Origin of the sequence: Enterobacter cloacae complex sp. I1M, assembly GCF_014982425.1 — a bacterium.
In the GTDB taxonomy this organism is placed as follows: domain Bacteria; phylum Pseudomonadota; class Gammaproteobacteria; order Enterobacterales; family Enterobacteriaceae; genus Enterobacter; species Enterobacter intestinihominis.
In genome coordinates, this window is record NZ_JADCLG010000045.1 from 1 (window position 1) to 45,770 (window position 45,770).

Sequence of the window (45,770 nt, forward strand, 5' to 3'; positions counted from 1 at the left end):
GGGAGAGGGGGCAAACACTAAAAACGGCAACCTGGGTTGCCGTTTTGCTGTTTATCAGGCGCTTTGTTTCAGCCAGTTCAACACCACGTCGTGGTGGTTGCTGGTTTTGAAATCATCAAACACGTGCTCAACTTTACCGTCAGCGTCAATCAGGAAGCTGATGCGGTGAATACCGTCGTACGTTTTGCCCATAAAGCACTTCTCACCCCAGACGCCAAACTGCTCGCAAACCTGGTGGTCTTCATCGGAAAGCAGCGTGAAGTTCAGCAGCTCTTTTTCCGCAAAACGTGACAGCTTCTCTGGTTTATCGGTGCTGATGCCCAGCACTTCCACACCGACCTTTTTCAACTCATCCATGTTGTCGCGTAAACCGCAGGCCTGTACGGTACAGCCCGGGGTCATGGCTTTCGGGTAGAAATAGACCAGAACACGCTGTCCCTGGAAGTCGGTCAAATTTACTTGCTCGCCGTCTTGATCCGGTAAGCTAAATTTCGGTGCGATATCACCGGCTTTCAGTGGGTTCATTACTCAACTCCATCCTGTTCGTGCTGCGAATAATCGACGACGCTTATACTGCCTTGCGCGTGTAATTCTGTACAGAGGGCTTTGAACGCTTGCTCGATATTTGACGCATCCTGCGAGGCAGGGCTGTGGGCGGTAATTTGAATAAACAGCGTCGGGATGGCGTTTTCATCGCCAGGCTGCGTGCGGGAAACCAGTTCGGCAATGTTCATCTGATGGCTGTCAAACAGTGCCGTAAAACGTTCAATCAGATGAGGTGAATCAGGCACTTCAACCTGTACCCAGACTGTGGCAGGCAGAGCCGGACGCGGGCGCGCGGTGGTGCGCTTCATCACAATCAGTAAATCCAGCTCTGCGCCTTTCAGCGGCAGGGTAGATTCGATGAGGGTAATGGCATTCCATGTTCCGGAAAGCAGCATGATGAACGTGAATTCTTCGCCAAGCATAGCCAGCCGGCTGTCTTCGATATTGCAGCCGCAGCTGCTCACGTGGCGAGTGATGGTATTCACGATACCCGGCCTGTCAGCACCCAGCGCAGTGATAACCAGGTAATGTTGTGATGAGGTTGTCAAACCTGTTCTTCCTTTGCGTGGTTAAGTCTTCCTAAGGAAAGCATAAAAAAAACATGCATACAACCGCCTGAGAGCCTCAGGTCGCTTGCTTTTATTACAGTTCCAAACGTAACATTGAGGCTCTTGTTCGCACAGAGGATGGCTCATGTTCACGGGAAGTATTGTCGCGCTTGTTACACCGATGGATGAAAAAGGTAATGTCTGCCGGTCAAGCATGAAGAAGCTCATTGATTACCATGTCGCCAATGGAACCTCGGCGATCGTTTCGGTAGGGACTACCGGTGAATCCGCCACGCTGAGCCACGAAGAGCACGGCGATGTTGTGATGCTGACCCTGGAACTGGCGGACGGGCGTATTCCGGTCATCGCGGGTACGGGCGCAAACGCAACGGCAGAGGCCATTAGCCTGACTCAGCGTTTTAACGACAGCGGCATTGTTGGCTGTCTGACGGTGACCCCTTACTACAACCGCCCAACTCAGGAAGGTTTGTTCCAGCATTTCAAAGCCATCGCTGAACATACTGACTTGCCACAAATTCTGTATAATGTGCCGTCCCGTACCGGTTGCGATATGCTGCCGGAAACCGTTGGCCGTCTCTCGAAAGTAAAAAATATTATCGGGATTAAAGAGGCGACAGGGAACTTAAGCCGCGTTCATCAGATCAAAGAGCTGGTTTCAGACGACTTTATCCTGTTGAGCGGTGATGATGCGACCGCACTGGACTTTATGCAGCTCGGTGGTAACGGCGTGATTTCCGTGACGGCGAACGTGGCGGCGCGTGATATGGCTGACATGTGCAAACTGGCCGCAGCCGGTCACTTTGATGAAGCTCGCGTGATTAATCAGCGTCTGATGCCGTTGCATAATAAATTATTTGTCGAACCCAATCCGATCCCAGTGAAATGGGCATGTAAGGAGTTGGGGCTTGTAGCAACCGACACGCTGCGTCTGCCAATGACACCGATTACCGACCATGGTCGTGAAATTGTCGCTGGCGCGCTGAAGCATGCCGGTTTGCTGTAAAGTTTAGGGAGATTTGATGGCTTATTCAGTACAGAAGTCGCGCCTGGCCAAGGTTGCGGGTGTTTCGCTTGTTATGCTCCTCGCTGCCTGTAGTTCAGACTCGCGCTACAAGCGCCAGGTGAGCGGTGATGAATCCTATCTGGATGCGCCGCCGCTTGCTGAACTTCACGCGCCTGCCGGCATGATCCTGCCGATCCAGAACGGTGATTATAATATTCCGGTTACCAACGGCAGCGGCCTGGTGGGTAAAGCGCTCGATATTCGTCCGCCAGCTCAGCCTCTGGCGCTGGTGAGTGGCGCGCGCACGCAGTTCACCGGTGATACAGCTTCTCTGCTGGTGGAAAGCGCACGCGGTACCACGCTGTGGCCGCAGGTTGTGAGCGTCATTCAGTCGAAAAATTATACGATTGATAAACGCGACGACGCCAGCCAGACCTTAACCACCGACTGGATTGAGTGGAACCGTCTCGATGAAGACCAGCAGTATCGTGGTCGTTATCAAGTCTCCGTTAAGCCGCAGGGTTATCAGCAGGCGGTTACCGTTAAGCTGTTGAATCTTGAGCAGGCAGGTAAACCGGTTGCCGATCCGTCCGCCATGCAGCGCTACAGTACCGAAATGCTGAACGTGATTGCAGCGGGTCTGGATAAGAACGCTGCTGATGCCGCAAACGCCGCGCAGAACCGTAACGGTTCAACGTTTGACGTGCAGAGCGGTGCAGACGATACCGGCCTGCCAATGCTGGTGGTGCGTGCGCCGTTTAACCAGACCTGGCAGCGTCTGCCAGCCACGCTGGAAAAAGTGGGCATGAAGGTGACCGACAGCACCCGTTCAACGGGCAGCATCACAGCGACCTATAAGCCGCTGTCTGAAAGTGCCTGGCAGGAGCTGGGGGCAAGCGATCCACAGCTGCCTTCCGGTGACTACAAAATCCAGGTCGGCGACCTCGATAACCGCAGCAGCCTGCAGTTTATCGATCCGAAAGGACACACGCTGACCCAGGCGCAGAACGATGCGCTGGTCGCTGCCTTCCAGGCCGCATTCAGCAAATAATAGTGAGGGCTGGTTAATCCAGCCCTTTTTATTTTCGTGCCACGCAAACGTGTGCGTGGCATAATATAGCCAGTTTTGAATACAAATCATCACACCAGGAGTAATGAAGATGCAGAAGCAAGCTGAGTTGTATCGTGGCAAAGCGAAAACCGTATACAGCACGGAAAACCCGGATCTGTTGGTGCTCGAATTCCGCAATGATACGTCAGCAGGAGACGGCGCACGCATTGAGCAGTTCGATCGTAAGGGCATGGTGAACAACAAGTTCAACCACTTCATTATGACCAAACTGGCCGAAGCCGGTATCCCGACTCAGATGGAAGCGTTGTTGTCCGATACGGAATGTCTGGTAAAAAAACTGGATATGGTGCCGGTTGAGTGCGTGATCCGTAACCGTGCCGCAGGCTCCCTGGTGAAGCGTCTGGGCATCGAAGAAGGTATCGAACTGAATCCACCGCTGTTCGATCTGTTCCTGAAAAACGACGCCATGCATGACCCGATGGTCAACGAATCCTACTGCGAAACCTTCGGCTGGGTAAGCAAAGAGAACCTGGCGCGCATGCAGGAACTGACCTACAAAGCCAACGACGTGCTGAAAAAGCTGTTTGATGACGCGGGCCTGATCCTGGTCGACTTCAAGCTGGAGTTCGGTCTGTACAAAGGCGAAGTGGTGCTGGGCGACGAGTTCTCTCCTGACGGCAGCCGCCTGTGGGACAAAGAGACGCTGGATAAAATGGACAAAGACCGTTTCCGCCAGAGTCTGGGTGGCGTGGTGGAAGCGTACGAAGCGGTTGCTCACCGTTTAGGCGTTAAGCTCGACTAAACTGCGCATTTGCCAAAGGATGTTGGCATCCTTTGGCGTCTTATCCTTGTTTACTATGGTAATCCTTTCATTAACCGCCTACGATCATAGCTATTATAAATGGAATAGTTCGAGGTGTTTATGCGCTGGCAAGGGCGTCGTGAAAGTGACAACGTAGAAGACAGACGCAGCAGTGGTGGCGGTGGTCCGTCTATGGGCGGGCCAGGTTTCCGGTTACCCAGCGGCAAGGGCGGTATTATTCTGCTGGTCGTCGTGCTGGTAGCGGGCTACTACGGTGTCGACCTGACCGGTTTGATGACCGGTGAAACCGGGCAACAGCAGCAGTATTCTCAGCGCTCCATCAGCCCGAATGAAGATGAAGCGGCGAAATTTACTTCCGTTATTCTCGCGACGACTGAAGATACCTGGGGTCAGCAGTTCGAGAAAATGGGGCGGACTTATCAGCCGCCAAAACTGGTGATGTACCGGGGAGCAACCCGCACGGGCTGCGGCACCGGGCAGTCCGTTATGGGGCCGTTCTACTGCCCGGCGGACAGCACCGTCTATATCGATCTCTCCTTCTATGACGACATGAAAAGCAAGCTGGGCGCCGACGGCGATTTTGCCCAGGGCTACGTGATCGCGCATGAAGTCGGCCACCATGTGCAGAAGCTCCTCGGCATTGAACCTAAAGTGCGTCAGATGCAGCAGAATGCGTCTCAGGCGGAGGTGAATCATCTCTCCGTACGCATGGAGCTTCAGGCCGACTGCTTCGCTGGCGTCTGGGGACACAGCATGCAGCAGCAGGGCGTGCTGGAAACAGGCGATCTGGAAGAGGCCCTGAATGCCGCACAGGCGATTGGTGACGATCGCTTGCAGCAGCAAAGCCAGGGGCGCGTTGTGCCGGACAGCTTTACCCATGGCACCTCAGAGCAGCGCTACAGCTGGTTTAAGCGTGGCTTTGACAGCGGCAACCCGTCGCAGTGTAATACCTTCGGCAAAGCTATGTGATGTTGGGGGTTGAACAGCTGGTTAACCAGCTTCAGCGTACCGGGCACCGCCGGCTGGTGGTGCTTAGCGGCGATGAAGCGTGGACGTTGAGCCAGGCGACCATCCTGCGCGTTACGTTACCAGGAGACTGGCTGTGGCTGGAGGAAAACCCCTCTAAGGCCATCAGCGGCCTGCTGGGACGTGAATATCTGCACGCCGTTTTTGACGCGCGTCGCGGGTTTGACGTCTCGGCCTTCGCCGCCCTCAGCGGGACCCTGTGCGCCGGAAGCCTTCTGGTGCTGCTGGTGCCGCCGTTCTCCGTCTGGGCTAACAGGCCCGACGCGGATTCTCTGCGCTGGAGCGACAGCGCCGAGCCGATCGCCACCCCGCACTTTGTTTACCATTTTTGCCGGACGCTGGCCGCCGATTCAGATGCTATCGTCTGGCATCAACATCGTCCTCTGTGCCTTCCCGTTGCGCCAGATTTACCCGCCTGGCAGCCCGCCAGCGGTGAACCGCAGCGCGAGCAGGCTGCGATCCTCGACGCGCTTCTGACCATGCCTGCTGGCGTGGCTGCCGTGACGGCCCCGCGCGGACGAGGAAAGTCCGCCCTGGCGGGCATGTTGCTCAACGGCATTCAGGATAGTGCTGTAGTGACCGCACCGGCAAAAGGGGCGACGGATGTCATCGCGCGTTTCGCCGGGGAACATTTTCACTTTATGGCCCCGGATGCGCTGCTGGCCTCCACAACAGAAGCTGACTGGCTGATTGTCGATGAGGCGGCCGCCATCCCCGGCCCGCTGCTCGAGAAACTGACGATGCGCTTTCCCCGCGTGTTGTTGACCACTACGGTGCAGGGTTATGAAGGCACGGGCAGGGGATTCCTGCTGAAGTTCTGCGCCCGGTTCAGCGGTCTGCGGCGATATACCTTATCAACCCCTGTACGCTGGGCTGCCGGATGTCCTCTTGAGCGAATCGTGGCGAACGCGCTGCTGTTCGACGATGCGCTTATCGATCGCAAACCGGCAGGGGAGGTAAGTTTAACGTCGCTGGAGCCCGGGGTGTGGGAGAGCGATCCGGCGCGCGGGGCAGGCGTGTATGAACTGCTGTGTGCCGCGCACTACCGGACGTCACCCCTCGATTTACGCCGGATGATGGACGCCCCCGGCCAGCACTTTGCTGTTGCTCATGCGGGCGCGGAGATCGCCGGTGCTCTCTGGCTGGTGGAGGAGGGCGGCTTATCCCCAGAGCTTAGTCGCGCGGTGTGGGCGGGATTTCGTCGGCCGCGTGGAAATCTGGTGGCACAGTCGCTGGCTGCCCACGGCGGATCGCCTCTCGCGGCGACGCTGAAAGGCCGACGCGTCAGCCGTATTGCGGTTCATCCTCATCGCCAGCGGGAAGGCATCGGCCAGGGGCTGATCCGCAGTGCCAGCGGAGAAGATTATCTCTCGGTCAGCTTTGGCTATACCGACGAGCTGTGGCGTTTCTGGCGGCAGTGCGGGTTTGTGCTGGTGCGAATGGGCAGCCACCGGGAGGCCAGCAGCGGGTGCTATACGGCGATGGCGTTGCTGCCGCTGAGCGAGGCGGGGCATCAGCTCTGCGAAGAGGCGCATCAGCGTTTATGTCGTGATATGCGCGTCCTGTCGGCCTGGAATGGCGAAAAGATCCCGGTGATGGATGCATGGGAAGCTACCCTTAATAGTGACGACTGGCTGGAGCTGGCGGGGTTTGCCTTTGCGCACCGGGCGTTTTCAACCTCGGTTGCGGCGCTAACGCGATTGTTGTTTGCCGTGGATATGCCGCTCCCGGCGCTGCGTGGGAAAATGGAAGGGAATACGCACGATTTCGGGCGCAAAGCGTTGCTGGCGAAGCTACGCGAGGAAACCGCTCACGCGCTTGAAAGGCTTGATTACTCTCGTAGCCAGCGGCTGAAAGCCGACATTTTGCAATGGCAATTTTTTCAATGACTTCTTCAGTAAAGTGGCATGGTCATTACCCCGCAGAGGCGTAAAATCCTGCTTAACAATTAAGGAGATCGCCATGAAACATGACCATTTTGTTGTGCAAAGCCCGGATACACCTGCTAAACAGCTACTGCTTCTGTTTCATGGCGTGGGCGACAATGCCGTCAATATGGGACAGATTGGCAGCTGGTTTGCACCCGTTTTCCCACACGCGCTGATCGTCAGTATCGGCGGCGTGGAGCCCTGCGGTCCGGACGGGCGGCAGTGGTTTTCCGTCGAGGGCGTGACGGAGGAAAATCGTCAGGCGCGTATTGATGCCGTTATGCCAGCCTTTATCGATACCGTGCGTTACTGGCAGCAGCAGAGCGGCGTAGGTGCCAATGCAACAGCGCTGATTGGCTTCTCTCAGGGCTCAATCATGTCGCTGGAAAGCGTAAAAGCGCAGCCCGGACTGGTGTCCCGCGTGATTGCCTTCAATGGGCGTTTTGCGACGTTACCGCAAAGCGCGACCACGCAGACTACGATCCATCTCATTCATGGGGGTGAAGACCGGGTAATTGAGCTTTCGCATGCGGTAGCTGCCCAGGATACGCTGATGCGCGAGGGCGGGGATGTGACGCTGGATATCGTGGACGATCTGGGGCATGCCATTGACGATCGCAGCATGCAGTTCGCGCTCAATCATCTGCGTTATACCGTACCTAAGCACTACTTTGATGAAGCGCTCAGCGGCGGTAAGCCGAATGACGATGATATCGTCGAGTTTATGTGAGGTTTCCCCTCTCCTTAGGGAGAGGGAAAACAGAGCGATTACTTCTTCTGGTCCTTCTTCGGCCAGTCGTCTTCATCGTCCCACTTGTCGTTAAAATCACGGTGCGGCGGAAGATCCGGTTTGTTGGCAAGGAACTTTTTGTGGTCAACGCGCTTGAGATCTTTAATCACGTTAAGCAGCACGCCTACCAGAAACACCAACACCAGAATCCACCAGTACTTTGAAAGCCAGTCCATTCGCTAATCCTCTTTAAGCACCCGTCAGGCGACGAGCTGCTCCATAATACGTTGATACATGCGGGCCAGCAGTTGTAAATCGGCAGCGTTCACGCATTCATTGATTTTGTGAATCGTCGCGTTAACCGGACCCAGTTCGACAACCTGTGCGCCCATGCGGGCGATAAAGCGTCCGTCAGACGTGCCGCCTGTTGTCAGCAGCTGTGGCTTAATCTCATTATAGTGCGCGATGGCGTTCACTACCGCATCCACCAGTTTACCGCGCTGCGTCAGGAACGGCTGGCCAGACAGCCACCAGTCGAGGGTATAGCGCAGCTGGTATTTTTCGAGCAGCGCAATCACGCGTGCTTTGATCATCTCGTCGGTCAGTTCGGTGCTGAAGCGGAAGTTAAACTGGACGAAGAGATCGCCGGGAATGACGTTGTTGCTGCCAGTGCCGGCCTTGATGTTGGCTATCTGCATGCTGGTTGGCGGGAAAAATTCGTTGCCTTTATCCCATTCAATGCCCACCAGTTCGTTCAGCATCGGCGCGGCGCGGTGTACCGGGTTATCCGCCAGGTGCGGATAGGCAACGTGGCCCTGCACGCCATGAATGGTCAAATTGCAGGTCAGGGATCCACGGCGGCCATTTTTCACCACATCGCCCACCACTTCGGTGCTGGACGGTTCGCCCACCAGACAGTAGTCCAGACGTTCATTGCGCGCCATCAGCGCCTCAACGACCTTCACGGTGCCGTTGTGGGCGCTGGCTTCTTCATCGGAGGTAATCAAAAACGCAAGACGGTTTTTATGGTTCGGATGCTGGGCGACGAAACGCTCTGCCGCCACGACCATCGCAGCCAGGGAACCTTTCATATCCGCAGCGCCGCGTCCGAAAAGCATGCCGTCGCGGATGGTTGGCTCAAAAGGCGGGTTGATCCAGCGGTCTGCGTCGCCTGCGGGAACTACGTCGGTATGTCCGGCAAACGCCAGCGTCTCCCCCTGACCGCGCCATGCCCAGAAGTTCTGCGTATCGCCAAAATCCATGTGCTCGACGGTAAAACCGATGGCACGCAGGCGCTCAATCATTAATGCCTGACAACCTGCGTCGTCCGGGCTAAGGGAAGGACGGCGAATAAGCTGCTGAGTCAGCTCAATGACCGGGCATGACATAGACTACACCTCAACGAATAAATCTGAATAAAGGGTTTCACTGAAACCCAGCAGCATAGGCTGACCTGGCTTGCAGAGCAATGGGCGTTTGATGATTGCCGGCATTTCAAGCATCAGTTTGGCTGCGCTGTCGGCGTTGTTGATCGTGGCCCGGAGAGATTCATCCAGTTTTCGCCAGGTGGTCCCGCGGGTGTTCAGCAGCGCTTCCCAGCCCAGTTCATTGATGGCGGAATGGAGAAACGCAGGGTCAAGCCCGTCGGCACGGTAATCATGGAAGCGATAGTCGATGTTGTGTGCTTCCAGCCAGCGGCGGGCTTTTTTAATCGTATCGCAATTCTTAATGCCGTACATCACAACCATAGTGAATCCTTTTGTTCTTGTGTGGGTTAAATGTTCAATATTTTCGAAGATATATCCTTAAGTGGAATATAACATATTCGGAATTTTTCGTGATTTACAATTCTCCATAATTCAACGAACAGCTGTACGCTGAATAGTGTTCCATCTTTTAAGCATAGTTGTCCACTCTGTATAAATTGCCAATAAACTCAGGGGGAAATTAAAAATGCTGTCATTTTTCTGACTATTTCAAAATATTGCTGTGGGTCACATAAAATTTACCCGGCAACGCTCATAGTGATCCTAAACCTACCTGCACAGCGAGGCTCAATCACAGCAATCGGTTAAAGTGGCTTCACAATGATGATACGTTTTCGTAGAATGCACAAAATAATAAGAGAGGTTGTTATAATTGAACATGAACTGGGGAACTGGAAAGATTTTATCGAAGGCATGCTTCGTAAATGAATTTCCGGTAAGAAATGCAAGAGCACTTAATTAACTAAAATAACCATAGTGTGAAAGAATCACACAATAAAAAGGCGGCCTGTAAAGCCGCCTTTTTTTTATTTCAACGGGTTATTCCGGCTTATCCTTCAGCGGGAAACGACGGCGTATCAGCACAAAGAACAGCGGTACGAAATAGATAGCCAGAATCGTCGCGGAAATCATTCCCCCCATAACGCCCGTTCCCACCGCGTGCTGGCTGCTGGAGCCTGCGCCGGAGCTGGTGGCCATCGGCAGGACGCCAAACACAAACGCCAGAGAAGTCATCAGGATCGGGCGCAGGCGCTGACGACAGGCGTGCAGCGTGGCGGCCATCAGTTCGTGACCTTTGGCATTCATCTCATTGGCAAATTCGACGATCAGAATGGCGTTTTTCGCCGACAATCCGATTACGGTGAGGAGTCCGACCTGGAAATAGACATCGTTTTCCAGGCCACGCATCCAGGTTGCCAGCAGCGCGCCGATGACCCCGAGAGGCACCACCAGCATTACCGAGAACGGCACTGACCAGCTTTCATACAGCGCCGCCAGGCAGAGGAACACCACCAGCAGCGACAGGGCATACAGGGCAGGCGCCTGCGCGCCGGAAAGCCGTTCCTGGTAGGACATCGCCGTCCACTCCAGGCCAAAGCCGGTCGGTAACTGCTGAACCAGTTTTTCCATAATGTCCATTGCGGTACCGGTACTGACGCCAGGCGCGGCTTCACCGACAATTTCCAGCGCCGAATAGCCGTTGTAACGCTCCAGACGCGGCGAACCGGTCTCCCAGCGTGACGTCGCAAACGCCGAGAACGGCACCATGCCGCCGGTGTTATTGCGCACATACCAGCGGTTGATATCGTCCGGCAGCATGCGGTATTTGGCAGCAGACTGAACGTAGACCTTTTTCACGCGACCGCGATCCATAAAGTCATTCACGTAGCTTGAGCCCCATGCCGTTTGCAGGGTGTCGTTAATGTCGTCGATTGAGACGCCCAGCGCCTGCGCTTTACGCTGGTCGATATCCACCTGTAGCTGAGGGCTGTCATCCAGACCGTTATGACGAACGCGGGTAAGCTGCGGATCTTTCCCGGCCAGCTCGAGCAGTTTATCGCGAGCTGCCATCAACGCGTCATGCCCGGCACCCGCGTGATCCTGAAGCTCCATATCAAATCCGGCTGAGCTGCCCAGGCCACTGATAGCGGGCGGGCTGCTGGCGAAAACGCGCGCTTCCTTGATTTTGTTGAACGCTTTAGTTGCACGTTCAATGATGGCAAAGGAGGAGCCGCTGTCGCTGTCGCGCTGGTCCCAGTCTTTCAGGCGCACAAACATACGCGCCACGTTCTGCCCGTTACCGCCAGGGCCAGAGCCGACGGTGGAGAAGACGGAGACCACGTTATCCTTCTCCTGAGTATGGAAGTAGTTCTCAACCTTCTGCACCACTTTCAGGGTCTGCTGCTGGGTCGAGCCGCTCGGTAACTGTACGGAGGTGATAAACATGCCGCGATCTTCCAGCGGCAGGAACGAGGTTGGCAGCCGCATGAATAAGAAGACCATGCCGCCGAGCAGCAGGACATAAACCACCATCCAGCGCACGCTGCGGTGCAGTACTTTACCCACGCCCGCTTCATAGCGCGCCGCATTTCGGTTAAACATGCGGTTAAACCAGCCGAAGAAGCCTTTTTGACCGTGGTGTTCGCCCTTATGCAGCGGTTTGAGCAGCGTCGAGCACAGAGCAGGGGTAAGGATCATCGCCACCAGTACGGAGAGCACCATCGCAGAGACGATGGTGATCGAGAACTGGCGATAAATCGCGCCCGTAGTGCCGCCAAAAAACGCCATCGGGATAAATACCGCCGACAGCACCATGGCGATACCGACCAGCGCACCCTGAATTTGCCCCATCGATTTGCGCGTGGCCTCGCGGGGCGAAAGCCCTTCCTCGCTCATGATGCGCTCGACGTTTTCCACCACCACGATGGCATCATCCACCAGCAGGCCGATGGCCAGCACCATGGCGAACATGGTCAGGGTGTTGATGCTGTAACCGAAGGCATACAGCACCGCAAAGGTTCCCAGCAACACCACCGGCACCGCAATGGTGGGGATCAGCGTGGCGCGGAAGTTTTGCAGGAACAGGTACATCACGAGGAACACCAGCGCGATAGCTTCGAGCAGGGTTTTCACCACATCTTCGATGGAGGCTTTTACGAATGAGGTGGTTTCGTAGGCGACTTTGTACTCCAGTCCGTGCGGGAAGTAATGCGACAGCTCATCCAGACGCTCTAACACCCGCTGCGCGGTCGCCATTTCGTTAGCGCCGGAGGCCAGTTTCACCCCCAGGCCGGACGCAGCATTGCCGTTAAAGCGGCTCAGGTAGTCATATTTTTCCGCCCCCATTTCCACGGTGGCGACATCCCCCAGACGCACTTCCGAACCGTCCTGATTCACGCGCAGACTGATATTGCGGAACTGTTCAGGCGTCTGGAGCAGCGACTGGGAGTTGATGGTGGCGTTAAGCGCCTGGTTATCCACGGACGGCGTACCACCGAGCTGCCCCACGGCAATCTGAGCGTTCTGCGATTCGATAGCGTCGGTGACATCTTTGGCGGTCATCTGCACGCTGTTCAGCTTGTTGGGATCCAGCCAGATACGCATGGAATACTGCGAGCCGTAGGCGTCGATATCACCCACGCCGTTGATACGGCTGAGCGGGTCCTGAATATTACTGGCGACGTAGTCCGCGATGTCCTGCTTATCCATCGAGCCATCGGTTGAAACAAACGCGATGGTCAAAATATTGGTGTCACCGGTCTTACGCACGGTCACCCCCTGGTTCTGCACCGCCTGAGGCAGTTTACGCAGGGCCGATTGCAGCTGGTTTTGCACCTGCTGCACCGCTTCGTCCGGATCCGTGCCCGCCGTAAAGCTCAGGGTTACCGTCGCCTGGCCCGTGGCGCTGCTCTGCGAGGACATGTACATCAGGTTATCAAGACCCGTCATGTTCTGCTCGATAACCTGCGTGACGGTATTTTCCAGCGTCTGTGCCGAGGCGCCAGGGTAGTTCGCCGTGATACGCACGTTAGGGGGGGCGAGGTCGGGGTATTGCTCAACAGGAAGGGAAGTAATCGCCAGGACACCCGTCAGACACAACAGGATTGCTAGCACCCAGGCAAAAATGGGGCGATCGATGAAAAAATTCGCCATTAAAATGTGACCTCGTTTTGCTGCACGTCATTATTGTTTATTGCCCGCCTAACTTTAGCGGTAAGGCCCAGGTCAAACGTGGAGAAATAAAGGAGATAATGTAAATTATCATGCGCTTTTTTCAGCGCGCCTTCTTTCCCGCTATTTTTCAGCCTGCGCCGCAGGTGTCCGGAACGTCACGCTGACCTGTGTACCGCCCTGTGGCGGCTGAGAAAAGTGTAATGTTCCGCCGAGCCGTCCCGCGCGTTCGCGCATGATATTCAGCCCGTAATGCCCCGGCGGTTCACTGGCGTCGCCGATACCAATACCGTTGTCGCGGATCGTGACCGTGTGAGTACCGTCCGCGGTGGTGACGCAGCTGACCACAATCTCGCTGGCATCGGCATGTTTAATCGCATTCAGCACTGCCTCACGCACAATCTGTAAGAGGTGCACCTGTTTTTGCGCGTCCAGCGCAAGCGATGAGAGACGGCAGTCGAGCACCAGCTTCGCGCTGGTCTGGCTTTGCAAACCGTCGAGAGACTCCTGTAGCGCGGCAGGAAGATTGGCGTGGTTGAGCGTCAGGCGGAAGGTGGTGAGCAGCTCGCGTAGCTGATGCCAGGCGTTATTCAGCTCGCGGGAGAAGTCCGTAATGATGGTCTGCGCCGGGGCATTGTCGCCCGGCACGGCATGCTTCAGCAGCGTAAGCTGAATACGCAAATAGGAGAGCACCTGCGCCAGCGAATCATGCAACTCGCGCGCGATGGTGGCGCGCTCTTCCATCAGCAGCAACTGCTGATAATGTTTCTGCGCCTGATTGAAATAGAGCCCCCGGCCCAGCATCGTCGCCACGCTTTCCATGAGCGGCAGCGGAACATCCCCGGTCGCGCTTTGCCAGCGCAGTTCGCCGTACAGGGTGTCCTGCATTAATACCGGTAAATTGTGCATTTTCTCACCCGGGGACTCCTGTCCTTCGTAAAGCTGCCAGTCGTCACTGGTGCGCAATTGCAGGTAATTCATCTGCGTATAGTCATGCACAATCTGCAAAATATGCCGGAAGCAGTGGCTGTCTATCTGCCCGGTATTCAACGCCTGTGAGCATTTGAACAGCATTTCAAGCTGCTGATGCGCTTCATTCAGGTGGCGGGTTTTTTCGGCAACGGAGTGCTCCAGGGAACGGTACAGGGTGTGTAATTCCGCCGACATATGGTTGAAGGCGCGGGAAAGCTGGCCCAGCTCGTTGGGAAGCATAATATCCGGCGCGGGGGTATCGAACTGCCCCTGTTCGATACGCTCGCTCGCTGCCACCAGATTATTCAGCGGTAGCACAACCTGACGGCGGATGCGCCGCAGGGTCATCACCGCCAGCAGCAGGATGCCCAGGCCGCCCGTCAGCGACATGAAAATCACCAGCTGTATCTTATGTTCGGTGTAGTGCTGTAGCGCCAGCACAAAGGCATCTATCCGGCCCACAAAATCCTCTATGTGGCTCTGATACCACCCGGTATCGCCGCTGGCGATACGCGTGTCCATCTCCTGCCAGCCAAGCTGCAACTGCTGGTAACGCTGTTTGACGTCCTCTGGCACATACCAGCGGTTTAGCTTCTGCAACGCAGGCGCGCTCAGCGTTTTCTGCCAGACCGCGCGGTGCTCTGCCAGTGACGGGCTGGCGCGCTGCATTTCGTAGCCCAGGCGGTAGCTCTGCATGCGCAGCGATCCGGCGATGTTAATCGCCTCGGCGTCGCGCTGGCTGCTGGCGAGTGTAACCAGCGCAATGGCGCTGATCAGAACGGACAAGACAATCATCGAAAAGAAAGCCCGAGCCAGGCTTCCCGATACGGGGCGTTTAACGGTCACTCATCAGCTTCCTGAATTAAATTGATCTGCCACAGGTTCACTGGAAATAGTTCGCCTTCCTGGGCATTTGAACATTGCGTCGCCATGCCGCTGTGGGTAAATACGATAACAATAGAAAGAATAAGGTTATTGAACCAAAAACAGGTGTTGTTATGAATCGTTTTATTATGGCCAACGCTCAACAGTGTATCGGTTGTCGCGCCTGCGAAGTTGCCTGTGTGATGGCGCACAACGGGGAGCAGCACGCGCTGAGCGAGCGCCATTTTCATCCCCGCATTACGGTCCTTACCTCTGGCTTGCGAAAAAGCCCAGTGACCTGCCACCACTGTGAAAATGCGCCCTGCGCGCAAAGCTGCCCGAACGGAGCCATCACGCAACACAGCGACAGCGTACAGGTCAATCAACAAAAATGCATTGGCTGTAAAGCCTGCGTGGTGGCCTGCCCGTTTGGCACGATGGACATGCTGATCACCCCGCTTGAAAACGACAGCGTAAAGGCCTCGGCGCACAAATGCGACCTCTGCCTGGAAAGGCCGCAAGGCCCGGCCTGCGTTGAAAACTGCCCGGCGGAGGTGCTTACGCTCGCCACCCCAGCCGTGCTGGATAAGCTGGTTAAACAGCGCCGACAGCGCAGCGCAAGGCTGGACGCGCTGCCGTGGCACAGCGAGGCGGTTCAATCAGCCCCTCCGCAAACCAAACGGCAACAGATGCAAAACACCCCGGCGCGCGGTGAGCCGGATAAGCTCAGCCCCGACGCGCGCGCCGGCCATTTTAACGAGATCTACTTGCCGTTTCGCCCGGAACAGGCGCAGCGCGAAGCATCCCGGTGCCTGAAATGTGGCGACCACAGCATTTGCGAGTGGACCTGCCCGCTGCATAACCATATTCCGCAGTGGATTGAGCGGATCAGGGCGGGGGATATCATCGGTGCGGCTGAGCTTTCTCACCAGACTAACTGTTTACCGGAAATTACCGGCCGCGTCTGTCCACAGGATCGATTATGTGAAGGCGCCTGCACCCTGCGGGATGCGTCAGGGGCGGTAACCATCGGTAATATCGAACGATATATCTCGGATCGGGCGCTGGCGATGGGCTGGACGCCGGACGTCAGCCACGTTACACCGGTCGGTAAGCGCGTCGCCATCATTGGTGCCGGTCCGGCAGGGCTGGCCTGTGCCGACGTACTGGTGCGCAGCGGCATCGGTGTGACGGTCTACGATCGCCATCCAGAAATCGGCGGATTGCTGACCTTTGGTATTCCGGCCTTCAAGCTGGATAAATCCCTGTTAGCGCGGCGCAGAGAGATATTCAGCGCGATGGGTATCCGCTTCGAGCTGAACTGCGAGGTGGGAAAAGACGTGTCGATGGCCCAACTGCAAAACGACTACGATGCCCTGTTCATCGGCGTAGGGACCTATCGTTCCATGAAAGCAGGTATCCCTCATGAAGACGCGCCGGGCGTGTACGACGCGCTGCCGTTTTTAGTGGCAAATACGCGGAATGTGATGGGCCTTGATCCTGCCGCAGACGAGCCGTTTATTGACACGCAGGGGTTAAACGTGGTGGTACTGGGCGGGGGCGATACGGCGATGGACTGCGTGCGCACCGCGCTGCGACATGGCGCGGCGAAAGTAACCTGCGCCTATCGGCGGGACGAGGCCAACATGCCGGGCTCAAAGAAAGAGGTTAAAAACGCGAAAGAAGAGGGCGCGGCCTTTGAATTTAATGTCCAGCCGGTTGAGCTCACGCTGGATGACGACGGGAAGGTCAAGGGTATCCGGATGCTGCGCACCCGTCTGGGCGAGCCGGATGCGCAGGGGCGGCGTCGTCCTGTCCCGGTGGCGGGCAGTGAGTTTGTCATGCCAGCGGATGCGGTGATCATGGCGTTTGGGTTTAATCCGCACGCCATGCCGTGGCTTCAGGCGCAGGGCGTTGAAACCGACGACTGGGGGCGCATCAGGGCCTCCGTGGAGAGCCGTTATCGCTACCAGACCTCGAATCCGCAGATTTTTGCTGGCGGTGATGCGGTACGTGGTGCGGATCTGGTGGTCACCGCGATGGCGGAAGGGCGCCATGCCGCGCAGGGGATCATGGACTGGCTTGGCGTGCCGCCGCGCAACATGCATTAACGCAGACGGGCGACAAAGCGGGCATCACGGCGTAGTATAAACAGACTCATTTTGCCGTGGAGCCCGTATGTCCCTGAACATTACCGTTATTAAAGACAAAATCCTTTCTGAAAATTACTTTGTCCTGCGTAACATCACTTACGATCTCACCCGTAAGAGCGGGGACGTCATTCGCCATAAACGCGAAGTCTACGACCGGGGCAATGGTGCAACCATTCTGCTGTATAACCGTGAAAAGCAAAGCGTGGTGCTGATCCGCCAGTTTCGCATCGCGACATGGGTCAATGGCAACGCGGACGGACGTCTGATTGAAACCTGTGCAGGTCTGCTGGACGACGATGAGCCGGAAGTGTGTATCCGCAAAGAAGCCATTGAAGAGACGGGCTTTGAGGTGGGGGCGGTGCAGAAAGTCTTTGAGCTGTTTATGTCCCCTGGCGGGGTTACCGAGCTGGTTCACTTCTTCATTGCGGAGTACACCGATGCCCAGCGCACGCACCGGGGCGGTGGCGTGGACGATGAAGACATTGAAGTGCTGGAAATGCCTTTCGCTCAGGCTGTCGACATGGTGAAAAGCGGCGAGATCCGCGACGGTAAAGCGGTGATCCTGTTGCAGTATCTGCAAACCAGCGGTTTGATGAATGCTGCGTCGGTAGCGTGATAAGTTGTATTTCAGATAAATCTATCCGATAAATCCGATTGAGCCAGCCCGCCCAGGGCACGAAGATACGCCCCAGATTGACCTATTCGTTTCCGGGGCTGTGCCGTTCATGCGCTACTGCGTTATTTTTCTCTTCTTCATTTGCGTGCTTCCCGCACCTTTGGTGTGGGCTGCGCCTGCGCAGCAGTCTTTTTCAGACTGGCAGGTGACCTGCAATAACCAGAATTTCTGCGTAGCGCGCAACACCGGCGAGCATCGCGGTCTGGTCATGACGCTGAGCCGCAGTGCGGGGGCAAAAACAGACGCCAGCCTGCGCATCGATCTCGGCGGTCTTTCGACGCCTCCGGTGAAAGAGCCTGACATTGCCCCGCGCCTGCTGCTCGACAATGTGCCGCTTCAGCTCACGTCGCAACACTGGCAGTTAACCCCCTGGCATCTTAAAACAGACGATACGGGCACCATCACCACGTTTCTGAAAACCATTCAGGAAGGGCAGGCGCTGACCCTGCGCGAGGGGAAGCAAACGATCTCTCTGGCCGGTCTGAAAGCGGCGCTGCTGTTTATTGATGCCCAGCAAAAACGCGTCGGAAGTGAAACGGCATGGATTAAAAAAGGGGATAGTCCACCGCTGAGCGTGCCGCCTGCGCCGGCATTAAAAAAGGTGGCAGTGGTGAACCCCACGCCAACGCCGCTGACGCATAACGAACTTAACGATCTGCTGGATTACGGTACCTGGCGCATGAACCACAGCCAGTGCTCCCTCGATCCGAACCGGCGTGAAGTGCGCGTGACCGCGTTGACCGATGACAAAGCGCTGATGATCATCAGCTGTGAGGCGGGGGCGTACAACACCGTCGATCTGGCGTGGCTGGTGTCGCGTAAAAAACCGTTTGCTGCCAGAAGCGTGAGATTGCGCCTGCCGTTTACCCCTTCCAGCCAGAGTAGCGACATGGAGCTGATGAATGCCAGCTTCGATGAAAAAACGCGCGAGCTGACCACGCTGGCACTGGGACGCGGGATTGGCGACTGTGGGATCCAGACCCGCTGGCGTTTTAACGGCCAGCGCTTCCGCCTGGTGCGCTACGCGGAAGAGCCAAGCTGCGATAACTGGAATGGGCCAGATGCCTGGCCCACGCTGTGGATCACAAGGTAGGGCGCTGTCGCTTACCCGGCCTACGTTTTACGATTTGTAGGCCCGGTAAGGCGTAGCCGACACCGGGCACGAAGACTGCACTACAGCACGCTCAGCGCCTTCTCCACCACATTCTCAACGGTAAAGCCGAAGTACGGGAACAGCTTATCGGCCGGGGCGGATTCACCATAACCCTTCATGCCGACAATCGCCCCTTTCAGACCCACATATTTGTACCAGTAGTCGGCAATGCCAGCTTCAACCGCCACGCGTGCCGCGACGTTTGAAGGCAGCACCGATTCGCGGTATGCCTCATCCTGGGCATCAAAGATATCCGTTGAAGGCAGGGAAACTACGCGCACCGCGTGACCCTCGGCGGTCAGTTTCTCGGCCGCTTTTACCGTGATTTCCACCTCTGAACCGGTGGCAATCAGGATCACGTCCGGTTTACCGCCGCTGTCTTTCAGGATGTACCCGCCGCGGGCGATATTTTTCACCTGCTCCGGCGTGCGCTCGATCTGCGCCAGGTTCTGGCGCGACAGGATCAGCGCTGTGGGTCCGTTATGGCGCTCTACGGCCAGCTTCCAGCCCACAGCCGCTTCAACCTGATCGCACGGACGCCAGGTACTGAAGTTTGGCGTCAGGCGCAGGCTCGCCAGCTGCTCTACCGCCTGGTGCGTCGGCCCATCTTCACCCAGTCCGATGGAGTCGTGGGTATACACCATGATTTGCCGCGCCTTCATCAGGGCCGCCATACGCGCCGCGTTACGGGCATATTCGACAAACATCAGGAAGGTGGCGGTGTACGGCACGAAGCCGCCGTGGTGGGCGATACCGTTGGCAATGGCGGTCATCCCGAACTCGCGCACGCCGTAGTGGATATAGTTCCCGGCAATGTCTTCCTTCAGGGATTTAGAGCCAGACCAGATGGTGAGGTTACTTGGCGCCAGATCCGCCGAGCCGCCCAGCAGTTCGGGCAGGACAGGGCCAATCGCGTTCAGGGTGTTTTGTGACGCCTTACGGGTGGCAATTTTCGCCGGGTTAGATTGCAGGTTTTCAATCAGCGCCTGAGTTTTCTCTTCCCAGTCTTCCGGCAGGCTACCGCTCATGCGGCGGTTAAATTCGGCCGCCAGCTCCGGATACGCTTTTTTGTAGGCAGCAAACTTCTCGTTCCAGGCCTGCTGCGCTTTTTCACCTGTTTCGCGAGCATCCCAGGCCCTGTAGATCTCTTTTGGGATCTCAAAGGCCGGGTGTTTCCAGCCCAGTTTCTGGCGGGTCAGCGCCACTTCCTCTTCACCCAGCGCCGCGCCGTGCGCCTCTTCTTTACCCGCTTTGTTCGGCGAGCCGAAGCCGATGGTGGTGCGGCAGACGATCAGGGACGGTTTGTCCTTTACGCTCTGCGCTTCCTGAATCGCTTTTTTCACCGCCTCAGGATCGTGACCGTCGATTTCGTGCACTACGTGCCAGTGATAGGCTTCAAAGCGTTTTGCCGTGTCGTCGGTAAACCAGCCCTCGGTTTCCCCGTCAATGGAGATACCGTTGTGATCGTAGAAGCCAATCAGCTTGCCCAGCCCCAGGGTGCCCGCCAGCGAGCAGACCTCGTGGGAGATCCCCTCCATCAGGCAGCCATCACCCATAAAGACATAGGTGTAGTGATCGACAATCTCGTGGTCGGGCTGGTTGAACTGCGCGGCCAGCGTACGCTCTGCAATCGCCAGGCCGACGGCATTCGCCAGCCCCTGGCCCAGCGGGCCGGTAGTAGTTTCAACACCCGGCGTATAGCCGATCTCCGGGTGGCCCGGCGTTTTGGAGTGCAGCTGGCGGAAGTTTTTTAACTCCTCAAGCGGCAGGTCGTAGCCGGAGAGGTGCAGCAGGCTGTAGAGCAGCATCGAGGCGTGACCGTTGGAGAGAATAAAACGGTCGCGATCGTACCAGGTCGGATCGGTCGGGTTGTGCTTCAGGAAGTCGTTCCACAGCACTTCGGCAATATCAGCCATACCCATGGGGGCGCCAGGGTGGCCGGAATTGGCTTTTTGTACGGCATCCATGCTGAGGGCGCGAATGGCGTTGGCGAGCTCTTTACGGGACATAGTTCACTCCGTGGCAAGGTTAAAGTTTGGCGGCGAGAAGATCTTCGAGTTTGCGCTGGTCGACGGCGAACTGGCGGATGCCATCTGCCAGTTTTTCCACGGCCATCGGATCCTGATTGTGCTCCCAGCGGAATTCCGCTTCGGTCATGGGTTTCGGTTTTGGCAGAACGGTAGAGGTCGGTACCAGCTTGCGGATCACCGTCTCTTCACTCTCCTGAAGCTTTTTCAGCAGGTCAGGAGAGATGGTCAGACGGTCACAGCCCGCGAGCGCCAGGATCTGCTCGGTGCGGCGGAAGCTGGCCCCCATCACGATGGTCTCGTAGCGATGCTGCTTGTAATAATCGTAGATATTACGCACCGATTTTACGCCAGGATCTTCTTCCACCACGTACGGATCCATTGGCTGTTTCGCCTGATACCAGTCGTAGATACGCCCGACAAACGGTGAAATCAGGAACACGCCCGCTTCGGCGCAGGCACGCGCCTGGGCGAAGGAGAACAGTAGCGTCAGGTTGCAGTGGATCCCCTCTTTCTCCAGCACTTCCGCCGCGCGGATGCCTTCCCAGGTAGACGCAAGCTTGATCAGAATGCGTGACTTATCGATTCCCTGCTCCTGGTAGAGTTCCACTATGCGGCGGGCCTTGTTGATGCTCTTTTCCTGGTCAAACGAGAGGCGGGCGTCCACTTCGGTAGAGACGCGTCCCGGTATGCTTTTAAGAATTTCCGCACCGATATTGACCGCCAGCTTGTCGCTGGCTTCGGCGACCTGATGTTCCTGCGTTTTCCCGCGCTGTTTGCCGTAGGCAAGGGCGTCATCAATCAGATGACTAAAGTGCGCAAGACCGGCCGCCTTGAGCAGCAGAGAGGGATTGGTGGTCGCGTCTTCCGGCTGGTAGTGACGAATCGACTCGATGTCGCCGCTGTCTGCAACCACGGTGGTAAATTGTTTGATGCCGTCTAGCTGGTTCATAATTACTCCTTGGAAATAAAAGAGTTAGTCGAGTGCGTTAGTTCACACTTCTGAGAAAATCATGATGGACTTAACAAAAAAGCATAGCAGACGGGGGAGGCATTGCTTTCTGAGACGGGTAACATGGCTGTTATAAATTGATAACAATTTTTATTCTGCAATGGTGAGAGTTTGGCAGCCTTCAAAGTTTAGGAGCCTGCCTGCGGCGATACTATGCGGCACACCAGGGTGTGCATAGGAACGTCGACATCACCCTTTTTGACCGAAACGTGAAAGGAATAACAAGATGGATGATCAGTTAAAACAAAGCGCTCTCGATTTTCACGAGTTTCCTGTTCCGGGTAAAATCCAGGTATCCCCGACCAAACCGCTGGCGACTCAGCGCGATCTGGCGCTGGCCTACTCGCCGGGCGTGGCTGCTCCGTGTCTGGAAATCGAAAAAGATCCGCTGGCAGCGTACAAATACACTGCGCGCGGTAACCTGGTGGCCGTTATCTCTAACGGTACGGCGGTGCTGGGGTTAGGGAACATCGGTGCGCTGGCTGGTAAGCCGGTGATGGAAGGGAAAGGCGTTCTGTTTAAGAAATTTGCCGGTATCGACGTCTTCGATATCGAAGTGGACGAACTGGATCCGGATAAATTCATCAACGTGGTGGCGGCGCTGGAGCCGACCTTCGGCGGCATCAACCTGGAAGACATCAAAGCGCCGGAATGTTTCTATATCGAGCAGAAGCTGCGCGAGCGTATGAACATTCCCGTGTTCCATGACGACCAGCACGGCACGGCGATTATCAGTACCGCCGCCATTCTGAACGGCCTGCGCGTGGTGGAGAAAAATCTCTCCGACGTGCGCATGGTGGTCTCCGGCGCAGGCGCCGCGGCCATCGCCTGTATGAACCTGCTGGTGGCGCTGGGCATGCAGAAGCACAATATTGTGGTCTGCGACTCCAAGGGCGTGATCTACAAAGACCGCGAGCCAAACATGGCGGAAACCAAGGCGGCCTATGCGGTGGAAGACGACGGCAAGCGCACGCTTGAAGACGTGATTGACGGTGCTGACATTTTCCTCGGCTGTTCAGGCCCGAAAGTGCTGACCCAGGAGATGGTGCAGAAGATGGCGCGCGCGCCAATGATCCTGGCCCTGGCGAACCCGGAGCCGGAAATTCTGCCGCCGCTGGCGAAGGCGGTGCGTGAAGACGCTATCATCTGCACCGGACGTTCGGACTACCCGAACCAGGTGAACAACGTGCTCTGCTTCCCGTTCATCTTCCGCGGGGCGCTGGACGTCGGCGCCACGGCGATCAACGAAGAGATGAAGCTGGCTGCCGTTCATGCTATCGCAGAGCTGGCGCACGCCGAGCAGAGCGAAGTGGTGGCCTCCGCCTACGGCGATCAGGATCTGAGCTTCGGCCCCGACTACATCATCCCTAAACCATTTGACCCGCGTCTGATCGTGAAGATCGCGCCAGCGGTGGCCAAAGCGGCGATGGACTCCGGCGTGGCGACGCGTCCGATTCAGGATTTCGACGCCTACGTCGATAAGCTCACCGAGTTCGTTTACAAAACCAACCTGTTTATGAAGCCGATCTTCTCCCAGGCGCGCGCCGACGCGAAGCGCGTGGTGCTGGCGGAAGGGGAAGAGGCGCGCGTGCTGCATGCCACGCAGGAGCTGATCACCTTAGGGCTGGCGAAACCGATCCTGATTGGTCGTCCGAGCGTGATCGAGATGCGTATTCAGAAGCTCGGCCTGCAAATAAAGCCGGGCGTGGACTTTGAGATCGTTAACAACGAATCCGATCCGCGCTTCAAAGAGTACTGGAACGAATACTATTCGATCATGAAGCGTCGCGGGATCACCCAGGAGCAGGCGCAGCGGGCGGTGATCAGCAACACCACGGTGATCGGCGCGATCATGGTTCATCGCGGTGAGGCGGATGCGCTGATCTGCGGCACCATCGGCGAGTACCATGAGCATTTCAGCGTGGTACAGGAGATCTTCGGCTATCGCGAGGGCGTCCATACTGCCGGCGCAATGAACGCGCTGCTGCTGCCAAGCGGTAACACCTTTATCGCCGATACCTACGTCAACGACGATCCCTCCCCGGACGAACTGGCGGAAATCACCGTGATGGCGGCGGAAACCGTGCGCCGCTTTGGTATCGAGCCGAAAGTGGCGCTGCTGTCGCACTCAAACTTCGGGTCATCCAAATCCGCGGCGGCGTGCAAAATGCGCCAGACGCTGGACCTGGTGCGCGAGCGTGCGCCGGAGCTGATGATCGACGGCGAGATGCACGGCGACGCCGCGCTGGTGGAGAGTATTCGTAATGAACGTATGCCGGACAGTCCGCTGAAAGGCTCGGCGAACGTGCTGATTATGCCGAACGTGGAAGCGGCGCGTATCAGCTACAACCTGCTGCGCGTGTCGAGTTCTGAAGGGGTGACCGTAGGGCCAGTGCTGATGGGGGTGTCAAAACCGGTGCATGTGTTAACGCCGATTGCCTCCGTGCGTCGTATCGTCAACATGGTGGCGCTGGCGGTGGTTGAGGCGCAGACGCAGCCGCTGTAATTGATTGCCCTCGCCCCTCACCCTAACCCTCTCCCCATAGGGGAGAGGGGACTGCTCTGAGCCGTCTTTTCACCCTCGCCCCTTTGGGGAGAGGGCCGGGGTGAGGGGTAAGGGTTAAACCCAGTCCCGAACCTTAATAAACTCACTCAAGGCAGCCTCCGGGCTGCCTTCTTTTGGCGCGTAGCTGTACTCCCAGCGCACCAGCGGCGGCATCGACATCAGAATCGACTCCGTGCGTCCGCCGGTCTGCAGGCCGAACAGCGTCCCGCGATCCCACACCAGGTTGAACTCCACGTACCGCCCGCGACGATAAAGCTGGAACTCACGCTCGCGCACGCCGTAGTCGGTGTCTTTGCGGCGTTCGACAATCGGAAGATAGGCGTCGGTAAAGCCTTCACCCACCGCGCGCATAAAGCTGAACGCGGTATCAAAATCCGGGGTATTGAGATCGTCAAAGAACAGCCCGCCGATGCCGCGCTGCTCGTCGCGGTGCTTCAGATAAAAATAGTCATCGCACCACTTTTTGTATTTCGGGTAAACGTCTTCGCCAAACGGCAGACAGAGGTCGCGCGCGGTGGTGTGCCAGTGCACGGCGTCCTCTTCGAAGCCATAGTAAGGCGTTAAGTCGAAACCGCCGCCAAACCACCAGACCGGATCGGCTCCCGGTTTTTCCGCGATGAAAAAGCGCACGTTGGCGTGGCTGGTTGGCACAAACGGGTTATGCGGATGCACCACCAGCGAGACGCCCATGGCCTCGAAGCTGCGGCCCGCCAGTTCAGGCCGATGCGCCGTGGCGGACGCTGGCATTGCATCACCGTGGACGTGGGAGAAGTTGACCCCGGCCTGTTCAAAAATACCGCCGTTACGCAGCACGCGGCTGCGCCCGCCGCCGCCCGCTTCGCGCTGCCAGGTGTCTTCATGGAATTCACCGCCGTCTGCGGCGGTCAGTTTCTGGCAAATCGCGTCCTGGAGCTGCATCAGGAAAGTTTTGACCAGCTGTGCATTCGGTTTCATCAACGTTTCCTGGAGTGCGCTTTTTGATTATCGAACCAGTTGAAATAACTGATGACCCCGGAGGCGATGGCGTTCGCGATCTTCTGACGAAACGCCTTAGTGCCGAGTAAACGCTCTTCTTCCGGGTTGGTAATGAACGAGGTTTCCACCAGCACGGACGGAATAGACGGTGACTTCAGCACCACAAACGCGGCCTGCTCGGTGCTTTTACTGTGCAGACGGTGCACGGGCTTAATACGTTTGAGGATATGCGAGCCGAGCGTCAGGCTGTTTTTGATGGTATCGGTCTGCACGAGATCAAACAGAACCTGCTGTAACAGATGGTCTTTGTCGGTGGCTTTTTTCCCGGCCACTTCATCCGCCCGGTTTTCGCGATCGGAGAGGTATTTCGCCATGGCGCTACTGGCGCCACGGTTGGAGAGCGCAAATACCGAGGCGCCTGCGGCGGAAGGGTTTGTGAAGCCATCCGCGTGAATGGACATAAACAGATCTGCGCCGTGCTTGTGGGCAATCTCCACGCGATCGTACAGCGGGATAAACGTGTCGCCCGTGCGCGTCAGGCGGGCGTCAATACCGTTACTGCGTAAAATTGCGCGTACATTTTTTGCAATTGCCAGCACGACGTGTTTTTCTTTCGACCCGTTTCGGCCAATGGCGCCGGTGTCGATCCCGCCGTGGCCAGGATCGAGCATGACCAGACGCTTTGCGCCAGCTTTTTTGGTTTTCGGCTTGCTGTGTCCGTTACTGGTTTTAAGCGTGCTCTCTTCTTTTGCCTGAGCCTGCTTTGCGATACCCGATAACGTTAAGGCCGCCAGCCCCGCTTTGAGAACCTGACGACGCGATGTGAGTGCTTTTAATGGTTTGAATGTGCTCATGCGGCCTGAATTGTAAAAATTGGGGTCCTGGTGTTATATCGTATCGTGTTTCCCGTTACGACAGTCCTTATTGAGAATTGTTTTACTTTTCATTTCAATACGTGACAAAGTGACATTATGCCAAATTTTGGCGAGTTTTTCCCCGGTTATTGGCTAAACGCCCTGTTCACGCCATAATCACTGTTTTTAAACCCGAAAAGGCGGTTAATACCATGGAGATACGCGTTTTTCGCCAGGAAGATTTCGAAGAGGTGATCACCCTTTGGGAGCGCTGCGATCTGCTGCGTCCGTGGAACGATCCGGAAATGGACATCGAACGGAAGGTGAATCACGACGTCAGTCTGTTTCTGGTCGCTGAGGTCAACGGCGAAGTGGTCGGGACGGTGATGGGTGGGTACGACGGCCACCGCGGCTCGGCCTACTATCTGGGCGTGCACCCGGAATACCGCGCGCGCGGCATCGCCAACGCGCTGCTTAACCGTCTGGAAAAGAAACTGATCGCCCGTGGCTGCCCGAAAATCCAGATTATGGTCCGGGAAGATAACGACGTGGTGCTGGGCATGTATGAACGTCTGGGCTACGAGCACGCGGATGTACTGACGCTGGGTAAGCGCCTGATCGAAGATGAAGAGTACTGAGTTCCACCCTGGCGACTACGACGTTCACGGTCGTCTGCGTCTGCCTTTTTTGTTCTGGTGCGTTCTGCTGTTGCAGGCCCGCACCTGGGTGCTGTTCGTGATGGCTGGCGCGTCGCGCGGGCAGGGCGATACGTTACTGAATCTCTTTTATCCCGATCACGATGCGTTCTGGCTGGGGTTACTGCCGGGCGTACCGGCGGTCCTGGCGTTTCTGTGCAGCGGACGGCGGCAAGCCATTCCGCGCTTCTGGCACGCGCTTCGCTGGCTGTTGATCCTGGCGCAGTTTGTGCTTCTGGTCTGGCAACCCTTGCTCTGGCTGTACGGCGAGCCGCTTTCGGGTATCGGGATTGCACTGGTGGTGGCGGATATCGTCGCGCTGCTGTGGCTGGTCACGAATCCCCGTTTACGCGCCTGTTTTACGCAAGAGCCAGATTAAAACGGCACTTTTTGTCGATACTGCACTCCAACAAGCGTTGATTTACTACGTAAGGACGTCTCAATGAAATCGCTGCGTTTACTTTTATGCGCTCTCCCGCTGGCGTTAACCGGCTGTTCCACGCTCTCATCCATCAACTGGTCTGCGGCCTATCCGTGGAACTGGTTTGGATCCTCAATGGAAGTGACCGAGCAGGGCGTGGGCAAAATCACCGCCTCGACGGCGCTGGATCAGGATGCCATTCAGGATGCCATCGGCAGTGATTATCGCCTGCGCAGCGGCATGAAAACCGAGAACGGCAACATCGTGCGCTATTTCGAAGCGTTGAAAGATGACAAAGTGGCAATGGTCATCAACGGCGATAAAGGTACGGTCAACCGCATTGCGGTGATGGATGAAGAGATCCCGACCTCAGGTGGCGTGATGGTGGGAACGCCGTTTGGCGAACTCTATCAGAAAGCGTTTGGCCACTGTGCCAGTGTGCCATCGGAGGAGAGTGTGGCGGTCGAGTGTAAGGCCGACGGCAGCCAGCATATTAGCTATGTGTTCAGCGGCACCTGGAACGGTCCGGAAGGGTTAATGCCGTCTGACGACACCCTGAAAAAGTGGAAAGTGAGCAAAATTATCTGGCAGCAGTAATTTGCGCCTGAGCAAGCCGCCTCGCTGAAATCCGGGTATAATAGCCGCCATCAATGCCACGCTGTCGTGGCATCTTTATTTCTTCAGGAGGAGCGATGTCTCAGGTTCAGAGTGGCATTTTGCCAGAACATTGCCGGGCGGCGATTTGGATTGAAGCCAACGTCAAAGGGGACGTGGATGCCCTGCGCGCGGCCAGCAAAGTTTTCGTTGATAAACTGGCCACCTTCCAGGCCAAATTCCCCGAAGCCCATCTGGGCGCGGTGGTTGCCTTTGGCAGCACCGTCTGGCGTCATCTGAGCGGCGGCGAAGGCGCAGAAGAGCTGAAAGACTTTATTCCTTATGGCAAAGGTCTTGCGCCCGCCACCCAGTATGACGTTCTGATCCATATCCTCTCCCTGCGTCACGACGTGAACTTTTCTGTCGCTCAGGCTGCGATTGAGGCCTTTGGTGACAGTATCGACGTGCAGGAAGAGATCCACGGTTTCCGCTGGGTGGAAGAGCGCGATTTGAGCGGCTTCGTCGACGGCACCGAAAACCCGGCCGGGGAAGAGACGCGTCGCGAGGTGGCTGTAATCAAGGATGGCGTGGACGCGGGCGGCAGCTATGTGTTCGTCCAGCGCTGGGAGCATAACCTCAGGCAGCTTAACCGCATGAGCGTGCATGACCAGGAGATGATGATTGGCCGTACCAAAGATGCCAATGAAGAGATTGACGGCGATGCGCGTCCGGTCACTTCCCACCTGTCCCGCGTTGACCTTAAAGAAGACGGTAAGGGGCTGAAGATTGTTCGCCAGAGCCTGCCGTACGGCACCGCGAGCGGTACGCACGGCCTGTACTTCTGCGCTTACTGCGCACGCCTCTACAACATCGAACAGCAGCTGCTGAGCATGTTTGGCGATACCGACGGTAAGCGTGACGCCATGCTGCGCTTCACCCGCCCGGTGACCGGCGGCTACTACTTTGCGCCGTCCGTTGAGCGCCTGCTGGCGTTGTAAATCGCTCTCCATTCGTAGGCCGGGTAAGCGTGAGCGCCACCCGGCAATTTCTCCCGCACCTCTTATTCCCTTTTCTGCTTCTAAATCACCAAACGGTATATAAAACCGTTACTCCTTTAGACTCCGTTATAAATATTATGACTATAAGATAGTCATCACATTTATAAGGGTGCGCAATGGCCGTTACTGTACTGAAAAAAGGATCGCTGGCACTGGCAGGTTTACTGCTGGTGGCGCAGGCGCAGGCAACCGAGTTGCTGAACAGTTCTTATGATGTTTCGCGCGAGCTGTTTGCCGCCCTTAATCCCGGATTTGAACAGCAGTGGGCGAAAGAGAACAACGGCGACAAGCTGACCATCAAGCAGTCGCACGCTGGCTCATCCAAGCAGGCGCTGGCCATTTTACAGGGGCTGAAAGCGGACGTGGTGACCTACAACCAGGTCACGGACGTGCAGATCCTGCACGACAAAGGCAAACTGATCCCGGCGAACTGGCAAAGCCGCCTGCCGAACAACAGTTCGCCATTTTACTCCACCATGGGCTTCCTGGTGCGCAAGGGCAACCCGAAGAACATCCACGACTGGAACGACCTGGTGCGTTCAGACGTAAAGCTGATCTTCCCGAATCCGAAAACCTCCGGCAACGCACGTTACACCTATCTGGCGGCGTGGGGCGCGGCGGACAAAGCTGACGGTAACGATAAAGCGAAAACCGAACAGTTTATGACCCAGTTCCTGAAAAACGTTGAGGTGTTTGATACCGGCGGTCGTGGCGCAACCACCACCTTCGCCGAGCGCGGGCTGGGCGACGTACTGATCAGCTTTGAATCCGAAGTGAACAATATTCGTAAACAGTACGAAGCGCAGGGCTTCGAAGTGGTTATCCCGAAAACGAACATTCTGGCCGAGTTCCCGGTGGCGTGGGTGGATAAAAACGTTAAGGCTAACGGCACAGAAAAGGCGGCGAAAGCCTACCTGAACTATCTGTACAGCCCGCAGGCGCAAACCGTTATCACCGACTACTACTACCGTGTCAACAACCCGGACGTGATGAGCAAGCTGAAAGACAAATTCCCGCAGACCGAGCTGTTCCGCGTGGAAGATCATTTCGGCGCCTGGCCTGAGGTCATGAAAACGCATTTTGTCAGCGGCGGTGAGTTGGACAAACTGCTGGCAGCGGGGCGTAAGTAATGTTTGCAGTATCCTCCAGACGTGTGCTGCCGGGCTTTACCTTAAGCCTCGGGACCAGCCTGCTGTTCGTCTGTCTGATTTTGTTATTACCGCTCAGCGCGCTGGTGATGCAGCTCGCTGAGATGAGCTGGTCCCAGTACTGGGAAGTGATTACTAACCCGCAGGTGGTGGCGGCCTACAAGGTCACCCTGCTGTCTGCGTTCGTGGCCTCGATTTTTAACGGCGTGTTTGGCCTGCTGATGGCGTGGATCTTAACTCGCTATCGCTTCCCGGGCCGCACCCTGCTCGACGCGCTGATGGATCTGCCGTTTGCCCTGCCGACGGCGGTTGCCGGTTTGACGCTGGCGTCGCTGTTTTCCGTGAACGGCTTTTACGGTGAGTGGCTGGCGAAGTTTGATATCAAAGTGACCTATACCTGGCTCGGTATCGCGGTGGCCATGGCCTTTACCAGCATCCCGTTTGTGGTACGTACCGTGCAGCCGGTGCTGGAAGAGTTAGGACCCGAATACGAAGAGGCCGCAGAAACGCTCGGCGCCACGCGCTGGCAGAGTTTTCGCAAGGTCGTGCTGCCGGAACTCTCTCCGGCGTTGCTGGCGGGTATCGCGCTCTCCTTTACCCGCAGCCTCGGTGAATTTGGCGCGGTCATTTTTATCGCCGGGAACATCGCGTGGAAAACCGAAGTGACCTCGCTGATGATTTTTGTCCGTTTGCAGGAGTTTGATTATCCGGCCGCGAGTGCGATTGCCTCGGTGATCCTTGCCGCGTCGCTGCTACTGCTGTTCTCGATTAACACTCTGCAAAGTCGCTTTGGTCGACGTGTGGTAGGTCACTGATGGCGGAAGTTACGCAATTGAAGCGCTATGACGCGCCCCGCATCAACTGGGGCAAATGGTTTCTGATTGGTACCGGCGTGCTGGTCTCCGCATTCATTCTCGTCGTGCCGATGGTGTACATCTTCGTTCAGGCCTTCAGCAAAGGGATTATGCCCGCGCTGCAAAACCTGGCCGATCCGGACATGCTCCACGCCATCTGGCTGACGGTCATGATTGCCCTGATCACCGTCCCGGTGAATCTGGTGTTTGGCGTATTGCTGGCCTGGCTGGTAACGCGCTTTAACTTCCCGGGGCGTCAGCTGCTGCTGACCCTGCTGGATATCCCGTTTGCGGTGTCACCGGTGGTGGCGGGTCTGGTTTATCTGCTCTTCTACGGTTCCAATGGCCCGCTGGGCGGCTGGCTGGATGAACACGACCTGCAGATCATGTTCGCCTGGCCCGGGATGGTGCTGGTGACCGTCTTTGTCACCTGTCCGTTCGTGGTACGCGAGCTGGTGCCGGTGATGCTCAGCCAGGGCAGCCATGAAGATGAAGCCGCGGTGCTGCTCGGCGCTTCCGGCTGGCAGATGTTCCGCCGCGTCACGCTGCCGAATATCCGCTGGGCACTGCTTTACGGCGTGGTACTGACCAACGCCCGTGCGATCGGTGAGTTTGGCGCGGTGTCGGTGGTATCCGGCTCGATTCGCGGCGAAACCCTGTCGCTGCCGTTACAGATTGAATTACTGGAACAGGACTACAACACCGTCGGTTCCTTTACTGCCGCAGCGTTACTGACGCTGATGGCGATTTTGACCCTGTTTTTGAAGAGTGTGGTGCAGTGGCGTTTAGAGAATCAGGAAAAACGTCAGCATCAGGAGGGAAATCATGAGCATTGAGATTGCCAATATTAAGAAGTCTTTTGGTCGCACCCAGGTGCTGAATGATATCTCGCTGGATATCCCTTCCGGACAAATGGTGGCGCTGCTGGGGCCGTCTGGCTCCGGTAAAACCACGCTGCTGCGTATTATCGCCGGGCTTGAGCACCAGACCAGCGGACATATCCGCTTCCACGGTACGGACGTAAGCCGTTTGCATGCCCGCGACCGTAAAGTGGGTTTTGTATTCCAGCACTACGCCCTGTTCCGCCACATGACGGTATTCGACAACATCGCGTTTGGTTTGACCGTACTGCCGCGTCGTGAGCGTCCGAATGCGGCCGCCATCAAAGCGAAAGTGACCAAACTGCTGGAGATGGTGCAGCTGGCTCATCTGGCGGACCGCTTCCCGGCACAGCTTTCTGGCGGGCAGAAACAGCGCGTGGCGCTGGCGCGTGCGTTAGCCGTGGAACCGCAAATCCTGCTGCTGGACGAACCGTTTGGCGCGCTGGATGCGCAGGTGCGTAAAGAGCTCCGCCGCTGGCTGCGTCAGCTTCATGAGGAACTCCAGTTCACCAGCGTTTTCGTGACCCACGATCAGGAAGAGGCGATGGAAGTAGCCGACCGCGTGGTGGTGATGAGTCAGGGCAACATTGAGCAGGTTGACGAGCCAGAGCAACTCTGGCGTGAACCGGCGACCCGCTTTGTGCTGGAGTTTATGGGGGAAGTAAACCGCCTTCAGGGTACTATTCGCGGCGGTCAGTTCCACGTTGGCGCGCACCGCTGGCCGCTGGGGTATACCTCCGCGCACCAGGGACCGGTGGATCTGTTCCTGCGCCCGTGGGAAGTGGACGTCAGCCGCCGTACCAGCCTGGACTCACCGCTTCCGGTGCAGGTGCTGGAAGCTAGCCCTAAAGGTCACTACACCCAATTAGTGGTACAGCCCCTGGGCTGGTACACCGAGCCGCTGACCGTGGTTATGCGTGACGACGAGCCGCCGCACCGGGGGGAACGCCTGTTTGTGGGGCTGCAACACGCGCGCATTTATCATGGCAACGAGCGCATCGAGACGCGCGAGGATATTGCTCTGGCGGAGTCAGCCTGATAGGTTATTGAGTATGTTTTTCGCCCGGTGGCGTGATGCTTACCGGGCTTTTTATTGAGTAAAAATCGTGAATACACTCGAACACACCATCGGCAACACCCCTCTGGTCAAACTTCAGCGCATGGGGTGTGACAACGGCAGCGAAATCTGGGTCAAACTTGAAGGCAATAACCCGGCGGGGTCGGTGAAAGACCGGGCGGCGCTGTCGATGATTGTTCAGGCCGAAAAGCGCGGCGAAATAAAGCCCGGCGACGTGCTGATCGAAGCCACCAGCGGTAACACCGGTATCGCACTGGCGATGATAGCCGCCCTGAAAGGCTATCGTATGACGCTGCTGATGCCGGATAACATGAGCCAGGAGCGCCGTGCCGCCATGCGTGCCTACGGGGCCGAGCTGATTCTGGTGAGCAAAGAGCAGGGGATGGAAGGGGCGCGAGATTTAGCGTTAGCGATGGCGGAGCGCGGGGAAGGCAAGCTGCTCGACCAGTTTAATAACCCGGACAACCCGTACGCGCACTACACCACCACCGGCCCGGAAATCTGGCAGCAAACCGGCGGGCGCATCACCCACTTTGTCTCCAGCATGGGGACCACGGGCACGATCACCGGTGTGTCACGTTTTCTGCGCGAGCAGGAGCAGCCGGTGACGATTGTCGGCCTCCAGCCGGAAGAGGGAAGCAGTATTCCGGGCATTCGCCGCTGGCCCGCGGAGTATATGCCGGGCATCTTTAATGCGCAGCTTGTGGACCAGGTGCTGGATATTCATCAGCGCGAGGCGGAAAATACCATGCGTGAGCTGGCCGTGCGTGAAGGCATCTTCTGCGGCGTCAGTTCGGGTGGCGCGGTAGCGGGGGCGATTCGGGTGGCTAAGGCAAACCCGGGTGCAGTAGTGGTAGCGATTATTTGCGATCGCGGCGATCGCTACCTGTCGACCGGCGTCTTTGGTGAAGAGAGTTATTCGCAGGGGGCGGGGATTTAAGCGTCATGGAGATGATTTTATTCCGGGATAACACCCGGGCGCAGCAAACCGATATTGTCGCCGTTCAGTCGCAGGTGGTGTACGGCAGTGTGGGAAACAGCATCGCGGTGCCAAATATTCGCACCCATCGACTGAACGTTACCGCCGTGCCGACGGTGCTGTTCAGCAATACGCCACACTACGACACCTTCTACGGCGGGGTGATCCCGGACGAGTGGTTCAGCGGCTACCTGAAGGCGCTGGAAGAGCGCGAGATCCTGCGCGAGCTTAAAGCAGTCACTACCGGCTATATGGGCAGCGCCAGCCAGATCGTGCTGCTGGCGCAGTGGCTGAAGGCGATCAAAGTGCAACATCCCGATCTGCTGGTGCTGGTCGACCCGGTAATCGGAGACATCGACAGCGGGATGTACGTGAAGCCGGATATTCCTGAAGCCTACCGTGAGCACCTGCTCCCGCTGGCCCAGGGCATTACGCCCAACGTGTTTGAGCTGGAAGTGCTGAGCGGCAAACCGTGCCGTACGCCGGAGAGCGCCATTGCCGCCGCGCAGGGACTGCTGTCTGACACGCTTAAATGGGTGGCGATCACCAGCGCGCCAGTGGCTGACGATCCGCAAAATATCCACGTCGTGCTGGTGAGCGAGGAGGGCGTTACCGTAAGCGCACACCCGCGCGTTGAGACGGACCTGAAAGGGACGGGGGATCTGTTCTGTTCGGAGCTGGTGAGCGGTATCGTCGGCGGTAAAACCGTGGCCGACGCCATTCGCATGGCGGGCGACAGGGTGACTGACGTGATGATCTATACGCAGTCGAAAGGCTACGACGAGCTTATTCTGCCTGCATAAACAAAAATGGCGCCCGAAGGCGCCATTTTACCGTGCGGCAAGAATTACTTCTTGATGCGGATAACCGGGGTTTCACCCACGGTAACGCTGCCAGACAGTTTGATCAGCTCTTTGATTTCGTCCATGTTGGAGATAACAACCGGAGTCAGGGTAGACTTCGCTTTTTCTTCCAGCAGTGGCAGATCGAATTCAATTACAGGGTCGCCAACTTTAACACGCTGGCCTTCTTCCGCGATACGTTTGAAGCCTTCGCCTTTCAGTTCAACGGTGTCGATACCGAAGTGAACGAACAGTTCGATACCGCTATCGGATTCGATAGAGAACGCATGGTTGGTTTCAAAAATCTTACCAATGGTACCGTCAACTGGAGCAACCATTTTGTTGCCAGTTGGTTTGATAGCAATGCCATCACCAACGATTTTCTCAGCAAACACTACATCCGGCACGTCTTCGATATTGACGATCTCGCCGGAGAGCGGAGCAACAATCTCAATAGTTCCGGAGTCGCTATTGCTTTTGTCACCGAACAGTTTACTAAATAAACCCATTAGACTTATCTCCTAAGCAGTAATTTGGGCCGCATCTCGTGGATTAGCAGATTGTTTTTTCTTCAATGAACTTGTTAACCAGCGTCATTAACTCGTCCGTTGTCGGTTGAGCAAGAGCCTGCTCTGCTAATACCTTCGCATCTTCGAAGTTCGTGTTACGGATAATCTTCTTGATGCGCGGGATGGAAATGGCGCTCATAGAGAATTCGTCCAGACCCATACCCAGCAACAGAAGTGTAGCACGTTCGTCGCCTGCAAGCTCACCACACATGCCAGTCCATTTACCTTCTGCATGAGAAGCATCAATAACTTGCTTGATCAAATTCAGTACAGACGGCGACATTGGCTGGTAGAGATGTGAAATCATATCATTACCACGGTCAACTGCCAGGGTGTACTGCGTTAAATCATTGGTACCGATACTAAAGAAATCAACTTCTTTGGCTAAATGACGTGCAATGGTCGCGGCTGCCGGTGTTTCCACCATCACGCCGATCTCGATTGACTCGTCAAATGCTTTACCTTCGTCACGCAGTTCCTGCTTGTAGATTTCAATCTCTTTCTTCAGTGCACGCACTTCTTCAACAGAGATGATCATCGGGAACATGATGCGCAGCTTACCGAAAGCGGATGCACGCAGGATAGCGCGAACCTGGTCACGCAGGATCTCTTTGCGATCCATGGCGATACGTACGGCACGCCAGCCCAGGAACGGGTTCTCTTCTTTCGGGAAGTTCATGTACGGCAGCTCTTTGTCGCCACCGATATCCATGGTGCGGACGATAACGGCCTGCGAGCCGCACGCTTCCGCAACCGCTTTGTACGCTGCAAACTGCTCTTCTTCCGTTGGCAGGGCGTCGCGGTCCATGAACAGGAATTCAGTACGATACAGACCTACACCTTCCGCACCGTTGCGCTCAGCGCCGTCAACGTCACGTACGGTACCGATGTTAGCGCACACTTCAACCTGATGGCCGTCCAACGTGATGGCTGGCAGATCTTTCAGTTTAGCGAGTTCCGCTTTCTCGGTAGCAACCTGCTCCTGAACGGAACGCAGCTGCTCGATCACATCGTTAGTTGGGTTGACGTAAACCACGTTGTTTACGGCATCCAGAATCAGATAGTCGTCGTTTTTCACCTGGGAGGTGACGCTACCGGTACCCACGATGGCTGGCAGCTCCAGAGAACGCGCCATGATAGAGGTGTGGGAGGTACGTCCACCTGCATCAGTAATGAAACCCAGCACCTTGTTCAGGTTCAGCTGTGCGGTTTCAGACGGGGTCAGGTCAGCGGCAACCAGGATGACTTCGTCCTGAATCGCGCTCAGATCGATGATGGCCAGACCCAGGATGTTGCGCAGCAGGCGCTTACCGATGTCACGTACGTCAGCCGCACGCTCTTTCAGGTATTCATCGTCCAGCTCTTCCAGGGCAGTTGCCTGACCTTCGATAACTTCATGCGCAGCCGCGTCGGCCGTCATGCCTTTATCTTTAATCAGGGCTATGATTTCCTGCTCCAGCTCCTCATCTTCGAGCAGCATAATGTGCCCTTCGAAGATGGCTTCTTTTTCTTCACCGAAAGTTTCGCCAGCTTTAGTTTTAATCGCTTCCAGTTGCGCAGATGCCTTGGCACGACCGCTCAGAAAACGTTCAACTTCCTGATCAACCTTGTCGGCAGAAATTTTTTTCCGGTCAATGACGATTTCGTCTTCTTTCAGCAGCAATGCTTTGCCGAAAGCGATACCCGGGGATGCTAAAATGCCTGAAATCATAACCCTACCTTACTTGTGACTGATATTGAAAAGAACCCGGTAAACTTACTCGAGTTCAGCCATCAGCTTAACCAGATGCTCAACTGCTTTCTGCTCGTCTTCACCTTCAGCGGAGATGGTAACAACGGTACCCTGAGTCAGACCCAGAGTTTGCAGCTTGAACAGGCTTTTTGCGCTAGCGCTTTTGCCGTTGGAAGTCACAGTGATTTCAGAAGTGAAGCCTTTCGCTTCTTTAACAAACTGAGCAGCAGGGCGGGTGTGCAGACCGTTCGGAGCGGTAATGGTAACTTCTTGCTGGAACATTGTATTTCCCCAACTTATAGGTTTAGTGTTGTGGAACTAAAGTCTAGCCTGGCGACTTAACTTTAGCCTGTATAGTTAGCGCTGACGTTTCAATCGTCATTAAACATTATGCAGTGAAAGCAAGACTTGAACCAAATCATAAAATCGATTCAGCAGCGCTATTTCGTTCACCGATTAATTTCGCGCATCAAAATAATTGCTGGTTTAAATACCAGACCCAACGGGGTGAAGCAATGCCAGGAGGGGTAAAACTTTGAAGCAGGCCACAAAAAAGCACCTGAAAAGGTGCTTTTTTACGCGTTTTTAACATGCTGGCATCACTGTTGCAGTTCTTTCTCTGTGAACAGATCGGCAAACAGTGCTGTGCTTAAGTAACGCTCACCCGAAGACGGTAGGATAACCACAATATTCTTGTTGGTAAAGGTTTCGTCTTCCAGCAGTTTGAGAGCTGCAGCAACCGCCGCACCGGAAGAGATACCCGCCAGAATGCCTTCCTCGTCCATCAGGCGACGCGCCGTGGAGATGGCTTCTTCATTGGTGATGGCGACCACTTTATCGATCAGCTTCAGATCGAGGTTGCCTGGAATAAAGCCAGCCCCGATACCCTGGATTTTGTGCGGACCTGGTTTGATCTCTTCGCCTGCCAGCGCCTGAGCGATAACCGGAGAGTCGGTTGGCTCAACGGCAACGGTAATCAGATCTTTTTTACCTTTCGTGCCTTTAATATAGCGAGACACCCCGGTCAGCGTACCGCCGGTGCCTACGCCGGAGATGAACACATCAACCTGACCGTCGGTATCTTCCCAGATTTCCGGGCCGGTGGTTTTCTCATGAATTTCCGGGTTGGCCGGGTTGCTGAACTGCTGGAGCAGCAGATACTTTGCAGGATCGCTGGCGACGATTTCTTCGGCCTTCTGAATCGCGCCCTTCATGCCTTTCGCGCCTTCCGTGAGGACCAGATTCGCACCCAACGCTTTCAGCAGCTTACGGCGCTCAATACTCATGGTTTCAGGCATAGTCAGCGTCAGCTTATAGCCGCGCGCCGCCGCAACATAGGCCAGGGCGATACCGGTATTGCCGCTGGTGGGTTCAACCAGCTCAACGCCAGGTTTCAGCACGCCACGCTTTTCAGCATCCCAAATCATATTCGCACCGATACGGCATTTAACGCTGAAGCTTGGGTTACGAGATTCGACCTTCGCCAGAATGCGTCCATTACCGATACGGTTCAGTCGAACCAGGGGCGTATGACCGATAGTCAGCGAGTTGTCTTCATAAATCTTACTCATGGCCTGTCCTTAACTGTATGAAATTGGGATACCGACCCAGCATACCTGTTGAACAAGTATGGGGAAGTAAGGAAATCGCATATCTATATGCTGCAAGGAAATAATGGGGATCAGTATGGAATAAGGAGCGGCATAAGCCACCCCTCTTTTACACATTTTTGCATTACTTCCATAACGCGTGCTTAGCACGGTAGCAGTCCACCCACATCGCCGTCGCGCCGCAAACGGCAACGGGCATGATGAACAGATTCAGGAAAGGGATCATGGTGAACAGGCTGGTAAGGGCACCAAACTGCATATTGGCAACCTTCTGAGTGCGCAGGGCAGTGCGCATCTCTTTAAACGGCACTTTGTGGTTATCGAACGGATAATCACAGTACTGGATAGCAAGCATCCAGGCGCTGAACAGGAACCACAGCACGGGTGCGACCGTCTGGCCGATCCCGGGTACAAAATAAAGGATGAGCAGCACAATCGCCCGCGGCAGGTACCACGCAAACTTCTGCCATTCGCGCTTCATGATGCGGGGGACATCTTTCACGATCCCCAGTACGCCCGTGTCAGGCGGCGCCGCACCGGTCAGGCGCGCTTCCAGCTGTTCGGCCAGCAGACCGTTGAACGGCGCGGCTATCCAGTTAGCTATCGTCGAAAAGAAATAGCCGAAAACCAGCAGCACGGAGATAACCGCAATCGGCCAGAGCAGGTAGTCCAACCACTGTAACCAGTCCGGCACATAGCTCATCAGGGAAGGGATCCAGCTTTCCAGTCTGGTGAACAGCCACCAGAACGCGCCCCCCATCAGAATAATGTTGATCAGTAACGGCAAAACAACGAAGCGTCGAATGCCCGGCAGGGAGACCAGTTTCCAGCCCTGAGAAAAGTACCAGACCCCGCTACGTGGGGCAGAAGAAGATGTTGAAACCATACCAGGCTGTACTCCTTTTTACACAACCAGTGGAATTGCCCGCCTATATTATCCAGTTACGGGCCAATGACCAGTTCGGAAATGTTCGAAAAACCAGCAAAAAGCACGATTTAGTTCATCTTTATGCTGTGAATGCTCTGCATACACTTGCACTTGACGTAAACGGCAAATACTCTTAGTGAGTAAATGTTTGCCGTGGTGGCAAGGTGTTAGAACAACAGAGAATATAATGATGCAGGATTTGCGTCTGATATTAATCATTGTTGGCGCGATCGCCATAATCGCTTTACTGGTACATGGTTTCTGGACCAGCCGTAAAGAGCGTTCCTCTATGTTTCGCGATCGTCCACTGAAGCGCATGAAGTCCAGTCGCGAAGACGATGACGTTGAAGACGACATCGACGGTCTTGACGACGACGGCGTGGGTGAAGTTCGTGTTCATCGGGTCAATACTGCGCCCGGCGCAGCGCATGGAGAGCATGAAGCTCCCCGCGCTCCGCAGCACCAGTATCAACCACCGTATGCCTCTGCCCAGCCGCGCCAGCCAGCGCCGCCGCCAGTGGAAGAACCTGTTCGTCATCCGTCGCAGCAGCCTGTGCAACAGCAGCCCGTTGCGCCACAGCCTGTACAGCAGCAACCTGTGCAACAGCCTGCACAGCCAGTGCATCAGCCACAGCCAGTGCAACAGCCGCAGCCGGTAGAACAACCGCAGCCTGAATCTGCACCGCCTGCGCCACAGCCCGCTCCGCGCGTTGAGCCAGAGCCTGTTGTTGAGCCAGAACCGGTTGTTGAAAAGCCGCAGCGTAAAGAAGCGGTAATCATCATGAATGTGGCTGCTCATCATGGCACCCATCTGAACGGTGACGTGCTGCTCAACAGCATCCAACAGGCAGGCTTCAAGTTCGGCGACATGAATATTTTCCATCGCCACCTGAGTCCTGACGGCAGCGGTCCGGCGCTGTTCAGCTTGGCCAATATGGTCAATCCAGGCACGTTTGACCCGGAAATGACCGGTGATTTCGTCACGCCTGGGGTTACGATCTTTATGCAGGTGCCGTCCTACGGTGACGAGCTGCAAAACTTTAAGCTGATGCTACAGTCCGCTCAGCACATCGCCGACGAAGTGGGCGGTGTGGTGCTCGACGATCAGCGTCGTATGATGACGCCGCAGAAACTGCGCGAATATCAGGACCGCATCCGCGAAGTTAAGGAAGCTAACGCGTAATCGTCGCGTTTACTTCAACTCCTCCTCAACCCCCGCCTGTCGGGGGTTTTTCTCATTGATGGTGCGATATGGACTCAATCGAACAACAACTTACTGAACTGCGAACCACGCTTCGCCATCATGAATATCTCTATCATGTTATGGACGCACCGGAAGTGCCGGATGCGGAATATGACCGCCTGATGCGTGAACTGCGCGAGCTGGAAGCGCAGCACCCCGAACTGATTACGCCCGATTCCCCAACGCAGCGCGTCGGCGCGGAACCGCTGGGTGCTTTCAGCCAGGTGCGCCACGAAGTGCCGATGCTGTCGCTGGATAACGTGTTTGATGAAGAGAGTTTTCTGGCTTTCAACAAGCGCGTGCAGGATCGCCTGAAGAGCGTCGACAATCTTAGCTGGTGCTGCGAGCTAAAACTGGATGGTCTGGCCGTCAGCATTCTTTATGAGAACGGCGTGATGGTACGTGCCGCAACGCGCGGCGACGGCACCACCGGGGAAGACATCACCACCAATGTGCGCACCATTCGTGCGATCCCGCTGAAGCTGCGTGGCGATAACATTCCTGCGCGGCTGGAAGTGCGCGGGGAAGTTTTCCTTCCGCAGGCGGGGTTTGAGAAGATCAATGAAGAAGCGCGTCGTACCGGGGGTAAAGTGTTTGCAAACCCGCGTAACGCGGCGGCAGGTTCGCTGCGCCAGCTCGATCCGCGTATCACCGCGAAGCGACCGCTTACTTTCTTCTGCTACGGCGTCGGGATCCTGGAAGGCGGTGACCTGCCGGATACCCACCTGGGTCGTTTAATGCAGTTCAAAGAGTGGGGTTTGCCGGTAAGCAACCGCGTGCAGCTTTGCGACTCTCCACAGGCGGTGCTGGCGTTCTATCACAAGGTTGAAGAAGATCGTCCCACGCTTGGGTTTGATATTGATGGCGTAGTGATCAAGGTTAACTCCCTGGCATTGCAGGAACAGTTGGGTTTTGTTGCCCGGGCGCCACGCTGGGCAGTGGCCTTTAAGTTCCCGGCGCAGGAGCAGATGACCTTCGTTCGCGACGTGGAATTTCAGGTAGGACGTACGGGGGCGATTACGCCTGTGGCGCGTCTGGAGCCTGTGCAGGTGGCTGGCGTGCTGGTCAGTAACGCTACGCTGCATAACGCCGATGAAATTGCCCGTCTGGGGCTGCGAATTGGTGACAAAGTGGTGATTCGCCGCGCGGGCGATGTGATCCCGCAGGTGGTTAACGTAGTGGAATCAGAACGTCCTGCCGATACCCGTGCCATCGAGTTTCCTGCCCATTGTCCGGTATGTGGTTCGGACGTTGAGCGCGTGGAAGGTGAAGCGGTAACGCGCTGTACGGGCGGGTTAATCTGCGGCGCACAGCGTAAAGAGTCCCTGAAGCACTTTGTCTCCCGCCGGGCGATGGACGTCGACGGAATGGGTGACAAGATCATCGACCAGTTAGTTGAGAAAGAGTATGTCCATACGCCAGCGGACCTCTTTACCCTGACGGCAGGTAAGCTGACCGGTCTTGATCGTATGGGGCCGAAATCTGCCCAGAACGTGGTCAATGCGCTTGAGGCGGCCAAAAATACTACCTTTGCCCGTTTCCTTTACGCGCTCGGCATTCGTGAAGTCGGAGAGGCGACGGCGGCAGGGCTGGCGGCGTATTTCGGCACGCTGGAGGCTCTTGAGAAAGCCACCATCGACGAACTACAGAAAGTCCCTGACGTTGGCATAGTGGTCGCTACCCACGTCTTCAACTTCTTCGCCGAAGAGAGCAACCGTGAAGTGATCGGTAAATTACTGGAACAGGGCATTCACTGGCCCGCACCGGTAGTGGTTAATGCAGAAGAGATCGACAGCCCGTTTGCCGGTAAAACGGTGGTGCTGACCGGCAGTCTGAGCCAGCTCTCGCGTGATGACGCGAAAGCGCGCCTGGTGGCGCTTGGGGCAAAAGTGGCGGGAAGCGTGTCAAAGAAAACCGACCTGGTGATCGCTGGGGAAGCGGCCGGTTCGAAGCTGGCAAAAGCGCAGGAGCTCGGCATCGAGGTGATCGATGAAGCGGAAATGATGCGCCTTTTAGGAGAGTGATGTGGAAAAAGAGCAGCTCGTTGAGATCGCCAATACGGAGATGCCGTTCGGTAAATATAAGGGCCGCAGGCTGATTGATTTACCGGAAGAATATCTGCTGTGGTTTGCCCGTAAGGATGAGTTTCCTGCCGGGCGTCTTGGCGAGCTGATGGCTATCACATTACTGATCAAAACAGAGGGGCTGACCCAGCTGGTGCAGCCCCTGAAACGTCCTTAAACTTTCGCGGCGCGGGTCTCTTCCTGCGCCAGCTTTTCAGTCTGTGCCTTGTAACGCCGCGCCAGTACCGCACACACCATCAGCTGGATCTGATGGAAAATCATCAGCGGTAGTACCATCATCCCAATGACCGACGTCGGGAACAGAATATTGGCCATCGGGATCCCGTTGGCCAGGCTCTTTTTCGATCCACAGAATACGATGGTGATTTCATCGGCCTTATTGAAGCCGCATTTGCGGGCCACAAAGACGTTAACCGCGATCACAATGGTCAGCAGAACAATGCTTACCACCACAATAAACAGCAGCGATCCTGCGCCCACCCTGTGCCAGATGCCGTTCACCACGGCTTCGCTGAAGGCCGTGTAAACCACCAGCAGAATGGAGCTTTGGTCCGTTTTCCCGATCCATTTTTTGTGTTTCGCCACAAACGCCCCAATCCAGGGGCGGGATAAGTGTCCGAGCACAAACGGCAGTAGCAGTTGCAGACAAATTTTACCCACCTGCTCCAGATTACCTTCTGCACCATGCATGTTCATCAGCAGACCGACCAGCAGCGGTGAAACAAAGATCCCGAGCAGGCTGGAAGCCGAAGCAGAACAGACCGCCGCCGCGACGTTGCCGCCAGCCAGCGAGGTAAAGGCAATAGCAGACTGCACGGTGGCCGGCAAAATGCACAGATAAAGGAAACCGGTATAGAGCGCCGGATCGACATTCACCGGCGCCCACCAGGCAAACAGCACGCCCAGAACAGGGAAGAGGATAAAGGTGCTGCACATTACCCAGAGGTGCAGTCGCCAGTGGCTACCGCCTGCAATAATGGCTTCCCGGGAGAGTTTGGCGCCATGCATAAAGAACAACAGGGCAATGGCTGCCGTGGTCAGCCCTTCAATGACCGGAACGAAACCGCCCCGCGCCGGGAAGAACGAGGCCAGCAAGACGACACCAATCAGGGTCAGCGTAAACGGATCAAGGATACGAAAAAGTTTCATAATCACTCCTGAAAACAGATGCCGCTATTGTGCTTTCTTCCCTTTGAGAAATAAAATTGATTTATTGCATCCATTCATGAATTAAACAGATGAATTATTCACTACGTCAGCTTCGTGTTTTCGTCACCGTCGCGCAGGCCCACAGCTTCAGTCGGGCAGGGGAGATGATTGGCCTCAGCCAGTCGGCGGTGAGCCATAGCGTGAAAGAGCTGGAAACTCAAACCGGCGTGAAACTGCTCGACCGCACTACGCGCGAAGTGGTGCTCACCGAAGCGGGACATCAGCTGGCAACGCGTCTGGAAAGGCTGCTGGATGAACTGAACAGTACGCTGAGAGACGTCGGACGGCTTGGACAACAGCTTTCCGGTACCGTGAGAGTGGCGGCGAGCCAGACGATTTCGGCGCATCTTATTCCCCAGTGCATCGCTGAAAGTAATCACCGCTATCCGGATATCGATTTTGTTTTGCACGACAGGCCGCAGCAGTGGGTACTGGAGAGTATTCGTCAGGGGGATGTGGATTTCGGGATTGTTATTGATCCCGGAGCGGTAAGCGACCTGGAATGTGAAGTGGTACTCTCGGAACCCTTTTTATTGCTCTGCCGCGATGATGATCCTCTGGCATCGCTGTCGCAGGTGGCCTGGCAAGCCTTACAGGGGGCAAACCTGGTGTTACAGGATTATGCATCAGGTAGCCGCCCGCTTATAGATGCCGCACTGGCCGCACAGGGCGTAAAGGCAACCATTGTGCAGGAGATTGGGCATCCTGCCACGCTCTTCCCCATGGTCGAAGCGGGGATTGGGATCAGCGTTCTGCCTGCGCTGGCGCTGCCACTGCCGCAGGGAAGTCGTTTAACGGTGAAGCGTTTCCTGCCCTGTATTGAACGCCAACTGATGCTGGTACGCCGTAAAAACAGGTCTCTTTCCGGAGCGGCTCATGCCTGCTGGGATGTGGTGCGTATGCAGGCCATGCGTCTGATGGAGGCCCGCACGCGCGATCCACTTTTTAACGAAACCAATGATCAGATATAGATATCAATCTGATGTTCTGCGGAGGGTTTATTGACGCCTTCCACCACGGCCTGACCGCTTTCCTGTTTTGGCATCGCCTCTTCTGCCTGCTGACGCTGCAATTGCGCCAGCTGTGCCTGCAACATAGCCAGCTGAGATTCGAGCAATTCTTGCTGCTTTTGCTTTTCTTCCGCTGTGGCATCACCCATGGCGACTTCTTTAAGTTGCTGAGTGACTTTCGTTATCTGTTTGGTCAGACGGGTGATCTGGGAAGCAATGTCGTTTCCGCCGGAGCTGTTATCTACGCTGCCGATTTCCATCGCCGACAGAGAAACGGGCTTAAGAGTTGTCATATTGAGATCCTTTTCGCCATAAAATAGAGGTATCGGCAAAGAAGGCGTGAGCTTGAGTAAAACAAGCGGTTTGGCTGCAATGGGGATGTGCTATATCGCAGATAGCAAAAAAGCGCCTTTAGGGCGCTTTTTTACATTGGTGGGTCGTGCAGGAT

The 45,770-nt window shown here is 56.1% G+C and carries 43 protein-coding genes; 25 read left to right on the top strand and 18 right to left on the bottom strand.

Features of this window, described 5'->3' with window-relative positions; translation table 11 throughout:
* Positions 1–54 precede the first annotated feature (54 nt).
* Positions 55–525 (bottom strand): thioredoxin-dependent thiol peroxidase, encoded by a 471-nt coding sequence (bcp, locus tag INF86_RS21485; protein WP_193543913.1) that lies wholly within the window; start codon positions 523–525, stop codon positions 55–57.
* Entirely contained in the window at positions 525–1,094 is a 570-nt protein-coding gene (locus INF86_RS21490; RefSeq protein WP_000213743.1) for a glycine cleavage system transcriptional repressor, read from the bottom strand. Before INF86_RS21490 ends, bcp begins: the two co-directional genes overlap by 1 nt.
* A 145-nt stretch (positions 1,095–1,239) precedes the next feature.
* Between INF86_RS21490 and dapA the strand changes: the two genes are divergently transcribed.
* The 6 genes from dapA to ypfH all read left to right on the top strand — a co-directional run bounded on the left by dapA (position 1,240) and on the right by ypfH (position 7,697).
* Positions 1,240–2,118, top strand: a complete 879-nt coding sequence (gene dapA / locus INF86_RS21495; protein WP_003860542.1) for a 4-hydroxy-tetrahydrodipicolinate synthase — start codon at positions 1,240–1,242, stop codon at positions 2,116–2,118.
* 16 nt (positions 2,119–2,134) lie between these two features.
* A complete protein-coding gene (gene bamC / locus INF86_RS21500) occupies positions 2,135–3,169 on the top strand; it encodes an outer membrane protein assembly factor BamC (RefSeq protein ID WP_022648971.1) in 1,035 nt (344 codons plus the stop codon).
* A gap of 109 nt (positions 3,170–3,278) precedes the next feature.
* The gene (purC, locus tag INF86_RS21505; RefSeq protein ID WP_001171626.1) at positions 3,279–3,992 is read left to right on the top strand and encodes a phosphoribosylaminoimidazolesuccinocarboxamide synthase; all 714 of its coding nucleotides are present in this window, start codon (positions 3,279–3,281) and stop codon (positions 3,990–3,992) included.
* Between the two features lie 120 nt (positions 3,993–4,112).
* Positions 4,113–4,982 (top strand): neutral zinc metallopeptidase, encoded by an 870-nt coding sequence (locus INF86_RS21510; RefSeq protein WP_022648970.1) that lies wholly within the window; start codon positions 4,113–4,115, stop codon positions 4,980–4,982.
* Complete coding sequence (locus INF86_RS21515) at positions 4,982–6,928, top strand: tRNA(Met) cytidine acetyltransferase TmcA (protein WP_193543914.1); 1,947 nt, start codon at positions 4,982–4,984, stop codon at positions 6,926–6,928. The genes INF86_RS21510 and INF86_RS21515 overlap by 1 nt, the downstream gene beginning before the upstream one ends.
* A 73-nt stretch (positions 6,929–7,001) precedes the next feature.
* Positions 7,002–7,697, top strand: a complete 696-nt coding sequence (gene ypfH / locus INF86_RS21520; protein WP_155024722.1) for an esterase — start codon at positions 7,002–7,004, stop codon at positions 7,695–7,697.
* A gap of 38 nt (positions 7,698–7,735) precedes the next feature.
* On the opposite strand, the gene INF86_RS21525 is transcribed toward ypfH, so the two are convergent.
* Genes INF86_RS21525 through INF86_RS21535 form a run of 3 tightly spaced genes read right to left on the bottom strand, consistent with a single transcriptional unit; the run spans position 7,736 to position 9,445 of the window.
* Positions 7,736–7,933 (bottom strand): YpfN family protein, encoded by a 198-nt coding sequence (locus tag INF86_RS21525; protein WP_000383991.1) that lies wholly within the window; start codon positions 7,931–7,933, stop codon positions 7,736–7,738.
* Between the two features lie 24 nt (positions 7,934–7,957).
* Positions 7,958–9,085 carry a succinyl-diaminopimelate desuccinylase gene (gene dapE / locus INF86_RS21530; RefSeq protein ID WP_017383496.1) on the bottom strand — a complete coding sequence of 376 codons (1,128 nt, stop codon included), beginning with the start codon at positions 9,083–9,085 and terminating at the stop codon, positions 7,958–7,960.
* Positions 9,086–9,088: 3 nt separating this feature from the next.
* A complete protein-coding gene (locus tag INF86_RS21535; protein WP_045309148.1) occupies positions 9,089–9,445 on the bottom strand; it encodes an ArsC family reductase in 357 nt (118 codons plus the stop codon).
* Between the two features lie 360 nt (positions 9,446–9,805).
* On the opposite strand from INF86_RS21535, the gene ypfM reads away from it, so the two are divergent.
* On the top strand, positions 9,806–9,892 hold the full coding sequence (gene ypfM, locus INF86_RS21540) for a protein YpfM (RefSeq protein ID WP_227414845.1): 87 nt from the start codon (positions 9,806–9,808) through the stop codon (positions 9,890–9,892).
* A gap of 111 nt (positions 9,893–10,003) precedes the next feature.
* Here the strand turns inward: ypfM and acrD are convergent, their stop codons facing one another.
* Positions 10,004–13,117, bottom strand: a complete 3,114-nt coding sequence (gene acrD, locus INF86_RS21545) for a multidrug efflux RND transporter permease AcrD (protein ID WP_193543915.1) — start codon at positions 13,115–13,117, stop codon at positions 10,004–10,006.
* A 141-nt stretch (positions 13,118–13,258) separates the two neighbouring features.
* Entirely contained in the window at positions 13,259–14,953 is a 1,695-nt protein-coding gene (gene narQ, locus INF86_RS21550; protein WP_032623807.1) for a nitrate/nitrite two-component system sensor histidine kinase NarQ, read from the bottom strand.
* 152 nt (positions 14,954–15,105) lie between these two features.
* On the opposite strand from narQ, the gene aegA reads away from it, so the two are divergent.
* From aegA to INF86_RS21565, 3 genes are all read left to right on the top strand, one after another.
* Complete coding sequence (gene aegA / locus INF86_RS21555) at positions 15,106–17,082, top strand: formate-dependent uric acid utilization protein AegA (protein WP_193543916.1); 1,977 nt, start codon at positions 15,106–15,108, stop codon at positions 17,080–17,082.
* A gap of 67 nt (positions 17,083–17,149) precedes the next feature.
* Positions 17,150–17,740 (top strand): GDP-mannose pyrophosphatase NudK, encoded by a 591-nt coding sequence (gene nudK / locus INF86_RS21560; RefSeq protein WP_022648962.1) that lies wholly within the window; start codon positions 17,150–17,152, stop codon positions 17,738–17,740.
* 109 nt (positions 17,741–17,849) lie between these two features.
* A complete protein-coding gene (locus tag INF86_RS21565) occupies positions 17,850–18,893 on the top strand; it encodes a DUF1176 domain-containing protein (RefSeq protein ID WP_154051476.1) in 1,044 nt (347 codons plus the stop codon).
* An 80-nt stretch (positions 18,894–18,973) separates the two neighbouring features.
* Here the strand turns inward: INF86_RS21565 and tkt are convergent, their stop codons facing one another.
* Entirely contained in the window at positions 18,974–20,962 is a 1,989-nt protein-coding gene (gene tkt, locus INF86_RS21570) for a transketolase (protein ID WP_045621179.1), read from the bottom strand.
* A 19-nt stretch (positions 20,963–20,981) separates the two neighbouring features.
* A complete protein-coding gene (gene tal, locus INF86_RS21575; RefSeq protein WP_045621177.1) occupies positions 20,982–21,932 on the bottom strand; it encodes a transaldolase in 951 nt (316 codons plus the stop codon).
* A 286-nt stretch (positions 21,933–22,218) separates the two neighbouring features.
* Between tal and maeB the strand changes: the two genes are divergently transcribed.
* Positions 22,219–24,498 (top strand): NADP-dependent oxaloacetate-decarboxylating malate dehydrogenase, encoded by a 2,280-nt coding sequence (gene maeB, locus INF86_RS21580; protein ID WP_058647009.1) that lies wholly within the window; start codon positions 22,219–22,221, stop codon positions 24,496–24,498.
* Between the two features lie 114 nt (positions 24,499–24,612).
* Here maeB and hemF read toward each other — a convergent pair whose 3' ends face one another.
* Both hemF and amiA read right to left on the bottom strand, forming a co-directional pair.
* On the bottom strand, positions 24,613–25,512 hold the full coding sequence (hemF, locus tag INF86_RS21585) for an oxygen-dependent coproporphyrinogen oxidase (protein WP_032623816.1): 900 nt from the start codon (positions 25,510–25,512) through the stop codon (positions 24,613–24,615).
* Positions 25,512–26,387, bottom strand: coding sequence for an N-acetylmuramoyl-L-alanine amidase AmiA (gene amiA / locus INF86_RS21590; RefSeq protein ID WP_023306670.1), 876 nt, complete (start codon positions 26,385–26,387; stop codon positions 25,512–25,514). The genes hemF and amiA overlap by 1 nt, the downstream gene beginning before the upstream one ends.
* 212 nt (positions 26,388–26,599) lie before the next feature.
* Here amiA and INF86_RS21595 point away from each other — a divergent pair, with 212 nt between their 5' ends.
* The 10 genes from INF86_RS21595 (at position 26,600) to pdxK (ending at position 34,898) form a co-directional block, all read left to right on the top strand.
* On the top strand, positions 26,600–27,025 hold the full coding sequence (locus tag INF86_RS21595) for a GNAT family acetyltransferase (RefSeq protein WP_003861292.1): 426 nt from the start codon (positions 26,600–26,602) through the stop codon (positions 27,023–27,025).
* The gene (locus tag INF86_RS21600) at positions 27,012–27,461 is read left to right on the top strand and encodes a DUF2919 domain-containing protein (protein WP_193543917.1); all 450 of its coding nucleotides are present in this window, start codon (positions 27,012–27,014) and stop codon (positions 27,459–27,461) included. The genes INF86_RS21595 and INF86_RS21600 overlap by 14 nt, the downstream gene beginning before the upstream one ends.
* A 63-nt stretch (positions 27,462–27,524) precedes the next feature.
* On the top strand, positions 27,525–28,100 hold the full coding sequence (locus tag INF86_RS21605) for an RpoE-regulated lipoprotein (RefSeq protein WP_193543918.1): 576 nt from the start codon (positions 27,525–27,527) through the stop codon (positions 28,098–28,100).
* Between the two features lie 95 nt (positions 28,101–28,195).
* Complete coding sequence (locus INF86_RS21610; RefSeq protein ID WP_022648953.1) at positions 28,196–29,095, top strand: Dyp-type peroxidase; 900 nt, start codon at positions 28,196–28,198, stop codon at positions 29,093–29,095.
* A 176-nt stretch (positions 29,096–29,271) separates the two neighbouring features.
* Complete coding sequence (locus tag INF86_RS21615; protein ID WP_193543919.1) at positions 29,272–30,285, top strand: sulfate ABC transporter substrate-binding protein; 1,014 nt, start codon at positions 29,272–29,274, stop codon at positions 30,283–30,285.
* On the top strand, positions 30,285–31,118 hold the full coding sequence (gene cysT / locus INF86_RS21620; RefSeq protein ID WP_022648951.1) for a sulfate/thiosulfate ABC transporter permease CysT: 834 nt from the start codon (positions 30,285–30,287) through the stop codon (positions 31,116–31,118). The genes INF86_RS21615 and cysT overlap by 1 nt, the downstream gene beginning before the upstream one ends.
* Complete coding sequence (gene cysW, locus INF86_RS21625) at positions 31,118–31,993, top strand: sulfate/thiosulfate ABC transporter permease CysW (RefSeq protein WP_003861305.1); 876 nt, start codon at positions 31,118–31,120, stop codon at positions 31,991–31,993. Before cysT ends, cysW begins: the two co-directional genes overlap by 1 nt.
* The gene (gene cysA / locus INF86_RS21630) at positions 31,983–33,077 is read left to right on the top strand and encodes a sulfate/thiosulfate ABC transporter ATP-binding protein CysA (protein WP_022648949.1); all 1,095 of its coding nucleotides are present in this window, start codon (positions 31,983–31,985) and stop codon (positions 33,075–33,077) included. The genes cysW and cysA overlap by 11 nt, the downstream gene beginning before the upstream one ends.
* A gap of 67 nt (positions 33,078–33,144) precedes the next feature.
* Complete coding sequence (gene cysM, locus INF86_RS21635; RefSeq protein WP_193543920.1) at positions 33,145–34,056, top strand: cysteine synthase CysM; 912 nt, start codon at positions 33,145–33,147, stop codon at positions 34,054–34,056.
* Between the two features lie 5 nt (positions 34,057–34,061).
* Entirely contained in the window at positions 34,062–34,898 is an 837-nt protein-coding gene (pdxK, locus tag INF86_RS21640) for a pyridoxine/pyridoxal/pyridoxamine kinase (protein WP_022648947.1), read from the top strand.
* 44 nt (positions 34,899–34,942) lie between these two features.
* Here pdxK and crr read toward each other — a convergent pair whose 3' ends face one another.
* The 5 genes from crr to cysZ all read right to left on the bottom strand — a co-directional run bounded on the left by crr (position 34,943) and on the right by cysZ (position 39,734).
* Positions 34,943–35,446 carry a PTS glucose transporter subunit IIA gene (crr, locus tag INF86_RS21645; RefSeq protein ID WP_022648946.1) on the bottom strand — a complete coding sequence of 168 codons (504 nt, stop codon included), beginning with the start codon at positions 35,444–35,446 and terminating at the stop codon, positions 34,943–34,945.
* Between the two features lie 43 nt (positions 35,447–35,489).
* Positions 35,490–37,217 carry a phosphoenolpyruvate-protein phosphotransferase PtsI gene (gene ptsI / locus INF86_RS21650; protein WP_022648945.1) on the bottom strand — a complete coding sequence of 576 codons (1,728 nt, stop codon included), beginning with the start codon at positions 37,215–37,217 and terminating at the stop codon, positions 35,490–35,492.
* Between the two features lie 45 nt (positions 37,218–37,262).
* Positions 37,263–37,520 (bottom strand): phosphocarrier protein Hpr, encoded by a 258-nt coding sequence (gene ptsH, locus INF86_RS21655; protein ID WP_000487600.1) that lies wholly within the window; start codon positions 37,518–37,520, stop codon positions 37,263–37,265.
* Positions 37,521–37,837: 317 nt separating this feature from the next.
* Positions 37,838–38,809 carry a cysteine synthase A gene (gene cysK / locus INF86_RS21660; protein ID WP_006811453.1) on the bottom strand — a complete coding sequence of 324 codons (972 nt, stop codon included), beginning with the start codon at positions 38,807–38,809 and terminating at the stop codon, positions 37,838–37,840.
* 163 nt (positions 38,810–38,972) lie between these two features.
* The gene (gene cysZ, locus INF86_RS21665; RefSeq protein WP_022648944.1) at positions 38,973–39,734 is read right to left on the bottom strand and encodes a sulfate transporter CysZ; all 762 of its coding nucleotides are present in this window, start codon (positions 39,732–39,734) and stop codon (positions 38,973–38,975) included.
* Between the two features lie 229 nt (positions 39,735–39,963).
* Between cysZ and zipA the strand changes: the two genes are divergently transcribed.
* From zipA to INF86_RS21680, 3 genes are all read left to right on the top strand, one after another.
* The gene (gene zipA, locus INF86_RS21670) at positions 39,964–40,959 is read left to right on the top strand and encodes a cell division protein ZipA (protein WP_022648943.1); all 996 of its coding nucleotides are present in this window, start codon (positions 39,964–39,966) and stop codon (positions 40,957–40,959) included.
* 68 nt (positions 40,960–41,027) lie between these two features.
* Complete coding sequence (ligA, locus tag INF86_RS21675; RefSeq protein WP_126315048.1) at positions 41,028–43,043, top strand: NAD-dependent DNA ligase LigA; 2,016 nt, start codon at positions 41,028–41,030, stop codon at positions 43,041–43,043.
* A gap of 1 nt (position 43,044) precedes the next feature.
* On the top strand, positions 43,045–43,260 hold the full coding sequence (locus INF86_RS21680) for a DUF3820 family protein (protein ID WP_003861328.1): 216 nt from the start codon (positions 43,045–43,047) through the stop codon (positions 43,258–43,260).
* Here INF86_RS21680 and INF86_RS21685 read toward each other — a convergent pair.
* Positions 43,257–44,252: a bile acid:sodium symporter family protein gene (locus INF86_RS21685; RefSeq protein WP_022648941.1), complete on the bottom strand. Its 996-nt coding sequence runs from the start codon at positions 44,250–44,252 to the stop codon at positions 43,257–43,259. The genes INF86_RS21680 and INF86_RS21685 overlap by 4 nt on opposite strands.
* Before the next feature lie 89 nt (positions 44,253–44,341).
* On the opposite strand from INF86_RS21685, the gene INF86_RS21690 reads away from it, so the two are divergent.
* Positions 44,342–45,283, top strand: a complete 942-nt coding sequence (locus INF86_RS21690) for a LysR family transcriptional regulator (protein WP_193543921.1) — start codon at positions 44,342–44,344, stop codon at positions 45,281–45,283.
* Here INF86_RS21690 and INF86_RS21695 read toward each other — a convergent pair.
* Positions 45,274–45,615: a FlxA-like family protein gene (locus tag INF86_RS21695; RefSeq protein ID WP_023300659.1), complete on the bottom strand. Its 342-nt coding sequence runs from the start codon at positions 45,613–45,615 to the stop codon at positions 45,274–45,276. The two genes, INF86_RS21690 and INF86_RS21695, sit on opposite strands and share 10 nt — an antisense overlap.
* Positions 45,616–45,770: the final 155 nt, after the last annotated feature.

Coding starts and splice junctions, on each gene's coding strand:
- bcp (WP_193543913.1), bottom strand. CDS start 525: ATGAACCCACTGAAAGCCGGTGATATCGCACCGAAATTTAGCTTACCG.
- dapA (WP_003860542.1), top strand. CDS start 1,240: ATGTTCACGGGAAGTATTGTCGCGCTTGTTACACCGATGGATGAAAAA.
- bamC (WP_022648971.1), top strand. CDS start 2,135: ATGGCTTATTCAGTACAGAAGTCGCGCCTGGCCAAGGTTGCGGGTGTT.
- purC (WP_001171626.1), top strand. CDS start 3,279: ATGCAGAAGCAAGCTGAGTTGTATCGTGGCAAAGCGAAAACCGTATAC.
- INF86_RS21510 (WP_022648970.1), top strand. CDS start 4,113: ATGCGCTGGCAAGGGCGTCGTGAAAGTGACAACGTAGAAGACAGACGC.
- INF86_RS21515 (WP_193543914.1), top strand. CDS start 4,982: ATGTTGGGGGTTGAACAGCTGGTTAACCAGCTTCAGCGTACCGGGCAC.
- ypfH (WP_155024722.1), top strand. CDS start 7,002: ATGAAACATGACCATTTTGTTGTGCAAAGCCCGGATACACCTGCTAAA.
- INF86_RS21525 (WP_000383991.1), bottom strand. CDS start 7,933: ATGGACTGGCTTTCAAAGTACTGGTGGATTCTGGTGTTGGTGTTTCTG.
- dapE (WP_017383496.1), bottom strand. CDS start 9,085: ATGTCATGCCCGGTCATTGAGCTGACTCAGCAGCTTATTCGCCGTCCT.
- INF86_RS21535 (WP_045309148.1), bottom strand. CDS start 9,445: ATGGTTGTGATGTACGGCATTAAGAATTGCGATACGATTAAAAAAGCC.
- ypfM (WP_227414845.1), top strand. CDS start 9,806: ATGCACAAAATAATAAGAGAGGTTGTTATAATTGAACATGAACTGGGG.
- acrD (WP_193543915.1), bottom strand. CDS start 13,117: ATGGCGAATTTTTTCATCGATCGCCCCATTTTTGCCTGGGTGCTAGCA.
- aegA (WP_193543916.1), top strand. CDS start 15,106: ATGAATCGTTTTATTATGGCCAACGCTCAACAGTGTATCGGTTGTCGC.
- nudK (WP_022648962.1), top strand. CDS start 17,150: ATGTCCCTGAACATTACCGTTATTAAAGACAAAATCCTTTCTGAAAAT.
- INF86_RS21565 (WP_154051476.1), top strand. CDS start 17,850: ATGCGCTACTGCGTTATTTTTCTCTTCTTCATTTGCGTGCTTCCCGCA.
- tkt (WP_045621179.1), bottom strand. CDS start 20,962: ATGTCCCGTAAAGAGCTCGCCAACGCCATTCGCGCCCTCAGCATGGAT.
- tal (WP_045621177.1), bottom strand. CDS start 21,932: ATGAACCAGCTAGACGGCATCAAACAATTTACCACCGTGGTTGCAGAC.
- maeB (WP_058647009.1), top strand. CDS start 22,219: ATGGATGATCAGTTAAAACAAAGCGCTCTCGATTTTCACGAGTTTCCT.
- hemF (WP_032623816.1), bottom strand. CDS start 25,512: ATGAAACCGAATGCACAGCTGGTCAAAACTTTCCTGATGCAGCTCCAG.
- amiA (WP_023306670.1), bottom strand. CDS start 26,387: ATGAGCACATTCAAACCATTAAAAGCACTCACATCGCGTCGTCAGGTT.
- INF86_RS21595 (WP_003861292.1), top strand. CDS start 26,600: ATGGAGATACGCGTTTTTCGCCAGGAAGATTTCGAAGAGGTGATCACC.
- INF86_RS21600 (WP_193543917.1), top strand. CDS start 27,012: ATGAAGAGTACTGAGTTCCACCCTGGCGACTACGACGTTCACGGTCGT.
- INF86_RS21605 (WP_193543918.1), top strand. CDS start 27,525: ATGAAATCGCTGCGTTTACTTTTATGCGCTCTCCCGCTGGCGTTAACC.
- INF86_RS21610 (WP_022648953.1), top strand. CDS start 28,196: ATGTCTCAGGTTCAGAGTGGCATTTTGCCAGAACATTGCCGGGCGGCG.
- INF86_RS21615 (WP_193543919.1), top strand. CDS start 29,272: ATGGCCGTTACTGTACTGAAAAAAGGATCGCTGGCACTGGCAGGTTTA.
- cysT (WP_022648951.1), top strand. CDS start 30,285: ATGTTTGCAGTATCCTCCAGACGTGTGCTGCCGGGCTTTACCTTAAGC.
- cysW (WP_003861305.1), top strand. CDS start 31,118: ATGGCGGAAGTTACGCAATTGAAGCGCTATGACGCGCCCCGCATCAAC.
- cysA (WP_022648949.1), top strand. CDS start 31,983: ATGAGCATTGAGATTGCCAATATTAAGAAGTCTTTTGGTCGCACCCAG.
- pdxK (WP_022648947.1), top strand. CDS start 34,062: ATGGAGATGATTTTATTCCGGGATAACACCCGGGCGCAGCAAACCGAT.
- crr (WP_022648946.1), bottom strand. CDS start 35,446: ATGGGTTTATTTAGTAAACTGTTCGGTGACAAAAGCAATAGCGACTCC.
- ptsI (WP_022648945.1), bottom strand. CDS start 37,217: ATGATTTCAGGCATTTTAGCATCCCCGGGTATCGCTTTCGGCAAAGCA.
- ptsH (WP_000487600.1), bottom strand. CDS start 37,520: ATGTTCCAGCAAGAAGTTACCATTACCGCTCCGAACGGTCTGCACACC.
- cysK (WP_006811453.1), bottom strand. CDS start 38,809: ATGAGTAAGATTTATGAAGACAACTCGCTGACTATCGGTCATACGCCC.
- cysZ (WP_022648944.1), bottom strand. CDS start 39,734: ATGGTTTCAACATCTTCTTCTGCCCCACGTAGCGGGGTCTGGTACTTT.
- zipA (WP_022648943.1), top strand. CDS start 39,964: ATGATGCAGGATTTGCGTCTGATATTAATCATTGTTGGCGCGATCGCC.
- ligA (WP_126315048.1), top strand. CDS start 41,028: ATGGACTCAATCGAACAACAACTTACTGAACTGCGAACCACGCTTCGC.
- INF86_RS21685 (WP_022648941.1), bottom strand. CDS start 44,252: ATGAAACTTTTTCGTATCCTTGATCCGTTTACGCTGACCCTGATTGGT.
- INF86_RS21690 (WP_193543921.1), top strand. CDS start 44,342: ATGAATTATTCACTACGTCAGCTTCGTGTTTTCGTCACCGTCGCGCAG.
- INF86_RS21695 (WP_023300659.1), bottom strand. CDS start 45,615: ATGACAACTCTTAAGCCCGTTTCTCTGTCGGCGATGGAAATCGGCAGC.